The organism is Pseudomonas sp. TE9122, assembly GCF_056278925.1.
On the sequence record NZ_JBWBQI010000001.1, the window covers coordinates 1314616 to 1371415 of the forward strand.

General features: G+C 57.9%; 54 protein-coding genes and 1 pseudogene (2 of these 55 running past the window's edge). 17 read left to right on the plus strand and 38 right to left on the minus strand.

The annotated features are described in order from the left end of the window. The 3 genes from ACZ9BE_RS05845 to ACZ9BE_RS05855 form a co-directional block, all read right to left on the minus strand. Nucleotides 1–182, minus strand: the 5' end (the start) of a protein-coding gene (locus ACZ9BE_RS05845; RefSeq protein WP_162245414.1) for an ABC transporter permease. Its footprint begins 655 nt before the window's first position; the window shows 182 of its 837 coding nt (coding positions 1–182); the start codon lies at nt 180–182; its stop codon lies beyond the left edge, outside the window. 5 nt (nt 183–187) lie between these two features. Further along, nucleotides 188–994: an alkaline phosphatase family protein gene (locus tag ACZ9BE_RS05850; RefSeq protein WP_252869047.1), complete on the minus strand. Its 807-nt coding sequence runs from the start codon at nt 992–994 to the stop codon at nt 188–190. Between the two features lie 181 nt (nt 995–1175). Beyond that, entirely contained in the window at nt 1176–2243 is a 1068-nt protein-coding gene (locus tag ACZ9BE_RS05855; protein ID WP_252877727.1) for an ABC transporter substrate-binding protein, read from the minus strand. Nucleotides 2244–2592: 349 nt separating this feature from the next. Between ACZ9BE_RS05855 and phnR the strand changes: the two are divergent. Continuing rightward, nucleotides 2593–3307: pseudogene (gene phnR, locus ACZ9BE_RS05860) on the plus strand (phosphonate utilization transcriptional regulator PhnR). A 459-nt stretch (nt 3308–3766) separates the two neighbouring features. Here the strand turns inward: phnR and ACZ9BE_RS05865 are convergent. Beyond that, nucleotides 3767–5101, minus strand: coding sequence for an amidohydrolase (locus tag ACZ9BE_RS05865; protein ID WP_252869048.1), 1335 nt, complete (start codon nt 5099–5101; stop codon nt 3767–3769). A gap of 304 nt (nt 5102–5405) precedes the next feature. Here ACZ9BE_RS05865 and ACZ9BE_RS05870 point away from each other — a divergent pair, with 304 nt between their 5' ends. Continuing rightward, nucleotides 5406–7316: an S-type pyocin domain-containing protein gene (locus ACZ9BE_RS05870; RefSeq protein ID WP_476249020.1), complete on the plus strand. Its 1911-nt coding sequence runs from the start codon at nt 5406–5408 to the stop codon at nt 7314–7316. After that, nucleotides 7316–7570 (plus strand): bacteriocin immunity protein, encoded by a 255-nt coding sequence (locus tag ACZ9BE_RS05875; protein ID WP_076566779.1) that lies wholly within the window; start codon nt 7316–7318, stop codon nt 7568–7570. Before ACZ9BE_RS05870 ends, ACZ9BE_RS05875 begins: the two co-directional genes overlap by 1 nt. A gap of 47 nt (nt 7571–7617) precedes the next feature. On the opposite strand, the gene ACZ9BE_RS05880 is transcribed toward ACZ9BE_RS05875, so the two are convergent. From ACZ9BE_RS05880 to minC, 9 genes are all read right to left on the minus strand, one after another. Then, entirely contained in the window at nt 7618–9774 is a 2157-nt protein-coding gene (locus ACZ9BE_RS05880; RefSeq protein WP_476249021.1) for a mechanosensitive ion channel family protein, read from the minus strand. 74 nt (nt 9775–9848) lie between these two features. After that, nucleotides 9849–10025: a hypothetical protein gene (locus ACZ9BE_RS05885; RefSeq protein WP_016773747.1), complete on the minus strand. Its 177-nt coding sequence runs from the start codon at nt 10023–10025 to the stop codon at nt 9849–9851. Nucleotides 10026–10217: 192 nt separating this feature from the next. Continuing rightward, a complete protein-coding gene (locus tag ACZ9BE_RS05890) occupies nt 10218–11507 on the minus strand; it encodes a M18 family aminopeptidase (protein WP_476249022.1) in 1290 nt (429 codons plus the stop codon). Nucleotides 11508–11585: 78 nt separating this feature from the next. Next, nucleotides 11586–12680, minus strand: a complete 1095-nt coding sequence (locus tag ACZ9BE_RS05895) for a hypothetical protein (RefSeq protein ID WP_476249023.1) — start codon at nt 12678–12680, stop codon at nt 11586–11588. A gap of 94 nt (nt 12681–12774) precedes the next feature. After that, nucleotides 12775–13617 carry a protein kinase family protein gene (locus ACZ9BE_RS05900; protein ID WP_460142916.1) on the minus strand — a complete coding sequence of 281 codons (843 nt, stop codon included), beginning with the start codon at nt 13615–13617 and terminating at the stop codon, nt 12775–12777. A gap of 150 nt (nt 13618–13767) precedes the next feature. Continuing rightward, on the minus strand, nt 13768–14403 hold the full coding sequence (locus ACZ9BE_RS05905) for an RluA family pseudouridine synthase (protein WP_024012204.1): 636 nt from the start codon (nt 14401–14403) through the stop codon (nt 13768–13770). Between the two features lie 169 nt (nt 14404–14572). Continuing rightward, complete coding sequence (gene minE / locus ACZ9BE_RS05910; RefSeq protein ID WP_003223146.1) at nt 14573–14827, minus strand: cell division topological specificity factor MinE; 255 nt, start codon at nt 14825–14827, stop codon at nt 14573–14575. Beyond that, complete coding sequence (minD, locus tag ACZ9BE_RS05915; protein ID WP_007913953.1) at nt 14827–15639, minus strand: septum site-determining protein MinD; 813 nt, start codon at nt 15637–15639, stop codon at nt 14827–14829. The genes minE and minD overlap by 1 nt, the downstream gene beginning before the upstream one ends. A 169-nt stretch (nt 15640–15808) precedes the next feature. Next, nucleotides 15809–16546, minus strand: coding sequence for a septum site-determining protein MinC (gene minC, locus ACZ9BE_RS05920; protein WP_041479318.1), 738 nt, complete (start codon nt 16544–16546; stop codon nt 15809–15811). Nucleotides 16547–16663: 117 nt separating this feature from the next. On the opposite strand from minC, the gene ACZ9BE_RS05925 reads away from it, so the two are divergent. After that, nucleotides 16664–17596, plus strand: a complete 933-nt coding sequence (locus ACZ9BE_RS05925) for a lipid A biosynthesis lauroyl acyltransferase (RefSeq protein ID WP_041479319.1) — start codon at nt 16664–16666, stop codon at nt 17594–17596. 34 nt (nt 17597–17630) lie between these two features. After that, nucleotides 17631–18803: a patatin-like phospholipase family protein gene (locus ACZ9BE_RS05930; protein ID WP_305382500.1), complete on the plus strand. Its 1173-nt coding sequence runs from the start codon at nt 17631–17633 to the stop codon at nt 18801–18803. Between the two features lie 91 nt (nt 18804–18894). Here the strand turns inward: ACZ9BE_RS05930 and ACZ9BE_RS05935 are convergent, their stop codons facing one another. The 8 genes from ACZ9BE_RS05935 to puuE all read right to left on the minus strand — a co-directional run bounded on the left by ACZ9BE_RS05935 (nt 18895) and on the right by puuE (nt 27030). Further along, nucleotides 18895–19680 (minus strand): outer membrane protein OmpK, encoded by a 786-nt coding sequence (locus tag ACZ9BE_RS05935; protein WP_056784020.1) that lies wholly within the window; start codon nt 19678–19680, stop codon nt 18895–18897. A 371-nt stretch (nt 19681–20051) separates the two neighbouring features. Beyond that, nucleotides 20052–20837, minus strand: a complete 786-nt coding sequence (locus ACZ9BE_RS05940; RefSeq protein ID WP_476249024.1) for an outer membrane protein OmpK — start codon at nt 20835–20837, stop codon at nt 20052–20054. A gap of 162 nt (nt 20838–20999) precedes the next feature. Next, a complete protein-coding gene (locus ACZ9BE_RS05945) occupies nt 21000–22352 on the minus strand; it encodes a nucleobase:cation symporter-2 family protein (RefSeq protein ID WP_042608508.1) in 1353 nt (450 codons plus the stop codon). A 168-nt stretch (nt 22353–22520) separates the two neighbouring features. Beyond that, nucleotides 22521–23834, minus strand: a complete 1314-nt coding sequence (locus ACZ9BE_RS05950; protein WP_236169474.1) for a urate hydroxylase PuuD — start codon at nt 23832–23834, stop codon at nt 22521–22523. A 51-nt stretch (nt 23835–23885) separates the two neighbouring features. Then, complete coding sequence (locus ACZ9BE_RS05955; RefSeq protein ID WP_016773758.1) at nt 23886–24389, minus strand: ureidoglycolate lyase; 504 nt, start codon at nt 24387–24389, stop codon at nt 23886–23888. Between the two features lie 119 nt (nt 24390–24508). Then, nucleotides 24509–25504, minus strand: a complete 996-nt coding sequence (gene alc, locus ACZ9BE_RS05960) for an allantoicase (RefSeq protein ID WP_476249025.1) — start codon at nt 25502–25504, stop codon at nt 24509–24511. 87 nt (nt 25505–25591) lie between these two features. Then, nucleotides 25592–26107 (minus strand): 2-oxo-4-hydroxy-4-carboxy-5-ureidoimidazoline decarboxylase, encoded by a 516-nt coding sequence (gene uraD / locus ACZ9BE_RS05965; RefSeq protein WP_016773760.1) that lies wholly within the window; start codon nt 26105–26107, stop codon nt 25592–25594. Next, the gene (puuE, locus tag ACZ9BE_RS05970; RefSeq protein ID WP_024012213.1) at nt 26104–27030 is read right to left on the minus strand and encodes an allantoinase PuuE; all 927 of its coding nucleotides are present in this window, start codon (nt 27028–27030) and stop codon (nt 26104–26106) included. The genes uraD and puuE overlap by 4 nt, the downstream gene beginning before the upstream one ends. Before the next feature lie 420 nt (nt 27031–27450). On the opposite strand from puuE, the gene uraH reads away from it, so the two are divergent. Next, nucleotides 27451–27804, plus strand: coding sequence for a hydroxyisourate hydrolase (gene uraH, locus ACZ9BE_RS05975; RefSeq protein WP_041479332.1), 354 nt, complete (start codon nt 27451–27453; stop codon nt 27802–27804). Nucleotides 27805–27931: 127 nt separating this feature from the next. Here uraH and ACZ9BE_RS05980 read toward each other — a convergent pair whose 3' ends face one another. The 5 genes from ACZ9BE_RS05980 to ACZ9BE_RS06000 all read right to left on the minus strand — a co-directional run bounded on the left by ACZ9BE_RS05980 (nt 27932) and on the right by ACZ9BE_RS06000 (nt 36390). Beyond that, complete coding sequence (locus ACZ9BE_RS05980) at nt 27932–29779, minus strand: hypothetical protein (protein ID WP_476249026.1); 1848 nt, start codon at nt 29777–29779, stop codon at nt 27932–27934. A gap of 96 nt (nt 29780–29875) precedes the next feature. Next, complete coding sequence (locus ACZ9BE_RS05985) at nt 29876–33397, minus strand: calcium-binding protein (RefSeq protein ID WP_476249027.1); 3522 nt, start codon at nt 33395–33397, stop codon at nt 29876–29878. A gap of 192 nt (nt 33398–33589) precedes the next feature. Continuing rightward, entirely contained in the window at nt 33590–34219 is a 630-nt protein-coding gene (locus ACZ9BE_RS05990) for a LysE family translocator (RefSeq protein WP_041479336.1), read from the minus strand. Nucleotides 34220–34304: 85 nt separating this feature from the next. Then, nucleotides 34305–35654 carry an NCS2 family permease gene (locus tag ACZ9BE_RS05995; RefSeq protein WP_024012217.1) on the minus strand — a complete coding sequence of 450 codons (1350 nt, stop codon included), beginning with the start codon at nt 35652–35654 and terminating at the stop codon, nt 34305–34307. A gap of 289 nt (nt 35655–35943) precedes the next feature. Next, nucleotides 35944–36390 (minus strand): MarR family winged helix-turn-helix transcriptional regulator, encoded by a 447-nt coding sequence (locus ACZ9BE_RS06000; protein WP_041479388.1) that lies wholly within the window; start codon nt 36388–36390, stop codon nt 35944–35946. An 81-nt stretch (nt 36391–36471) separates the two neighbouring features. On the opposite strand from ACZ9BE_RS06000, the gene ACZ9BE_RS06005 reads away from it, so the two are divergent. Further along, nucleotides 36472–37638: an aminotransferase-like domain-containing protein gene (locus ACZ9BE_RS06005; RefSeq protein ID WP_476249028.1), complete on the plus strand. Its 1167-nt coding sequence runs from the start codon at nt 36472–36474 to the stop codon at nt 37636–37638. A 137-nt stretch (nt 37639–37775) separates the two neighbouring features. Here the strand turns inward: ACZ9BE_RS06005 and ACZ9BE_RS06010 are convergent, their stop codons facing one another. The 11 genes from ACZ9BE_RS06010 to ACZ9BE_RS06060 all read right to left on the minus strand — a co-directional run bounded on the left by ACZ9BE_RS06010 (nt 37776) and on the right by ACZ9BE_RS06060 (nt 46290). Continuing rightward, nucleotides 37776–38147, minus strand: a complete 372-nt coding sequence (locus ACZ9BE_RS06010; protein ID WP_041479340.1) for a glutathione S-transferase N-terminal domain-containing protein — start codon at nt 38145–38147, stop codon at nt 37776–37778. Nucleotides 38148–38249: 102 nt separating this feature from the next. Further along, entirely contained in the window at nt 38250–38795 is a 546-nt protein-coding gene (gene folE / locus ACZ9BE_RS06015; protein ID WP_205970537.1) for a GTP cyclohydrolase I FolE, read from the minus strand. A gap of 22 nt (nt 38796–38817) precedes the next feature. Continuing rightward, complete coding sequence (locus ACZ9BE_RS06020; protein ID WP_476249029.1) at nt 38818–40026, minus strand: tyrosine-type recombinase/integrase; 1209 nt, start codon at nt 40024–40026, stop codon at nt 38818–38820. Nucleotides 40027–40327: 301 nt separating this feature from the next. Beyond that, nucleotides 40328–40936, minus strand: a complete 609-nt coding sequence (locus ACZ9BE_RS06025) for a hypothetical protein (RefSeq protein WP_476249030.1) — start codon at nt 40934–40936, stop codon at nt 40328–40330. Beyond that, nucleotides 40933–41400: a hypothetical protein gene (locus ACZ9BE_RS06030; protein WP_476249031.1), complete on the minus strand. Its 468-nt coding sequence runs from the start codon at nt 41398–41400 to the stop codon at nt 40933–40935. Before ACZ9BE_RS06030 ends, ACZ9BE_RS06025 begins: the two co-directional genes overlap by 4 nt. A 56-nt stretch (nt 41401–41456) precedes the next feature. Further along, nucleotides 41457–41774 carry a pyocin activator PrtN family protein gene (locus ACZ9BE_RS06035; protein WP_476249032.1) on the minus strand — a complete coding sequence of 106 codons (318 nt, stop codon included), beginning with the start codon at nt 41772–41774 and terminating at the stop codon, nt 41457–41459. A gap of 158 nt (nt 41775–41932) precedes the next feature. Continuing rightward, nucleotides 41933–42217 carry a phage antirepressor KilAC domain-containing protein gene (locus ACZ9BE_RS06040; protein ID WP_476249033.1) on the minus strand — a complete coding sequence of 95 codons (285 nt, stop codon included), beginning with the start codon at nt 42215–42217 and terminating at the stop codon, nt 41933–41935. Nucleotides 42218–42226: 9 nt separating this feature from the next. After that, on the minus strand, nt 42227–42817 hold the full coding sequence (locus tag ACZ9BE_RS06045) for a hypothetical protein (RefSeq protein ID WP_476249034.1): 591 nt from the start codon (nt 42815–42817) through the stop codon (nt 42227–42229). A gap of 250 nt (nt 42818–43067) precedes the next feature. Next, entirely contained in the window at nt 43068–43922 is an 855-nt protein-coding gene (locus tag ACZ9BE_RS06050) for an HNH endonuclease (RefSeq protein ID WP_476249035.1), read from the minus strand. Continuing rightward, nucleotides 43923–45599, minus strand: a complete 1677-nt coding sequence (locus ACZ9BE_RS06055; RefSeq protein WP_476249036.1) for an AAA family ATPase — start codon at nt 45597–45599, stop codon at nt 43923–43925. A gap of 43 nt (nt 45600–45642) precedes the next feature. Further along, complete coding sequence (locus ACZ9BE_RS06060) at nt 45643–46290, minus strand: LexA family protein (protein WP_476249037.1); 648 nt, start codon at nt 46288–46290, stop codon at nt 45643–45645. Nucleotides 46291–46952: 662 nt separating this feature from the next. Between ACZ9BE_RS06060 and ACZ9BE_RS06065 the strand changes: the two genes are divergently transcribed. From ACZ9BE_RS06065 to ACZ9BE_RS06080, 4 genes are read left to right on the plus strand one after another with little or no spacing between them, the layout of a single operon-like run. Then, a complete protein-coding gene (locus ACZ9BE_RS06065) occupies nt 46953–47471 on the plus strand; it encodes a phage regulatory CII family protein (protein ID WP_476249038.1) in 519 nt (172 codons plus the stop codon). Then, nucleotides 47464–47694, plus strand: coding sequence for a TraR/DksA C4-type zinc finger protein (locus ACZ9BE_RS06070; protein ID WP_443536103.1), 231 nt, complete (start codon nt 47464–47466; stop codon nt 47692–47694). The genes ACZ9BE_RS06065 and ACZ9BE_RS06070 overlap by 8 nt, the downstream gene beginning before the upstream one ends. Further along, the gene (locus tag ACZ9BE_RS06075) at nt 47684–49900 is read left to right on the plus strand and encodes a VapE domain-containing protein (RefSeq protein WP_476249039.1); all 2217 of its coding nucleotides are present in this window, start codon (nt 47684–47686) and stop codon (nt 49898–49900) included. The genes ACZ9BE_RS06070 and ACZ9BE_RS06075 overlap by 11 nt, the downstream gene beginning before the upstream one ends. Then, nucleotides 49893–50252 (plus strand): PA0613 family protein, encoded by a 360-nt coding sequence (locus ACZ9BE_RS06080; protein ID WP_476249040.1) that lies wholly within the window; start codon nt 49893–49895, stop codon nt 50250–50252. Before ACZ9BE_RS06075 ends, ACZ9BE_RS06080 begins: the two co-directional genes overlap by 8 nt. A 496-nt stretch (nt 50253–50748) precedes the next feature. On the opposite strand, the gene ACZ9BE_RS06085 is transcribed toward ACZ9BE_RS06080, so the two are convergent. Beyond that, nucleotides 50749–51078: a hypothetical protein gene (locus tag ACZ9BE_RS06085; protein WP_476249041.1), complete on the minus strand. Its 330-nt coding sequence runs from the start codon at nt 51076–51078 to the stop codon at nt 50749–50751. A 96-nt stretch (nt 51079–51174) separates the two neighbouring features. On the opposite strand from ACZ9BE_RS06085, the gene ACZ9BE_RS06090 reads away from it, so the two are divergent. From ACZ9BE_RS06090 to ACZ9BE_RS06115, 6 genes are all read left to right on the plus strand, one after another. Next, complete coding sequence (locus ACZ9BE_RS06090; RefSeq protein ID WP_315448421.1) at nt 51175–51513, plus strand: phage holin family protein; 339 nt, start codon at nt 51175–51177, stop codon at nt 51511–51513. Nucleotides 51514–51648: 135 nt separating this feature from the next. Continuing rightward, nucleotides 51649–52173 (plus strand): terminase small subunit, encoded by a 525-nt coding sequence (locus ACZ9BE_RS06095; RefSeq protein ID WP_136493850.1) that lies wholly within the window; start codon nt 51649–51651, stop codon nt 52171–52173. 43 nt (nt 52174–52216) lie between these two features. Continuing rightward, nucleotides 52217–54106, plus strand: coding sequence for a phage terminase large subunit family protein (locus tag ACZ9BE_RS06100; protein WP_103305625.1), 1890 nt, complete (start codon nt 52217–52219; stop codon nt 54104–54106). A gap of 10 nt (nt 54107–54116) precedes the next feature. Further along, entirely contained in the window at nt 54117–54332 is a 216-nt protein-coding gene (locus ACZ9BE_RS06105; protein ID WP_103305626.1) for a hypothetical protein, read from the plus strand. 2 nt (nt 54333–54334) lie between these two features. Next, nucleotides 54335–55945: a phage portal protein gene (locus tag ACZ9BE_RS06110; RefSeq protein WP_476249042.1), complete on the plus strand. Its 1611-nt coding sequence runs from the start codon at nt 54335–54337 to the stop codon at nt 55943–55945. 2 nt (nt 55946–55947) lie between these two features. Beyond that, nucleotides 55948–56800, plus strand: the 5' portion of a protein-coding gene (locus ACZ9BE_RS06115; protein ID WP_476249043.1) for a S49 family peptidase. 377 nt of this gene lie beyond the right edge of the window; the window shows 853 of its 1230 coding nt (coding positions 1–853); its start codon is at nt 55948–55950; its stop codon lies beyond the right edge, outside the window.

Here is a 56800-nt window from a genome sequence, read left to right on the forward strand (position 1 = left end):
TGGATTGCCTGCCGATAGAACTTCGAACCGAAGATCTTGCTGAAGTTGGCCAGGCCCCAGCCGGACTCTTCCGATTGCAGGCTGTTGATCATCACCCAGACCAGCGGGGCGATTTCGAAGACGATAAAGAACAGCGCGAAAGGCACCAGACACAGCGCCGCGAGCCATTTGCCGCGAGTCATGGCATTCACTTGAGCAGCTCCCGGCACACAGGTTTGTCGTGGGGCACGCCGAGCAGCTCGCAAACCGTGCCGCAGAGCTCGGTCTGCTTCGGTGTGACATCAGGGTTGAGGCTGAACGCCTCGCCGAGGACGAACAGCGGCACCTGACGTTCTTCCGCCAGCAGGCCGTTGTGCGAGCGATCGTTGTTCATGCCATGGTCGGCGGTCACCAACACCTGATAACCAGCGTCGAGCCAGGTCTGCAGATAGTCGGCGAGGATGACGTCAGCCGAGCGCGCGCTGTTGCGGTATTGCGCGCTGTCGAGGCCGTGCTTGTGCCCGGCGTCGTCGATGTTCATCGGGTGGATCAGGAGGAAGTCCGGCGCGTGACGCAGGCGCAGGTTCTCCGCGTCGGCGAACAGGTGCGAATCCGGATAATGGTCGTTCCAGTAGAAATGCCCGTGCTGGATCGGCAGCGTCGGATCGTCGGTGTGGCGGTCGCGCGCAGCCACGAACGGTGAGCGGTTATACAACTCGCTGACCCAGTGATACGCCGCAGCGGCGGTTTTCAATCCGGCATCACGGGCGTAGTGATAGATGCTGCGCTGGTTGGACAAGCGCGAGACATTGTTGTGGACGATGCCGCTGTCGATCGGCGGCACGCCGGTGAGGATACATTCGTAAAGCGGTCGGGACAGGGCCGGCAGTTCGCACTCCAGTTGATAGAGCGCCGCGCGTCCTGCGCCAACATAAGCCTGCAGATGCCCCATGGCGTGACACGCAACCTCGTAGTTGAGGCCGTCGAGCACGACAAGGATGACGTTGTGCTTCATAGGGGCAAGAACTCCGCGAAATTCAGATATTCCGAAATCAACCCGATCCCCTGTGGGAGCGAACTCGCTCGCGAATGCAATACATCATTCAACAGTAATGTCGACTGATGCGCCGCCTTCGCGAGCAGGCTCGCTCCCACATTCGGATCTTCAGCGGATCCCGAACAGGGGGATCACAGGATTACTTCATCTCGACGATGACTTCCTCGTTCCACTGCTGCGGCAGGGCTTTGGAGGTCTTTTCCCACGCTTCGGCGTCCTTGACCGGCGTGACCTTCTTGTACTGCTCGTTTGGCAGCAGTTTGGCTTTCACGTCTTCCGGCAGTTGCAGGTGTTCGGCGCGGATCGGCCGGGCGTTGCCGCGGGCGAGGTTGGTCTGGCCGGCGTCGCTGAAGATGTATTCGCGCGTCAGCTTGGCGGCATTGGGGTTTTTCGCGTACTTGTTGATGATCGTGGTGTAGCCGGAAATCACCGAGCCGTCGGATGGAATCAGCACTACGTAATCATCCGGGTTGGCCATCTTGGCTTTGTAGCTCAGGCCATTGAAGTCCCAGACCACGCCGACTTCAATCTCGCCTTTTTCCATGGTAGCGATGGTCGGGTTGGCCATCGACAGACGACCCTGTTTGGCGAGGTCGGCGAACAGCAGCAAGGCAGGCTTGATGTTTTTCTCGTCACCGCCATTGGCCAGTGCGGCAGCGAGGACACCGTTGGCGGCCTGGGCAGCAGTGCTCACGTCGCCGATGGAGACTTTGTATTTACCGGTTTTCAGGTCAGCCCATTTGGTCGGCACGTCGGAGCCGTTCAGCAGCTTCTTGTTGACGATGAAGGCGATGGTGCCGGTGTAGGCCAGTGCCCAGTTGCCGTCCTTGTCCTTGGCCCAGTCCGGAATCTGATCCCAGGTGCTTGGCTTGTACGGTTGCACCACACCTTGCTTGACCGCGATCGGGCCGAAGGCGGCGCCGACGTCACCGATGTCGGCGGTGGCGTTGTCTTTTTCAGCTGCGAATTTGGCGATTTCCTGGGCCGAGCTCATGTCGGTGTCGATGTGTTTCAGGCCGTATTTCTTGGCCAGGTCTTCCCAGGTGCCTTTCCAGTTGGCCCAGTCATCGGGCATGCCGACGCTGTTGACGGCGCCTTCCGCTTTCGCAGCGGCTTCTAGGGTTTTCAGATCGGTGTCGGCCGCCATGGCGGCGCTGCACATTGCAATGGTCGAGCCTAACAGTGTTGCCAGGAAAAGCTGTTTCATTCCGAAGCTCCTTGGTCGTGTTCAACGCTGCGATTGCGGTTGTGTTGGTCTAGGTCAGCAATACCTGAGCCAATTTAGGCGGGCTGGATGACATTTTGATGTCGATGGCCTTATGGCTGATCTTTTCTCCGCCCGGGATTGGCGGTTGCCAAACAAGCGTAGACCATGACGCAGGCCCGATAAGCAAGGGACTTGGCCGATGTATTGCAAGCCGTGAAAACGACTGTTGGGTAGTTTTGTCATCTGTCGGTCATCTGCACTGCCTAGGCTTGCAACACACGAAAGCGCTCTGAGCAGCGCCCGGATTTGCCCTGAAACAGTGCTGGTCTAGTCCAGATAGGTAACGTTGATGCGCGATGAGGCAACGAAAGCGGTGACAGCGATTGGCCAGGTGCTGCAGGAGCAGATCGATCATGGTTTGCTGGCGGCCGGGAGCAAGTTGCCCGCTGAACGCAAGCTCAGCGAGTTGTTCGGGACGACGCGGATCACTGTGCGTGAAGCGCTGTTGCAATTGGAGGCGCAAGGGCAGATTTATCGTGAGGAGCGGCGCGGCTGGTTCGTGTCGCCGCCGCGTCTGGCGTACAACCTGATGCAGCGCAGTCATTTTCACGCCATGGTCAGTGCGCAGGGGGCGTGAGCCGTCGACCGAGGTGATTTCGGCGCGGTTGCAGCCGGCGTCGGCGGCGGTGTGTGCGTGGTTGCAGCTGCCGGCGTTGTCGAGCGTGATCCAGATTTGCCGCTCGCGGCGGATTGATGGGCGACTGGTGTTGTATGTCGAGCACTACCTGAATCCGCAGTTTTTTCCGGGGATTCTTGAGTTTGATTTGAATCAGTCGATCACTGAGTTGTATGCGCGGCATTTCGATTTGCACTATGGGCGGGTGCGGTTTGAGATTGTGCCTACGTCTTTATCTGTCGATGCGGCGGCGGCTTTGCGGGTGTCGGTGGGGAGTCCGGGATTGAGGATTGCTCGGGTCAATTATGATCAGCATGGGCGGCTGATTGATTGTGATCTGGAGTTTTGGCGGCATGATGCGATTCACGTAGGGGTTGATGTAGTTTGATCTTTTTTGACCTTGGCGGCCTTTGGGCCGACCAGGTTTTGGGGGTTTGGGTGAATATCCGTTGCTGCGGTAACGGCTTCTTATGGTTCCGCCCTTACGGCGGGTCACTTTTTCAAACGCCAAAAAGTAACCAAAAGGCTGCGCCCTGACGTTCGGCCCGCTCGCTGGGGCTCGGGGTTCCTTCGCTGCGGGATCGATCCTGGCGCAGCGGCTCCGGTTTGCTTCGCTGCACCTACACTCGCTGTGTACGACTGCGTCGTACGGTCGCTGCGCTCCCACGCCCGGTTCAATCCCTCCACTCAGCCTGCCGACGGGCTCCGAGATCAAGATCAAAAGCGGTGCTCGAGCTAACGCTCATCGTGTGTAGGAGCTGCCGAAGGCTGCGATCTTTTGTTTTTGCTTTCGCTTTTCTGTGGGAAGCGAGTCTGCTCGCGAAAGCGCCCCCACAGTCACCCCTTCCTACTTGCCCACCGCCGCATTCCCATACAGATAATCCGTCGCCAACGACGCCAATGTTCTCACCCCAACCACCAGCGCCGACTCATCCACAAAGAACCCCGGATTGTGATTCGGCGCGGCCTTGCTCATGTCCTGATCCCGCGGCGTAACCCCGAGAAACACAAACAATCCCGGCGCCTCTTTGGCGAAGAACGAGAAATCTTCCGCCCCACCCACTAGCGGTCCCTGCACCACATCATCCTTGGCCGCCCACTTCAATGTCGGCAGCATTTTTTCGGTTAGTGCAGGGTTGTTAATCGTCGGGTCGTATTTTTCGATGATGGTGACGTCGGCTTTGGCGCCGCCGCTTTCGGCGATTTTCTCGATGGTCTGGCGTACGTCGCTGTGCAGTTTCTGGCGGATGCCGTAGTCGTAGGAGCGGATGGTGCCGGTCATGTCGAGTGATTCGGGGATGATGTTGTAGCGGGTGCCGCCGTTGATGGTGCCGATGCTGACCACCGACGGGTAAGAGGAAATGTCGGTGCGGCGGCTGACCACGGTTTGCAGGCCGACGATGGTTTGCGCGCCGACGGTGATTGGGTCGATGCCATCCCAGGGGCGGCCGGCGTGGGTTTGTTTGCCGTGGATCTTGATGCGCAGGTCGTCGGAGCTGGCCAGGGTCGGGCCGGGGCGGTAGGCGATCTGGCCGGCGGGGACGCCGGCCCAGACGTGCAGCCCGAACACCGCGTCTGGTTTCGGCGATTTCATTACGCCTTCCTCGACCATCATCTTCGCGCCCCAGGTGTTTTTGCCGTCGGGAATGAAGTCGCTCGGGCCTTCTTCGGCGGGCTGGAAGTAGAACACCACGGTGCCGGGCAGGGTGTCGCGCATGCCCGTCAGAATTTTCGCTGCGCTGAGCAGGATTGCGGTGTGGGCGTCGTGGCCGCAGGCGTGCATGACGTCGACTTCCTTGTCGAGATACGTGCCTTTGGCTTTCGAAGCGAACGGCAAGTCGGAGATTTCCTTGACCGGCAGCGCGTCCATGTCGGCGCGCAGGGCGACGGTCGGGCCGGGCAGGGCGCCTTTGAGAATGGCGACAACGCCGGTGCGGGCGACGCCGGTTTTCACTTCCAGGCCCATGGCTTGCAGCTGTTTGGCGACCAGTTCAGCGGTGCGTTTTTCAGTGTTGCCAAGTTCTGGATGAGCGTGAAGGTCGCGGCGGGTTTCCAGCAGCTCCGGCTCGAGCTTCTGCGCCTGCTCGGCGATGCGCGTGCGGGCGCTGTCCATCGTCGCGGCACTGGCGTGGCTGGCGACCAGGGTGAGCAAAAGGGTCTGGGCAATGCGCGTCAGTTGCATGGGCTTCTCCTTGATTATTGTTGTTGGCTTCCTTGCCTGTGACAAAGGCTTTGCACGCAAGTGCGATCGGGTCCGGAAAGCGCTATGCGCTCCGACAGATTTACGTTTGAGCATAAGTTATCAGCGAAAACTCCTACCGCTTTATCAGTTTCGTCCGGCGTGACAGATAAAACGCGGGCGATAACCATGTACCGCACCGCACAACATCTATTTCCATAAATTTCTCCAGGTGCCGGTCACGTTATTGGCTGTTTGAGGGTAACGGGTCAGTGCGACAAAACTATTGTCCATGGAGGACTTATAAATGCAGCGTAATGGAATAACGCTTCCGCCGATTGTTGTGCGTCCGGATAAACAAGATGAATATTTACATTATTTAGGTGCAGGGGACGGCTCGGGACCAGGCATTAACTTTGCGCCGTTGGGTGAAATACTCGATATGGAAAGTATCTATAAAGATACTTCCAGGAATATTGCTCAGGTCATTGAAAATGAACTGGCAGAAGCGCGGGCGGCAGGTGATCAAAGTGTCTTGCCGCCTTTGGATGCGCTGGCGCGGGAGATGCAATTCAGGGATTCCCTGATCGCCAGGAAGTTTGGTGCGCTTTTGGTGGCCAAGGACGTGGCCATCGAACGTTTCGGCCACGCCCAGGTTGAAACCTTTTTCAACGGAGGCCGCTTACCGCAAGTCAATCGGCGAAGCGCCAGCGTCAGCGTACGGCAGGCTTATAGCGCTCTGTTCAACGCCAAGTTACTGGTTGAGGGCATTGGCGTGTTGAACAGCCAGTCGGCCACGGTCAAGGGCATGATTGCCGTGGTGCAAGCGCAGGAAGCCGAGCGGATCGCTCAGGAGCAGGCGCGGTTGGCGGCGGAATACGCCAGGCAGGTTGCACAGGAACAGGCCCGCGTCGCTCAAGAGCAGGCGCGGCGGCAGGCGGAGGAGCTGGCGCGGCAGGCCGCGGCCGATGAAATCAGGCGGCTCGAAGAGGAACAGGCCCGTTTGGCGGCTGAGGCACTAGAGCGCAAGCGTGCCGAGGAACAGGCAGCGCTTGAGGCTGAGGCCGAAGCACGCAGGGTTGCTGAGGAAAAGCGCTGGCAGGACACCTCCGGTGGGCACAGTAGCCTGTTGCGCTTTCAGGGCAATACCAGCCACGCCCAACTGGTATTTGCGACGTCCGCTGGTGCGGTCGCGATTGCAGACAACCTGATGGCGGGTTTTGCCGCTTCGATTCGCGCGGCGGTGGCCGGTTTATCGGAGGTGGCTGCCGGCGCGGCGTCCGGGCTGATGGTGGGGGTGAGTGCGTTTGTCTATTCCCCGGTGTTGGGCAATGGAGAGTTGCCTGAACGCTTTCTGCTCAGCCTCCCACTGGCAGATCTGCTGCCCGGTCAACTGCCTGATCTGGACAGGCTGGCAAGCGAAAGAGCACGACTGAATCTGCCGGTACGTTTGAGCGCCCGTCCGCTGACGGGCTCTCTCGCCGAACTGCTTGTCGTTCCGGTAGCGGGGACAAAACGGCCTTCCGGCGTTCGCGTGGTTGCAGCTGGTTTCAACGCAGGGAACAACACTTACAGCGCGACCCTCAATGACATCCCGCCGACAACCGCGGTCTGGACTCCCGCAGTAACGCCGGCAGACAGTTCAACGCTGTTCCCCATCGAGAATCCGTCCCCACCGCGATATATCGGCGGCAACCTCGTGCCGATTGAAGGACGGATCGACGCTCACCCAGGGCGGGGCAGCATTCGTTTCGACGACTTCATTCTGGTCTTCCCGTCGGAATCGGGCCTGCCACCGCAGTACGTCATGTTCCGGGATCGACGCAATGATCCAGGGGTGGCGAGTGGTCATGGAGCGCCGGTTGCGGGTGGATGGCTGGAGGCGGCTACGCAAGGTGAGGGGGCGGCAATTCCCTCAAAAATTGCAGATCAATTGCGAGGCAAGAATTTCAAGGATTTCAGGGCATTCAGGGAGACTTTCTGGAAAGCGGTGAGCGCTGATGCGGAACTGGCGATGTCGTTTGATCCAGGTAGTCTCAGTGCAATGAGCAAAGGCCGATCACCGTATGTGAAAGCGGGCGATCGGGTTGGTAAACGAGTGAAGTTTGAGTTGCACCACGTCTCATCGTTATCGGATGGTGGGCAGTTGTACGATATTGACAACCTGCGGTTGCTAACTCCGAAACAGCATTTGGCAGTTCATAAGGGAGGCGAGTAATGAAAAAATTAATGATCAATGAAATGTCCGAAGAGCAATTCTTGCATTTCGTACAAAAGATATACCAATCGGATTACGCGACTGAGAAGGGGCAAACCTCAGCTGTAATGGAGTTTGAACGACTGAGCGAACATCCAGCGGGTTCCGATTTGATCTACTACCCAGAATCGGGAAAAAGCGGTCCGGAAAATATTGTGGCGGAAGTCAAAAGGTGGCGGGCCGCCGAAGGAAAACCTGGTTTCAAAGCCAGATAAAACTAGCCCCCTATTGGTATTACCTGCCAATAGGGGGCCATCTCTGTTCAGCTTTCCTTTTTGATTTCCACCCCAGGCGTAATCACCTGCACACTCATCCTTGGCGTCGCCAGATCCAGCCCCGCCTCATCCAGTTGCCTTTTCAGCGACAAATTGAACGCCCGGGAAACTTCCCACTGCTTGATCGGCGCAGTCTTGAACCGTGCGCGCAGAATCGCGCTGCCGGACTCGAAACTTTCCACACCCTGAATCTCCAGCGGCGACCAAATATTGCGGCGCTGCAACGGATCGCTGCGCATCTTCTGGCCGACGTCGCGCATCAGTTTGATCGCGTCGTCGATTTCCATGTTGTATGGCACGGCGACGCGGAAGATCGCGTAGCCGAATTCCCGCGAGTAGTTCTTGATGCTTTTGATTTCGCTGAACGGGATGGTGTGGACGATGCCGTCGATATCGCGCAGGCGTACGGTGCGGATGGTCAGGCCTTCGACGGTGCCGAGGTGGCCGCCAACGTCGACGTAGTCGTCGATGGCCAGCGAGTCTTCGATGATGATGAACAGGCCGGTGATCAGGTCAGCGACGAGCGACTGCGCGCCGAAGCCGATGGCCAGACCGATCACGCCGGCACCGGCCAGCAGCGGTGTGACGTTCATGCCCATGTTCGCCAACGCTACGATCAGCGCGATGATGAAAATCGCCACGAACAGCACGTTGCGGATCAGCGGCATCATCGTCTGCGCCCGTGCATTCGCCAGGCCTTTGCGCGAGCGGGTGAGGGCGTGGTGCACGGCGGTGTCGGCGAGTATCCAGATCAGCCAGGAGAAAATCAGCGTGCCGATCAGGCTGAACAGTTTGACGCTGATGTCATGGCCATCGCCTTCGGCGAACGCGATCAGCGAATGGCCCCAGACGCGCAGGCCCAGTTCGATGAAGATCAGCCACACCAGCAAATGCGTCAGGGTGTAGAAGAAGTTTTTCAGTCGCTCCGAATACAGCGCATGGCGTTTCGGCCCGCGTTGCGGTTTCAGCGAATGGCGGCGCACGAGGCCGTTGATAACCATGCACAACACCAGCAGCACCGTGCAGATCAGCGACTGGCGCAGCGCGGTGCTGGTGTCGCCGGCGGAGACAAACGTGGCGAACAGCGAGATGCCGACCAGCACCAGTGCCGGCACGTACCAGAAGGTGCCGAGGATCTCGATGGTGTCGCTGAGGGCGCGGCGGGTCAGGCGGCGTGACAGCGGTTGGTTGCGGATCAGGTGCGCGATCGGTCGGCGGAATCGCAGGATGAACAGGCCGGTCGACAGCGCAGCGAGGACATTGGCCGTGGTCGCGGCGGTGTGCGCCAGATGTACGCCCAGGCTCTCGACCAGACGCGGATCGCTCAGCGCTTCACCAAACGCGGCGAAGCTGCCGATCAGCCACAGCGGCCGAAACGCCTGATGACGCAGGATGTACAGCGCGCGATGGCGGTGCGGGCCGTCGAGCAGGGAGAAGGCGATCACGCAGATCGCCGAGAAACAGGTGCCGACGACCAAGGCATAGGCCAGCACCATCGCCAGGCTTTTGCCCAGCGAAGACGGCAGCACGTAGGTCATGTACACCGTCATTACCAACGCGATCAGCCACGGCCCGAGCTTGCGCAGGGCAAAGCGCAGCATGTCGAGGGCCTTGGGGTGTTGCGGCAGTTCTTCGGTGAGGCCGAAGCGCAGACGCACGCGGTGGCTGAGCCAGATCAGCGCGGCGGCGAGCAGGCTCCAGACCATCAGGATCACTGCGAAACCGAAGATGATCGGCAGCCATTCATTGGCCGGCAGCAGCTTGCTGGTCAGTTCGTCCTTGGCCAGATCGAATTCGTTGGACCAGCGGGTGAGCGGGCTGTCGGCGCCGGAAAACTGTTTTTCGAAGCTGGCGAGGGTGCCGCCGATCAGGCCCAGCACGCCTTCTTCCGGGGTGGCTTGAGCTTTCTTCGTAGCGTCGCGCAGCTTCTTCAGATCGCTGAGCAACTGCGCGCGTTGCTTGTCGTTTTCCAGCGACTTGATCACTTCGTCCAGTGACTGGCCAAGAGGTTCTACGGCTTCAGGCTGCGGTTTGGAAGTGTTGAGCAGGCCGGGCAGACCGACCGCTTGGGCGGGCGCCAGCGGCAGCAGCGTCATCAGGCAGACAAGCAGCAGACCGGGCAAAGCAAAAAGACGAGCGAACACCAGAAGACAACCTCGCGATAGGCGGATGCGCTGGAGTGTACGAGGCCCTTTGGCTCAATGCGAGCCGGGCGCGGTCATTCGTTGAGTTTGGCGAGGATCTTGTAGACCACCGTGGCGAGGATCATCAGCATGCCGATCCACATGGCGAACACCCCGGCGTTCTTGTCGCGGAAGTTGAAGCCGATGGCCAGCAGGATCATTCCGCTGAGGATGGGAATGAGCATGGCGTGGAAGGAGGACATCGAGATCATGAAGACTGCCTTGTCTGTGGGGGATGTTTGCAGTCTAGGCGGGTTTTCGAGGCGGGGTGTGATGTGGCTCAGGAATGCATCAGGCCGGGAGGATTCTGCTGTCTGCACAGGCGATTTCGCGAGCAGGCTCGCTCCCACAGGTGAATGGCATTCCATTGTGGGAGCGAGCCTGCTCGCGAAGCTTGTCAGCCGTTACGGCAATTCACGGCTGGCATAGAACGCACTGAGCACTTTGACCAGATGCGCCAGGTCATGGCTGCCGCACAGTTCGCGAATCGAATGCATGGCGAAGGTCGGCAGGCCGATGTCGACGGTGCGCACGCCCAGATGGCTGGCGGTGATCGGGCCAATCGTCGAGCCGCAGCCCATGTCGCTGCGCACCACGAAGCTTTGCACCGGGACTTCTTCGGCCATGCACAGATGGCGGAAGAAACCGGCGGTTTCGCTATTGGTGGCGTAGCGCTGGTTGCTGTTGACCTTGATCACCGGGCCGGCGTTGAGTTTCGGGCCGTGATTGGCGTCGTGCTTGTCTGCATAGTTGGGATGCACGCCGTGGGCGTTGTCGGCGGAGACCAGCAGGGATTTCTGAATGGTGCGGACGAACTCGTCGCCTTCTGGCAGCAGGCGGCGCAGAGTCTGTTCGAGCATCGGGCCGTCGGCACCGCACGCCGAGCACGAGCCGACTTCTTCGTGGTCGTTACAGACCAGCACGCAGGTCTCGTCGGTTTCGGCGGTGAGCAACGCTTGCAGGCCGGCGTAGCACGACAGCAGGTTGTCCAGACGCGCACCGGCAATGAAATCGCCGTTCAGGCCGATCACCGCAGCGCTTTGCGTGTCGTAGAAACTCAGCTCGTAATCCAGGACCACGTCGGCGTTCAAACCGTGTTCGCGGGCCAGTTGGTCGGTGAGCACGGCGCGGAAATCGACGCGCTCGTCACCGGCGAATTGCGCCAGGATCGGCGGTAGTTCGGTCTGCGCGTTGATCGCCCAGCCCTGGTTGGCTTCACGGTTGAGGTGAATGGCCAGGTTGGGAATGATCGCGATGGGTGCCTTGAAGTCGATCAACTGACTCTCGACCTTGCCGTCACGGCGGAAGGTCACGCGGCCGGCCAGCGACAGATCGCGGTCGAACCATGGCGCCAGCAGCGCGCCGCCGTAGACTTCGACGCCCAGTTGCCAGAAGCCCTGACGTTGCAGTTCCGGTTGCGGCTTGACCCGCAGACACGGGCTGTCGGTGTGAGCGCCGACCAGACGGATACCGTCGTGCAGTGGCGAGTTGCGGCCCATTTTGATCGCGACGATCGAGGTGTCGTTACGGGTGACGTAATAGCGGCCGTTGGCCTCGGTGGACCATGGCTCGCGCTCGTCGAGGCGCACATAACCGGCGGCCTCCAGACGCTGAACGAGGCTGGCGGTGGCGTGGAACGGGGTAGGGGAGGCCTTGAGAAAGTCGATCAGGCCCTGGTTCAACTCTGCGCGCATAAGAAACTCCAGACAGCAATGGGCGGCAGTTTAACGCATCACTCAGCGCCATTGGGCAAGTGGTTTGCGCAAGCACGCTCAGGAGTGCTGATCGATGCGCTTGCGCAGGTAGGCAATGATGGCTTGTTGATCATCCTTTCTGGCGGGTTTCGGCAGGTGCTTCGGCCAGCCCTTGCCGCTGCCGAAGAAGGCCTTTTGCGTGACGCTGTCCCAGCGCAGGATTTCCCGCGACGCCGATTCCCACCATTCGTGACGGCAGATCTCGTAATACGGATGGGCAGGTGCAGCACTGCCGAACAGCAACGCCCGGCCGACTTTCTTCATGCCGCCGCGCTTTTTGCGCAGTTTCCACTTGATGCGCAGACGGTCCCAGGTTGAGGGAACGGGTTTGCTGCGCGGAACCTCGTTGCACAGCTCTGGCAGTTCGGGGTGGAAGGCCTCGCCGTAACGGGCGAAAAAATGTTTCTGCATGGCGTGGAAGAAGTTTTTGTCGGCGAAGTAGTGATAGACGAATTTCTTCGCTTCCTGGATCGGCTGGTCGCGCATGGCAAACGACAGTGCAATCTGTTCGATCGTATGGATGTCGAACGGGTCCTGCGTCCACTCATCGATCAGCCGGACCGATTTCTCCAGCAGCGCTGCATCGCCATCGGTGACGCCGCACAAGCCGCTGTTGTAGAGCTTGAAGCTGTTCGTCGACGAGATGCCGTGGACTTGCAGGCAGCGCGCGAGTTTTTCGTAGTCCGCCCGGTTACAGACGTAACTCCAGTCATATTCGAAGCGGTCCATCACGTAACGGCCGGGCGTGATCATGCTGAACAGCCGGTGCGGCGAACCGAGAAACAGCGTATCGGTGTCGACAAACAGGGTTTTTTCGGCGAGTGTCAGGCCCAGCGCAATGGCGCACGCTTTGCGGCGGTGGTGGTAGCCGTTCTCGCCCTGCCACTGGATCAGGGTCTGCTCGCTCAAAGGGACGGTATCGACCGGCCAGCCGGCATAGTCCTGCGGATGATCGGTCAGGACTCGGATGCACAATGATTCACCTGGCTGCAGTTGTGCCAGGGCGGTGAGGATGCTGAATTTTGCCTCGCGCCGATAAACGTCTTTGTCGCCATAGATCAGGTAGAGCAGCTGGTGCGGTACTTTTTCCAGGGGGGGGAAGGCTTCGCGCATAAGCGGCTCCATACGGCGGGGGGCGCGAGTTTACCGTATTGCTCCGCTGATTTGCAGGCCGGGCACTTGCTTCAAAGTGTTGCCAGGGAGGGCGTCAACCGGTGATCAATCTGCCAGAGAGGAAGACTTCACGGCGTTGCTTGCGACCGACGTATTCATGTTTGCTCAACTGATAGACAGCCTCGAACCTGTCTCTCGATAAGCCAGGCAGTGCACTGAGGTATTGATCTACCAGGCGATCGTAGGCGGCTTCGGTGATGAATTTGTAGATATCCCGACGATAGAAGAAGCCGAGTTGAAAACCGAGTGTTTCACTTGCGTGCGCGGTCGGGCCTGCGAAGCAGTTTTCAAAGTCGATGGCTTTGAGTGGCCTTTGCGTTTGCTCGGGCACCATGATGTTGCCCACCCAGAAATCCATGTGGGTGATGTTCTTGCTGGCGAGCGAGCTGAGCAGTTGAAACGCGTCGAGGATAAAGGCTTCGATGTTTTCGGGATTGCGTCTGATGCACTCGGCCCCATCCATATGGCCTTCGAGCAGGTGAGTCAGCAGGAAGAACTCCTCGGTCAGGCCTAGTCTGCTGCGGGTATAGCCATAGCCCTTCAGTGGAGGCATCTCCACGCCCCGGCGCTGAGCTTCGAGGGAATTCATCAGTTCTTCGAGCGGCCAGTCGAAGCGCCCGTTGCGTTGCGGTTTGTTCAGGCTCACCCGCACCTTTGCCTTGAACGTGTCCAATGGCTGGACCTTGGCAAATAGTGGTGTGTCACAGGACGATAACGGTGCGCTGGCTCGGGTCAGTTTGTGCGCGCGGCGTTTTTTAATGAGCTGCTCCAGGGCCTGGCGTGCCTGGATGCTGGGTGCTTCGCTCAAGTGCAGGGTCGTGTTACCGAATGCGTAGATGATCGGGTATTCGGATTGAAGTGTTTTGCTGCAGAACACGGAAAGGCCTCCTGCCTGATATCGAAGTGCCATGATTTTATATTTGATTACAATTTTATGACAGTTCTTTACGTCAATCTATTGCCGGTGGATTTTTGGCAGGACAAAAAAGCCCTTCACCAGGAAGGGCTTCCAAAGTATTCACGCAATTCAGAACGGAGCCGGGCACTCGAAGCGCAGGCGCTCGCCGGTCTGCGGATGAGTGAAGCTGAGCATGCTCGCGTGCAGGCACAGACGCGGCCAGGCCGCCAGCGCTTGCTCGTGGGCGTAGAGTCCGTCACCGAGCAACGGATGGCCGATCGACAACATGTGCACGCGCAATTGATGCGAGCGGCCGGTAATCGGTGTCAGTTCGACACGGCACCAGTCGCCGCAACGTTCCAGCACCTTCCAGAAGGTCAGCGCATGCTTGCCGAATTCGTGATCGACGACATGCCGTGGCTTGGTCGGTGGGTCGTAGCGCAGGGGCAGATCGATGCTGCCGCTGTCCAGCTCCGGCTGACCCCAGGCCAAAGCGGTGTAGGCTTTTTCGGTTTCGCGATCGTGAAACTGCCGCGACAGTTCGCGATGGGTGTCGGCGTCACGGGCCAGCAGGATGATCCCGGAGGTTTCCCAGTCCAGGCGATGAACGATGCGCGCTTCCGGGTAGCCGTTTTCCTGCAGGCGGGTAATCAGGCAATCCTTGTTGTCGTCTGCGCGGCCGGGCACCGAGAGCAGCAGGGTCGGTTTGTCGACCACCAGTACGGCGGCGTCCTCGTGGATGATGCGGATGTTGGACAGCGGCATTAAAACAGCCTCGTAACAAATGCCAACGGCGGCTCGGGACTGCTGATAACTCTGTAGGAGCTGCCGAAGGCTGCGATCTTTTGACTTTGAAGATCAAAAGATCGCAGCCTTCGGCAGCTCCTACACGAGCATCAACAGCCCGAGCCGCCGTAGCGACTGCCAAATCGACTCAGCGATCGGGCAGGGTGATGTTGAGTTCCAGAATCGAGCAACTGCCCTGGCTTTCCAGTGCAACATGTACGTCGTCGTTGCCGATGTTGACGTACTTGCGGATCACGTCGACCAGTTCCTTCTGCAAGGCTGGCAGGTAATCCGGCGTGCTGCGCTGGCCGCGCTCATGCGCCACGATGATCTGTAGACGCTCTTTCGCTACCGAGGCGGTACTTGGCTTTTTGTTGGCACGAAAGAAGTCAAAAAGGTTCATTACCTACCTCCAAACAGGCGCTCGAAGAATCCCTTCTTCTCGACATCGAGGAATCGGTGGGCTTTTTCTTTGCCCAGCAGGCGGTCGACGGTATCGCTGTAAGCCTGACCGGCATCGCTCTGGTCGTCGAGAATCACTGGCACGCCCTGGTTGGAAGCCTTGAGTACCGCCTGGGATTCCGGGATGACGCCGAGCAGGGTCACCGAGAGGATCTCCTTGACGTCTTCAACGCCAAGCATCTCGCCCTTTTCAACCCGCTCCGGGTGGTAGCGAGTGATCAGCAGGTGTTCCTTGATCGGGTCTTCGCCACGTTCGGCGCGGCGCGATTTGCTCGCCAGCAGGCCGAGCATGCGGTCCGAGTCACGTACCGAGGAGACTTCCGGGTTGGTCACGACGATCGCTTCATCGGCGAAATACATGGCCAGGTGCGCACCTTTCTCGATGCCCGCCGGGGAATCGCAGACGACGAACTCGAATTGTTCCTTGAGCTCCATCAGGACTTTTTCCACGCCTTCGACGGTCAGCGCGTCTTTGTCGCGGGTCTGGCTGGCCGCCAGTACGTAGAGGTTTTCCAGGCGCTTGTCTTTGATCAGTGCCTGTTGCAGGTTGGCTTCGCCGTTTACCACGTTGACGAAGTCATACACCACGCGGCGCTCGCAACCCATGATCAGGTCGAGGTTACGCAAGCCCACGTCGAAGTCGACGATCACTGTTTTGTGGCCGCGCAGAGCGAGACCGGTACCGATAGCGGCGCTGGTGGTGGTCTTACCCACACCACCCTTGCCGGATGTAACCACGAGAATCTTGGCCAAGGTGTTTCACCCCTAAGGAAGAAGGACTGTTCAGCCCCTGAAAAACATCTCTTGAAAACTACTGCAGTCGGACAGCCTTGGCTGGAATTTGGCTTTGGGCCTTTTTCCTACTTCGTTTGAGCCGTTTTCGCTACGTTTTAGAGATGCTTGGAAAATGCGGCAGTATCCGTTAAAGCCGAATGATGTTCAACACGTCGCCTGACAGGCTGACCTGGACGCCCGAGCCCCACATCGGATCGCGACGCAAATCCTCGGAGACCTTGTAATGACCGGCGATGGAGATCAGTTCAGCGCTCAATTGCTGACAGAAAATCCGTGCCTTGGTGTCACCTTTGACGCCGGCCAGCGCACGGCCGCGCATCGGGCCGTATACATGGATGTTGCCATCGGCGAGAAGTTCCGCCCCCGGACTGACCGAAGAGACCACGACCAGATCGCCACCCTGGGCATATATCTGCTGGCCACCACGTACTGGCGTGGTGATTACGCGGGTCGGTTTGACGGTCGGCTCAGGCGGCTTTTCCGGCTTCTTTTTGACTTCGGCTTCCGGCGTCTCCAGCGGACGCTCGCGGGCGCCGGAGGGCGGTAGCACGGGGATGTCGATGGCGATGGCGGCGGCGATGTCTTCGATGCGGCTGGCGCGAATGGCCAGGGTACGCAGACCGTGCTGACGGCAGACGCGCATCAGCCCCGGCAGGTCAACCGCGCCCTGATTCGGCGGCAGTTTGTCCAGAGCCAGAACCAGCGGTGCATTGCTGAAAAAATTCGGCGCCTGGGCGACTTTGGCGGCCAATTGCCGATCGAGGCTTTCGAGGTCGTTACGGGCCAGTTCCAGCACAGTGATGGCCAGCATGCTGCCCTTGAGCTGGAATACGGGATCTTGGTCTAACGGGTCGGTTTGGCTCATGTCGGCATACAACGGCTTGTCACTAAAAGTGCCGAGACTTATAACGAGAACGCCCGCGAGCCGCAAGCCGGGTCGAACGATGTAGAATGCGCGGCCACTGTATTTACGGAAGCTTTAATGGATCGCCCGCGTTTTCGAAAAGCATATCTTGCTCCGCGCTTCTGGCCGCTCTGGTGCGGCCTGGGGCTTTTGTGGCTGATCGTGCAGTTGCCGTATCCGGCGCTGCTGACCATCGGTCGAGTTTTGGGCGCGTTGATGTATCGCGTCGCCAGCGACCGGCGAACCATCGCCCGGCGCAATCTTGAGTTGTGCTTCCCGGAAAAATCCGCCGCTGAGCGCAAACGCCTGCTCAAGGAAAACTTCGCCTCCACCGGCATCGCCTTCTTCGAGATGGCGATGAGCTGGTGGTGGTCGCGCGAGCGTCTGGCGAAACTGGCCCACGTCGAAGGCCTTGAACATCTGCAGAAAGCCCAGCGCGAAGGCAAAGGCGTGATCCTCATGGCCGCGCATTTCACCACCCTGGAAATCGGCGCGGCGCTGCTCGGCCAGCAGCACACCATCGACGGCATGTACCGCGAACACAAAAACCCCTTGTTCGACTTCGTCCAGCGCCGTGGCCGCGAGCGGCACAATCTCGATTCGCTGGCGGTGGAGCGCGATGACGTGCGCGGCATGCTCAAACTGCTGCGCTCGGGACGGGCGATCTGGTATGCGCCGGATCAGGATTACGGCGCCAAGCAGAGCATCTTCGTGCCGCTGTTCGGCATTCAGGCCGCCACCGTCACTGCGACGACCAAGTTTGCACGGCTGGGCAAAGCGCTGGTGGTGCCGTTCACTCAGGAACGTCTGGCCGACGGTAGTGGTTATCGCCTGGTGATTCATCCGCCGCTGGAAGACTTCCCCGGCGAAAGCGAGGAGGCCGATTGCATCCGCATCAATCAGTGGGTCGAGAGTGCTTTGCGTGCCTGCCCCGAGCAGTATCTGTGGGCGCATCGGCGCTTCAAGAGTCGCCCGCCGGGTGAGCCGAAACTTTATCCCAAGCGTCGTTGATTAGCCGATCTGACAAGCACCGTGGAGTGTTGCGATGAGTCCTGCTGAACCGGTCACAGGTTTGATTCTTTCCGGCGGCGGGGCTCGGGCGGCTTATCAGGTCGGGGTGCTGGCGGCGATTGCCGAGTTGCTGCCGGTCGGTGCGGACAATCCGTTTCCGGTGATCGTCGGCACCTCGGCCGGGGCGATCAATGCGGTCAGCCTGGCCAGTGGTGCCATGGATTTTCGCGCTGCCATCGAACGCCTGACCCAGTTCTGGCAGGGCTTTCGCAGCCACCGCGTGTTGCGCAGCGACTGGCCCGGGGTCATCCATCAGGCCAGCCGTTTTGTCAGCCACAGCCTGCTCGGCCTCGGTCGGCAGATGCCGGCGGCGTTGCTCAACAGTTCGCCGCTGCGCGAGCTGCTCGAGGAAAAACTGCACCTGCCCGGCATCGCCGAATCCATCGCGCGCAAGCAATTGCACGCGGTAGCGGTGACCGCGTTTGGCTACGAATCGGGGCAAGCGGTGACGTTCTATCAGGGCGGCGGCACCATCGACGCCTGGCTGCGGCACCGCCGCATTGGCGTGCCGACGCAATTGTCGGTTGATCATCTCTTGGCCAGTTCGGCGATTCCGCTGTTGTTCGCGCCGGTGAAAATCGGCGAGGAATATTTCGGTGACGGCGCAGTGCGCCAGTCGGCGCCGATCAGCCCGGCGCTGCATTTGGGTGCCAGTCGCGTGCTGGTCGTGGGCGTCAGCGGCAACCCGCGCGGCGTCGATCCGCAGCAGCCGCTGGAGCGCGCCTACAGCGGCCAGCAACCGACGCTGGCGCAGATTGGCGGGCACATGCTCAACAGCACGTTCATCGACAGTCTGGAGAGCGATATCGAGTTGCTGCAGCGTCTGAATCAGTTCAGTCATTTGCTCCCGGCCGGCACACCTACTCGTGCGCTGGGTGTGGCGCCGGTGGAAGTGCTGGTGATTGCGCCAAGTCAGCCGATCGACGAAATCGCCGCGCGGCATCGCCAGGAGTTACCGGCGGCGTTGCGCCTGTTTCTGCGCGGGCCGGGGGCGACGAAGACGAGCGGGGCGGGGGTGCTCAGTTATCTGCTGTTCGAGGCGGGGTATTGCAGCGAGTTGATCGAGTTGGGACGGCGGGATGCGTTGGCCAAGCGCGAGGAGCTGTGCCGGTTTTTGCGGATATCGGAAGCGGTGGCTCCTGCCTGAAATCTGCGGTGAGGCCTTCGCGAGCAGGCTCGCTCCCACATTGGAACTCGGTCTGAATGTGGGAGCGAGCCTGCTCGCGAAGCTTTCAGGGTCAGAAGTGGAACTTGACCAGGAAGCTTGTGGTGCTCTGATCGGTCTTGAAGTACTGGCTGTCCTTGATCCCGTACTTGTCCGACCAGTAGTCGTACTCGACACCGACATACAACTGCTTCTCGCCGAAATTCAGCGCCTTGCCCAGGTCGTATTTGACCTGCGGGTTGAAGTGCAGGTTGGCGTGGTAGTCGCCCTTGGAATTGGAGTCGTTGTCGACCACCCAGTCCATGAAACCGTCGATGAGGATGTTCGATTTACCCACCGGGATGGTGTAGGACCACACCGGGGTGATCTGCCAGACATTGTCACCGGCGCGTGCGCCCTGGGTGTGACGCTGGTAGAAGTTCAGCTGGAAGTAGTCGAAGCCAGGAATCGCCAGGTCGAAGCCCGGACCGATCAGGTACGACTCGGTATCGCCTTCACCGAACTCGTAGGTCATGGCCAGCAGCACGTCAGTCACCGGACCAAAGGCCAGTTTCTGATCGAAGATCTTGCCGAATGACAGGCGCGGGCTGAGCTCGCCGTAGTAGGTGTTGGAGCCGACGCCGCCATCATCCTTGCCGTTGTAGAAGATCTTGTCGATGAACAGGAAGTTGTCCCCATACTTCCAGGCATCGGCGTGCTCGAAGGTCACGGTCTGCTGAATGCGCGGGTTGACCTGGAAGTCCTTGCCATACAGGTAGGTCAGGCTGTTGTTCTGCCACTGCAGAAGGCCTTCGGCCATCGCCTGGCCGCCGGCGAACATCGATCCGGCCAGCATCAGGCTGGTGCACATACGTTTCATTCGGTTGCTCCCAAAGTAGGTGTTCCACGTTATTTTTTTAAGATCGGCGCTCTGATGTGGCGCCTTTTTTCGTACCGCAAATTTCATCCGATCGGTCAGCTTTGAATGCTGGTAGCAAAAGCTGCGCCAAGGCTTTTGAAAAACCAAAAAACGCCCGTTCGGCTGCTGAAAAACAGTCGACGAGCGTGTTTTCGGGATGCCTCAGGACTGACCGCAGCCGGGATAAGTTGGCTTTTCGGTCAGAAATTGAATTCAGGCTTTTTTTTAGAGCGAATTCGGAAGGCCGCGGAGAATACTGACTCCTCGGCCAACGCTCAAGTGCCCCGCAACAGAGCACCGACAGCAGGCATGGCGCACGGTTGCGAGCCATCTCAGAAGTGCACCTTCAGCAGCAGGCTGGCGGTGTTCTGGTTGGTATCGAACGCGTGGCTGTTTTCGATGCCGTATTTGTTCTTCCAGTAGCTGTACTCGGTGCCGACGTACAGCTGTTTCTGGCTCCAGCCCATGGCTTTGCCGAGGTCGTATTTGATCTGCGGATTGATGTGCAGGTTGGCGTGGTAGGTGCCGCGCGAGTTTTCGTCGTTGTCGACGACCCAGTCGAGGTAGCCGTCGATCAGCACATCGGAATTGCCCAGCGCAAAGCTGTAGGACCACGCGGGGGTGATCTGCCAGACACCATCGCCGGGCCGCGGGCCTTCGGTCTGGCGACGGAAAATGTTCAGGGTGACGTAGTTGAAGCCGGGCACTTTCAGATCGAAGCCGGGACCGATCAGATAGGCCTCGGTTTCGCCTTCGCCGTACTCGTAGGTCATCGCCAACAGCACATCCTTGATCGGGCCGAACTCGATCTTGCGGTCGAGGATCTTGCCGAAGGACAGACGCGGGGTGAACTCGCCGTAGAAAGTATGCGGCCCTTTGTTCGGGTCTTCCTTGCCGTTGTAGAAGATCTTGTCGACGAACAGAAAGTTGTCGCCGTACTTCCACTTGTCGGCGTGCTCGAAGGTGACCGTCTGCTGATACGAGGGGTTGATCGCGAAATTCTTGCCGTATAGATAGCTGAGGCTGTTGCTCTGCCACAGCAGCAGATCGCCGGCCATGGCCTGACTCGCGGCCAGCAGGCCGCCACTCAACAGAACGTTGCTTTGCGTGCGGGTCATCTGTTGCTCCCTGTTGTTTTTATTGTTTGAGGCACAAGCAGTTGCGTAGTCCCTGTGGGAGCGAGCCTGCTCGCGAAGCGGTTGTGTCAGTCGCCATCAATGTTGAATGACACAGCGCTTTCGCGAGCAGGCTCGCTCCCACAGGTGGTGTGGTGGTTTCAATCAGTGAGCATGGCAATCATTGATCGCCGCACGCTCCTTGCCGCCGAGGATGTTGAACAGCAGGTTCAGGGTCAGCGCGCTGAGGGTGGCCATGGCGATGCCGCTGTGGGTGATCGGGCTCATCCACATGGGCAAGTGGGCGAAGAATTCCGGACGTACCACCGGGATCAGGCCCATGCCGATGCTTACCGCGACCAGCAACTGATTGCGGCGGTCACCGATGTCGGCCTCTTGGAGGATCTTGATGCCAGTGGCCGCGACCATGCCGAACATCGCAATCGCCGCGCCGCCCAGCACTGCCGGTGGAATCGATGCCACCAGAAACGCCGCTTTCGGCAACAGGCTGAGGACGATCAGCAGGCCGCCGGCAACGATGGTCACCGAACGGCAGCGCACGCCGGTCATCTGCACCAGGCCGATATTCTGCGCGAACGAGGAGTGAGTGAAGGTGTTGAAGAAACCGGCGAAAAACGACGCGCCGGCATCACACAACAAACCACGACGGAGCATGCGCGGGCAGACTTCCTGGCCGGTGATCTTGCCCAGCGCGAGGAACATCCCGGTGGACTCGACGAAGATGATCACCACCACCAGGCACATCGACAGAATCGGTGCCAGCTCGAATTTCGGCATGCCGAAATGCAGCGGGGTGACGAACTGAATCCACGGTGCGCTGGCCATGCCGCTGAGGTCGACCATGCCGATCACGCCGCACAGTACGTAGCCCAGGCACATGCCGATCAGCACCGAAATATTGACCCAGAATCCGCGCATGAAGCGATGAACCAACAGAATGGTCGCCAGCACCAGCGCAGCGATGGCCAGATAAATCGGCGAACCGAATTGCGCTGCGTCGACACCGCCACCGGCCCAGTTCACGGCCACGGGGAACAGCGATAAACCGATCGAGGTGATGACCGTGCCGGTCACCAGCGGCGGGAAGAAACGCACGACCTTGGACATGAACGGCGCGATCAGCATGCCGAAGAAACCGGCAGCTATCGTCGCACCGAAGATCCCTTGCAGACCGATGCCGGGCATGCCGGCCATGGCCACCATGCTGCCGACCGCAGCGAAACTGGCGCCCATCATCACCGGCATGCGAATGCCCATCGGGCCGATGCCGAGCGACTGCACGATGGTGGCGATGCCGGCGACCAGCAGGTCGGCGTTGATCAGGAAGGCGATTTCTTCACGACTCAGGCCAGCGGCCTGTCCAATGATCAGCGGCACCGCGATGGCACCGCCGTACATCAGCAGAACATGTTGCAGACCGACCAGGATCAGTTGCAAAAGGGGCAAACGCTGAATGGCGGGTGCGTCGGGGATGCGCGCTTTGGACAGCTCGGACATGCAACACCTCGGATCTTTTTTATTCTTGTGATTAACAGCTGCCGGGTTGCTTGCAGCTGTTTCTTTGCATCAGGCAGACCGCGGAGCGGCCATTCGCGGGCAAGCCCGCTCCCACACAGGCTATGCAAAACCCTGTGGGAGCTGGCTTGCCAGCGATGCTTTTAACGATTAATTGGTTTGTGCTCCCTGGGCAATCCAGGCACCGATCAGGTCACGTTCCTGCTGGGTCATCTGGGTGATGTTGCCCAGTGGCATGATCTGCGTGGTGATGGCTTGCGCCTGAATGCGCGCGGCGTTCTGGCGGATCTGCTCGGGGGTGTCGAACATCACACCGGCCGGGGCTGCGCTGAACAACGGGCTGGTCGGCTTGGACGAGTGGCACACCGTGCATCGCTCTTGAATCACGTTGTGCACTTTGTCGAAACCGGGGCCGGCATTCGAGGCTTGCGCGGGTGCCGCCGCAGGAGCTGCGGGTGCCGCAGGTTGCGCCGCTTCGGCCGGTTTCGCGCCACCGCCCAGCGCCGTTTCCGGCAGCGGTTGGTACTCGATTTTCGCCGGTGCCTTGGCCACTTCAGGTGCGCTCGACATCGGCGCCGGGCCAGTGACGTAGGCCAGGCAGATCATGCCCACCGCTGCCACCGGCAGGGTCCAGGCAAACTTGTGGCTGTCGTGACGGGTGTTGAAGTAGTGACGCACCAATACCGCCAACACCGCGATCCCGGCGAGGATCAACCAGTTGTACTGGCTGCCGTAAGTGCTCGGGAAGTGGTTGCTGATCATGATGAACAGCACTGGCAGGGTGAAGTAGTTGTTGTGACGCGAACGCAGCAGACCCTTGGCCGGCAGGGCCGGATCCGGCGTGCGGTTCTCGGCAATCGCCGCGACCAGTGCCCGTTGCGCCGGCATGATGATGCGGAACACGTTGCCGACCATGATGGTGCCGATGATCGCGCCGACGTGCAGGTACGCACCCCGACCGCTGAACACTTTGCTGAAGCCATAGGCGGCGGCAATGATCAGCACGAACAGGATGAAGCCGAGCAGGGCGGGTTTCTTGCCCAGGGCCGAATCGCAGAGGAAGTCGTAGACAAACCAGCCGACGATCAGCGAGCCGATACCGATGGCCACGCCTTCAGGACCGCTGAGGCCACTGCCCGGTGCCACGAGGTAGAGCACCGGATTGGAGTAGAACACCACGCACAGCAGCGCGATCCCCGACATCCAGGTGAAGTAGGCTTCCCACTTGAACCAGTGCAGGTTGTCCGGCATGGACGGTGGGGCCAGTTTGTATTTTTCCAGGTGGTAGATGCCGCCGCCGTGGATCGCCCACAGATCACCGGCCAGACCGGTTTTCGGGTTGACGCGGTTGAGGTTGTTCTCCAGCCAGACGAAGTAGAACGACGCGCCGATCCAGGCCACGCCAGTGATCATGTGAACCCAGCGCACGCTCAGGTTCAGCCATTCCAACAGATGTGCTTCCACAGTCTTTACCTCTCGCCTGTCACTCTTGTTGTCGAGTGATCAGACCTTCTCTTATTGGTGGGGGGCGAGGATCAACCGCTCATCCTCTTTGAAAAAATGCTCATCGCAGTTATTGCCTGTGCCACTGCGATCAACCACCAGGAAGTCATCCCGCTTTTCGATCGTCAGCACCGGGTGGTGCCAAACGCCGCGATGGTAATTGATGCCCTGCCTGCCGTTGGTGACGAAGGCGCGGACCAAGCCTGATACAGGTTCATCGCCAACTGGCGCGACCACGATCAGAAAGGGGTTGCCGAGCAGCGGTATGAAAGCCTGGCTGCCCAGCGGATGGCGTTCCAGCATGCAAACGGTCAGCGGCATGTCCTGCGCGTCGGCGCGGAAAATGCTGATGATCGCGTTGTCCTCAGGCGTAGCGGTTTCGACCGTCGCCAGTTTGTGGAAGCGCATGGTCGAACCGTTGTTGATCATGAAGTGATCGCTGCCGTCGGTTTCGATCACGTCACCGAAAGGGGCGAAGGCTTCTTTGGTCAGCGGTTCAATCGTCAGTGTGCGCATGCTGTTCTTCTTATCCGAATTCTGTGTTGACTGTTTTGATGCCTTCGCGAGCAGGCTCGCTCCCACATTTGGAATGCAATCCCCTGTGGGAGCGAGCCTGCTCGCGAATGGGTTCAACCCTATTTAGCCACCTTGCCGAGTACACGCAGGCGACTCACGCCACCATCCGGGAACACGTTCAGGCGGATGTGGGTGATCGGGCCGAGTGCCTTGATCTGCTCGACGAAGGTGTGTTCGGCGTGCATTTCCAGCTTCTGGCTTGGCAGCAGTTCGCGCCAGAACAGCGACTGGGTTTCGATCTGGCTGTCAGTCCCGCCTTTCACGAACGCGCCCTGGATCGAGCAACTGTCCGGGTAGTTGCCTTTGAAGTGCAGGGTGTCGACGACGATCTTCTCGATCTCGCCCGGATGACCCAGGGCGACGATCACCCAGTCATTGCCCGGCGTGCGACGACGCGCGGTTTCCCAGCCGTCGCCCATGTTGATGCCACGGCCCGGGTTGAGGATGTTGCTCATGCGGCCGAAGTGTTCGTCGGAGCAGGCGAGGGCGCGGCCACCGTTGAGGGCTGCTGCCAAGTCCACTTGCTCGTTGTCACCCACAGCGGACCAGTCGCGGAACGGAATGCCGTATACGCGCAGACGGGCAACACCACCGTCCGGGTAGATGTTGAAGCGCAGGTGGCTGAACGCTTTGTCGTTGCTGATTTCGTGGTAGTGATGGCTGTTGCCCTGCAGCTCGACGGCCGACAGCACTTCGGTCCACTGGGTGTTTTCATCCGGCTCGCCCGAGGCCAGGAAGCACGCTTCCAGCGAGGCCGATGGCGGGTAGTTGCCGGTGAAGAATGAAGTGTCGATGTCCACGCCTTTGATCGAGCCCGGTACGCCCAGACGGATCACCGCGCTGTCGTAACCTTCGAAGCGCTTGCGGCGCGACTCCCAGCCGTCCATCCACTTGCCGTTGTCATCGAACACGCCCTCCTTCCATACGGCCGGGGTCGGTTGGAACAGACGATTGGCGTCTGCGAACCAGTCATCGGTGACCGAGATGATTTTGGTGCCCAGACGGGCGTCGGCCAGGTTGACGTATTTTTCGAAAGGTACGGCGTAAGCTTTCATTCTTCTTGTCTGCCTTTGATAAGTTGGCTGGGGATGCTCGCAGGGCCCTGGGCGTTTGCGCGTTCATTCACGCTCGGGCCAGGCTTGCTAAAGAGTCAGTAAACGGAACAGGGCAATCTTGTTGATCTCCGCCAGCGCGCATTTGAACTCGGCTTCCACCGAATTGTTGATGCGCGTTTCGAACGCCGCGAGGATCTGATGCCGGTTGCTGCCTTTTACCGCCATGATGAAGGGAAACTTGAACTTGGCTTTGTAGGCGTCGTTCAGCTCGGTGAAGCGCTGGAACTCTTCGGCCGTGCATTGGTGAATACCGGCGCCAGCCTGTTCATTGGTGCTGGCTTCGGTCAGTTGGCCCTGGACGGCAGCTTTGCCGGCCAGGTCCGGGTGAGCGTTGATCAGGGCCAGCTGGCTGGCATGATCGGCGCTCAACAGGATATCGCTCATGCGCTGGTGCAGGGTTTCGATCTCGTCGATCGAAGCGTCCGCACCGAGGTCGTAGGCCTTTTCGGCCACCCATGGCGAATGTTCGTAGATGTCGGCGAAGGCTTTGACGAAAGCGTCGCGGCTCAGGGTCGACGGTTGCAGGGTTTGAAAGCGGCTCATTTTGCAGTCCCTTGGTACGGGTGGGTTTCTTGCCAGTGACGCGCGATGTCGACGCGACGGCTGAACCACACCTGTTCATGACTTTTGGCGTATTCGATAAAGCGCTTTAGCGAAGCGAGGCGACCAGGACGGCCGATCAGGCGGCAGTGCAGACCGATCGAGAGCATTTTCGGCGCCTCGGCACCTTCGGCGTAGAGCACGTCGAACGCGTCTTTGAGGTATTCGAAGAAATCGTCACCCTTGTTGAAACCCTGCACTTGCGTGAAGCGCATGTCGTTGGTGTCGAGGGTGTAGGGGATCACCAGATGCGGCTTGCCGGTCGGGTTGTTCGGTTCCCAGTAGGGCAGGTCGTCGTCGTAGGTGTCGCAGTCGTAGAGGAAACCGCCTTCTTCCATGACCAGGCGACGGGTATTCGGCCCGGTACGGCCGGTGTACCAGCCCAGCGGACGCTCGCCGGTCAGTTCGGTGAGGATGCGGATCGCTTCGAGCATGTGCTCGCGTTCCTGCGCTTCGTCCATGTACTGGTAGTCGATCCAGCGGTAGCCGTGGCTGCAGATTTCATGGCCGGCTTCGACCATCGCACGGATCACATCCGGGTGACGCTGGGCGGCCATGGCCACGGCGAAGATGGTCAACGGAATGTCGAATTCCTTGAACAGCTTCAGAATGCGCCAGACGCCGGCGCGGCTGCCATACTCGTAAAGCGATTCCATGCTCATGTTGCGCGCGCCCTGCAGCGGCTGGGCAGCGACCATTTCCGACAGGAAGGCTTCGGATTCCTTGTCGCCGTGCAGAATATTGCGCTCGCCACCCTCTTCGTAATTGAGTACGAAGGACAGGGCGATCCGGGCATTGCCCGGCCAGTGTGGGTGAGGAGGGTTACTGCCGTAACCGATCAGGTCGCGTGGGTAGTCAGCGCTCACTGCAGTCTTCCTTCTTGTACGTTGACAGATTGGTGTGGCGGCCTGGCAGGCTGGCGTCACAGCGATGGGCTGATTGTATACAACTTTATTTACATTTTGTAAGCCTGAATTTTCGCATTTTTCACCGGCTGTCATCTTTTGCTGTTAATGGTTCCGGCCTGCAAGAAACCTGCCTGACCAGTCAGCTAATGAATAGAAGGTTCAATGATCAGGCGCTTTGCCTGCGAATTGGCGATTAAGGCCCGGATGGCGGGGGGGAAGCGAAAAATGTCGTTTTTATTGTGTACAATTTTTTTGAAAAGTGTCTTAATCAGTCGCTCGCCGCAGCGTTTCGTGCTCCGAAACGGTGCGGTCTCCTTTTCAACTGACTTCGGGAGGCGCGAAGTCTGACCGCTTGTTGCGGCCGGGCGCGCAGAATCAATGGGACGTTTGACAACACACGTTTTGGACGCTGCACACGGTTGCCCGGGCAGCTCGATCAAGGTCGAGCTGTACCGCGTTGAAGGGTCGCACCTGGAATTGGTCGCCAGTGCGACAACCAACAGTGATGGCCGGGTCGATGCGCCGTTGCTGCAAGGCGATGATTACCGCACCGGGGTTTATCAGGTGCAGTTCCATGCCGGCGATTACTACCGCGCCCGGGGCGTGCAACTGCCCGAGCCGGCCTTCCTGGACGTGGTGGTGCTGCGTTTCGGCATCTCCGCCGAGCAGGAGCACTACCACGTGCCCCTGCTGATTTCGCCTTACAGCTATTCCACGTATCGGGGCAGCTGACCCCCAAGCAGCTGCCCCCACCGGGAAGCGACTGCGCATATAGCTTCTTTGGTCTTTCGCCCGCTCACACTGCGGGCTTTTTTTATGCCTGTTTACAGCTCAACTGCCGGTGCAGGCGGGTAGCGGCTCAGCGCTCGCGGATAATGAATACCGAATCTGGCGTGGACGCGACCTTCAATACGCCCCCGATCAGCCATACCACTTTGTTCTGCGCGGCTGCATCGGTCAGTGCCTTGAAGGCGTCCTGACCGATTCTGGCGGGCAAGCCAGGTTCCGTCAGTTCGTTGCCAGGCACATGAGTCAGGCCGGCCTGACTGATCGCGCCCAGTTTCAAAAAGAAGATCTGATCGTGACCGGCTCGTTTGAAGACCAGCGTCGGCATTCTGTGCTCATAAGTCAGTGGAAACAGCTCGTAACCACAGCCGACCAGCAACGCGCCGAGCAATCGCCGCAGATTCAGATCCGAGGGATAGGTCTTGTAATGATTCCAGGCAGAGGGGAAATGCTGCGGATCGAAGCTCAGGCGTTGCAATTCGCTGTCGGTCTGGGAAGGCATCGGAATAAGCCGTTTGCTTCCCAGGTCGATGTCCGGTGCAACGGCCAGCATGTTCAGCGGGTCGGCAAAATCTGGACCTGTGGAAAACGGCAGTTGTTTCCACTGATGCAGAACGGCCTGGACATTGATCAATCCGGTGCCGGTAATCGTCTCGGAGTGATCGGCGAGTTCGAACAACCTGCGGGCGACGGCCCTTGCTGTTGCTTCAGAGAAATCGGGGAACGCGCGAGCGACGGACGTTGATATCGGCTCTTCAAAAAAGCGTTTGCCCGGATGGACCTCACCCGGATCACTGCCGATGCGAAAAGTCGCTACCGGCTGTCGCTCGGGCATGTTTATCAGCATGCTTTCGAAAGTATTGAAATCTGTCGGGACAAACTCGGGATGACATACGAAATACACTTTGGGTGTCGTGTTCGAGCCGACAGGGACGATTGGATAATGCAGCCAGCCAAGCTGTACAGATTCGATGTGCACAGGTTTGTTCAGGTGCCCCCAGGGCAGCCAGAAATACGGGGTCAGCTCCTCAGGCGCAGTCGTGGCTTTCGACGCGGTTAGCGTTTCTGTGGCCTCGGCAAGTCGTGGACGCTTGCTCGGGCCGGGTAATGCGTTGTCGGACTGGCTGGCTTCGGGCTTGGTACCTGATGGCTTCGTCCCGGGTGTTTTTCGCCGCCAGAACACGGTGCCGGGGATTTGCTCGAAGAAAACGTCGGGTGCATTGGTCGTTGAGGCAAACGCTTGTTGATATTCACCGTCCTGGTTTTTGCGCACCATGACGGTGCCGTCTACCGTGGTTACGAAGGTCTGCCTGAGTCTGTTGTAACGAAGGCCTTCTGTCGCCATTTCCGGCTTGGTCAACGTCATGGCGTCGGCCGGCGAGATGTATGAGGGCAAGTGTGGTGTGGAGGACGCAGGCCGGTTGGAGGGCCTCTCGGGCCGCTGGATTTGCCAGATCGCCTGACCCTCGGTTCGCGTCAGAGGCAGGCCGGGCACGCCGGGCGCGAAGGTCAGTGGCACATGGTAGTTGCCTTGCCCGTCCTGCTCGACGACAAACTGGCCTTCATTGGCGATTTGAGCGTAGGTGCGCTGATCCGGTCCAGTGAACAAGCCATCGTTTTGCGTCACCGGCACCAATTCGTGGAAACGCTCTTGCGGCCAGGCGATTGCGTTCCGAGTGGCGCTGAAATCATGCGCTGCATCTGGCAACGCATGAAGGCTGACCGTGGGCACTGCGTTGGCTGCGGCAGAGGTGGCTGGCGCTTGGCTGATCGCCGGCGAATCGATGCCCAGGAGCAGGGCGTCAGGCATGTCCAGGCCCACATTTTTGACGAGGGGCGGTGATACGGGATGTGTGGCATCGGGCGAATCGGGCGAATCGGGCGATTTTATGGTCGGGATTTTTTTGGGTGATTTGGCCATGGGAAATACTCGGAAAAAGAGCGCGCAGACGCGTGCGGGTGCCGCGTAGACAGTACGCTGATAAAAAAAGGGTGTTTGTTGACGGGTTACCGCGAATTACGCGGGAGGCACTTTCATCAGCGAAACAGGGCGGAAAATGTTGGTCTGGTGACTGCAGCGATTCACTACTCTTAAAGCAGACTTTTCGATGCGGGATTTGTCGGCACGCAATACCCAGCCATGGGCGGCCAGGTTGTAGCCCACGCGCGCGGTTTCGTCGTTGACGCAGATAACGTTCCAGACTTTGACTTCGTCGTTGGCCAATGCGGCAAGATATGGCGGGAGCGCTTTTGAGGCGTCGGGCTCTTCGAAAAAACGTGCATCAAGCCCATCCAGATAAATGCGATCAAAGACCAGATCGACCGTGTGCACAACTCCACCGGTGGTAATAACGCGGATTTGATCTATCAGATCTTCGCTTCCATAGACCGGCAGATAAAAAGTGGTTGTGCCGATGGAGAGTCGGTTTTCTTCCAGCCTTATTTCGACCTTGCCGAGCTGCGTTGCATCAAGTTCCCAAGTGGATGAATAGGGCAGGCGAACTTTGGCATCGGCAAGTGCGCCGGGAGTCGAGAGTTTGATGGTCATGTCCGGGAGTACGTGGATGAGATAACTCGAACCTTCTCCTTCGTAGTTGTCCATGTCGGTTTGCACGGCCAGTCGAATCGGCGTTGCGCAAACTCTTGTACGGCCCATCGGTTCAGCTGCTTTTTCAGCCAGATTGTGAAAGTAACGCTGAGAGCGAACCTCGAGCGGCAGTTTCATCTGGGTCACCCAATCCCGCGATACCGTGAAATCCGTAAAGGCAGGTGCGATTTCGGTTTGCGCTGTAAGCTCGGCATCTGCAACGACACCGTCCTTGAAAATCAATACGTAACGGCTGAACGGACGAACAGCCATGGTGCGCAGGATCTTCGTAATATTGTCGTGATCGTCTTCGTTACGCGCAGCGGAGTAATAATTGAGCTTGATGCTTTTCGCGCCGAAGTGATAGACGAGATGGCAACCAACAGTCAGGTGATATGACTTGGGTTTGTCCGAGAAAAAATGCGCCTCCGCTTTTGTCAGCTCGTCGCTGCGGAAATCCAGATATATCCGGGTGATTACATCAGAACGTAAAACTGCGTAAAAAGTGGTTGTCTTGCCGGTTCTCGGGACGTAATAGGCAGCGGGTTTGCGGTGGCGGATCCAGCATTCCGCTGCATAAATAATGATCGGGTTTACCGGTTTTCCTCGTTTGAGGAAAATTTCGGTTATTTCTACGGTGTGGCCGTCCGGGATTGTGTCTGGCAGATCAAGTCTGAAATGGAAATCATCGCTGGTTACGAAAACCAGGTTTTTGTTGCTCAACTTTCTAGTGTGTTCGGTGTTCGTATAAACGTCATGAATGGTCAACACGTTTTTGAGGTGGTCAGACGTTTCGAAACCTGAGCGGATGACCAGGTCGTTACCCTCGATATCAAAGGATTCAATCAACTCCTTGCGCCAGTTCATGACGATGTAGCTGGTCTGTTCACCATCATCGACAATGGAAAAACGGCCCGCCACATGCGCTATGTAATATTGATCGGTGCCGGCGCCTCCCGACGCTTTTGCTCTTTCGTGGGAGAGAAATATCTGGTCGTCCCCAGCGCCAGCTTCAATGCTGTCGCTGCCCCGGGATTTGATGATGTTGTTTTGCGCGGAGCCCGTTACCACGCTTGCCGCGCGATGGACTGTCTCAACGTTTTCGATGCTGTCCAGCAAACTGTGCAGGATAGATATCCGGTTATTGTCGGCATCGACATCGCTCGTGATGATCTGCAATGTTCCAGCCAGCAGATCTACGTCATAGCCAGTTCTGTTGGTATTTCGGGAGGAGTAGCTGCCGCCGAGTACCAGTGTGTCATTTCCTGCGCCGCCGCTCAGCGTCGAATGATCTGCGACATGGCGACCCCTTTCAAGGAAGTCCGCTGCGTTCTCAAACAGGAACTGGTCATTTTCTTCGCCGCCCGAAAGTTGTTTTTTTCCTGACTTGTAATGGAAGGTGTTGGGTTTTTTTTCTACCCCTCTGATCGAGTCGTTGCCCTCGCTGATGAACCAGAGAACGTTCTTGCCCTCTGCGGCGACCCCCAACTCCGCGCCGGGTGTATCTTTTGTAACCCCTGCGCGTGCATCAATGATGTCATCGGTGCCTACCACTTCAGGGACATTGACCGATTCCCACGCATCCTGTTTGGTCCACCAGTTTCGTTTCCAGACCCGCGTTGGTTTCAGACGCACATCGAACTTGCCGTTGACGATGGCTTCGGTGGTCTCTTTCAAGGGGCCGTCGAGCAGCGCTCTGGCGGACTTTTTCAGTTGCAGAGAGTGCTGCAACAGCGTCTTTGCCTTGATATAGCGGTTTTGAACGCTTTGATCGACCTCCATCATGCAGAACGAAAACCAACCGCTACGCCACCGTTCATCGACAGTCAATTCAATGTAGTCATCTATATCGTCAACGATACGTACTGCGCCGTAGACCTGTGAGCCGATGGCGAGAATCGCGCCGGCTGCAAGTCCGACAGGGCCGGCAAACGAGAACCCGGCCATCGCGGCGGACCCGAGGATGACAGTCATGGCTGCACTGGTAATGCTCAGGCCAGCGCTGACGTAATGATCCATCGCTTCTTTGCCGGTGGCATTCTGAGCGGCGTTCATCGACCTCACGGCGGTAAAGATGTCGAAGGGCAGCGTCAGCATGCCGCCGACCAACCCTCCCGATCGACCCAATCTGAGTGCAAAGCGGGTTTTGGCGAAGTCCCGATAAGCACTTTGCCCGGCAGTGAGCATCTGCGTGGCTATCTTGCTCACCGCGACATCGGCCGCGATGGAGCCCAGCTCCGATACAATGCCTGCGCTGTTTATCGCTATTTCAGCAGTGTTTTCGGCTTTGATCGCATCGACAACGCCGCGAATTCCCATGAAGATGCCGAAGCCCTGGATGCCCACGCTGGAGCCCAGCGTCGCGTAACTTTTGGTCAATGCGGCCCAGCGGGGATGATGTTTGGGGACGTGCACGTGTTGCAGATCAAGCGACTGTGCGGCACTCAGAAGTTTGACAAGTTTGTCGCGGTAATTGCCGGATACAGTATCTGCAGCACTCTCCCTCAAGAGCCGGGGAGCGGTGAGCGGGCGCTGGCTGGCCATTTCAAACAGGAGCGTGGGCAACAAGTAGCTATCGCTGCCCGTTGAAGTTTTCAGGTAGTGTTCAACTTTATTGGCGTCGAACTGCAGGCTATTGATAAAAGAGCGCTTGGGGCGGCGAAAGAAACTGTTCTCGCCATTCAACGGCTGACCGTCAATGGTCGCGCCTAATCCGTCGAGTGCGGTACGGGTAATTGAAATATCGCCAATTTCCAAGGGGCCGAAAACTTCGTCCACCATTTGCAACTGACTCGATTTTTCGTTAGTTCGGCTCTGATCGATGGTTGAGGGCTTGTATTCGTTGGCTTCATAGCCCAGGTCCATGATTATTACGGTATCGGAAACAGGTTGCAGGTCCGCATGTATTGAAGGGTCGGTTTGTGCTGTTGCTTCGCTTATCAGTGTGGCCATTAGAACTTCCTTGTTCCGGCAATTGTCGTTAAGGCGAAGAATATTACGTTGGCTTTTCCAGAGCTGTATATCGGGGGGTTGTTGCTATCTATTGCATATCAAAGATTGAATGTTGTTCGAGTTGAATTGATTCAAAACAACACATCATCCCGCCCGAGTCCGTTCCGGCAGGATGATCAATAGTGGCGCTTTTCAGTGGCTGCCAAGCAACGACGCGGCGCCAGCACCACCAAATAGTCCGGCACTGACCCGATTGAACCAACTCTGGCCTTTGCCGCTGCGCAGATAACGTGCGGCGCCATGGGCGCCCAGGCCATAGGCCAGCTTGCAGCACAGATCGAGCACTACCCAGGTCGCGATCATGATCAGCAATTGCGGCAGAAAAGGTTGCTCAGCGCGGAGGAACTGCGGCAGAAACGCGGCGAAAAACAGGATGTCCTTCGGATTGCTCGCACCCAGTACAAAGGCGCGTCCGAACAATGTGCGAAAGCGCGGCACCGGTGCAGCCTCAGGTACTTCGGCGCCCGTCGATGGCTGCCGCGACTGCTGCCAGCTCTGCCAGGCGAGGTAGAACAGGTACAGCGCACCGACTATTTTCAGTGCGCTGAACAACTGCTCCGAAGCCATTAGCAAAGCGCCGAGGCCAAGTGCCGACGCGCTGAGCAGGCAGATCGAGGCGATCACGCCACCCAGGAACGCGGGGTACGACCGGCGCAAACCGTAATTCAGACTGTTGCTGATCATCAGCAATGACAGCGGTCCCGGGATCAGGATCACCACCAGCGCAGCGCCACTGAACAGCAGCCAGGTTTCCAGACTCATCGTATTGCTCCTTTGTTGTTATCGAGATGTGCAAAAGCCCCACCGGTGAGGGTGAGGCTGGTTTGAAGCCTGAACCGCGCAGCGTTTACAGGAAGATGAACTTGGCGATGAAGATCGCGCAGAGCACCCACAGGCTGACGGAAATTTCCTTGTACTTGCCGGTGCCAGCCTTCAACGCGACGTAAGTGATGAAGCCCAGCGCGATGCCGTCGGCGACCGAAAAGGTCAGCGGCATCATGATCGCCGTGACGATCGCCGGAATGGCGTCGGTCGCTTCGTCCCATTCGATGTGGGCCATACCGCCCATCATCAGCATCGCCACGTAGATCAGTGCACCTGCCGTGGCATAAGCGGGAATCATGCCAGCCAGCGGTGCGAAAAACATGGCTGCTATAAATAGCACACCCACGGTGACGGCGGTAAGACCAGTCCGACCACCAGCGGCTACGCCGGCGGCACTTTCCACGTAACTTGTCACGGGTGGAACCCCCACCACAGCGCCAAAGACGCTGGATGCGCTGTCAGCCTTCATGGCTCGGGAAAGATTCTCGATGCGACCGTCAGCGGCGACAAGGTTGGCGCGCTGGGCCACGCCCATCAGCGTACCGGCGGTGTCGAACATGTGCACGAAGAGGAAGGCGAGCACCACGCTGATCATGCTGACGTTGAACACGCCGGCGACATTCATTGCCATCCAGGTCGGTGCCAGGCTCGGCGGCGCGGACATGATGCCCTCGTAGTGCACCAGGCCCAGGCCCCAGCCGGCGAGGGTGACGGTGATGATGCTGATCAGGATCGCACCGAACACGCGGTGGTAACTGAGGATCGCGATCATCAGGAAGCAGATTGCGGCGAGCAGCGGGCCAGGTTCACGCAGCGAACCCAGCTTGATCAGCGTCGCCGGGCTGTCGACGACGATACCGGCCGTCTTCAGACCGATCAGGCCCAGAAACAGACCGACACCGGCGCCCATCGCGAACCGCAGGCTGACCGGGATACTGTTGAGCAGCCACTCGCGGATCCGCGAAAAGGTCAGGAACATGAACAGCACGCCCGAGACAAACACCGCGCCGAGGGCGGTTTCCCAGTTGTAGCCCATGGTGCCGACCACGGTGTAGGTGAAGAAGGCGTTGAGGCCCATGCCCGGTGCAAGCCCTACCGGCCAATTGGCATAGAGCCCCATCAACAGGCAACCGAGCGCGGCGGCGATGCAGGTGGCGACGAAGGCCGCACCGTGGTCGATGCCGGCATCGGCCATGATGTTCGGGTTGACGAAAATGATGTAAGCCATGGTGATGAAGGTTGTCAGACCGGCAATCAGCTCGGTCTTCACCGTGGTGCCATGCAAGCTGAGTTTGAACAGACGCTCCAGCAGGCCATTGCGTAATGGCGGCGTGAGCTCGAGCGGCGGTGCTTCGGATTTGCGGCTTTCCACAGCGAGTACTCCTCAAGAGTTTTATTGTTATTTCCAGGGCCGGACCCATGAGGGGTGGCAGCGGCCCTTTGAGGCATACGCGAATTTGTTGACCGTATAGTCAGGAACTCGCACGCAGTGGATTATGCTTTTGTGTACAAATAAAGCAAATATTGTTTTGGTTTTTGTTGCCGATTTTTTTGCCGATAGGGATATATGACTATCAGGATGGCTTCGCGAGCAGGCTCGCTCACACAGGAGAATGCGTTCCAATGTGGGAGCGAGCCTGCTCGCGAAGAGGGCGGTCCTGTCAATCCAGATGCGGCTGATTCCCCCCAAGCGCCAGATTCACCGCCAACCACCCATTCACCGCCGCTTCCCCAGCCTCGGCAAATACCCGCTCGAGCAATTTCACCTGCTCACGGCGCAACGCCTGCTCGAACTTCGCGCCTTCCGCCGTCAGCTCAAGCAGGCGCTTACGCTTGTCCGTCTGCGAAGCGACGCTGTCGACCAGATGCATTTCCTGCAACTGGCGCAGGGGCATGTTCAACGCTTGTTTGCTCACGCCCAGCAGGGCCAGCAACTCTTTCACACTCAGGTTCGGATAGCGCGCGATGAAAAACACGATGCGCTGATGCACCCGCGAGAGGCCGCGACGCTCGAGCATTTCATCAGCCTTGGCAGTGAACGCCTGATAGCCGAAGAAAAACGCTTCCATGGCCTGTTGCTGAGTAGAGGGGTTCTTAAGGTCAAGCATGTTGACGTACTCGCTCAAGCTGTCGTAATTTCAGTCAACAAGTTTGACTCATTTCCTGCATGCCTTGCTACGGTGGCCTCCATGGCTTTTTCCGAACGTGTCTCGCGCCTTAAAAGTTCTTTGATCCGAGAAATCCTCGCGGCGGCCCAGCGTCCGGAGGTCATGTCGTTCGCCGGCGGTTTGCCCGCTGAGGCGATGTTGCCGAAGGTCGAGTGGGACGAGATGCCGTTATCGCTGGGTCAGTACGGCATGAGCGAAGGCGAGCCGGCCTTGCGCGAAGCTTTGGCGGCAGAGGCGAGGGCGCTGGGCCTCGAGTGCGATGCGAGTCAGGTGCTGGTGGTCAGTGGTTCCCAGCAAACTCTGGATCTAGCGGCAAAACTGTATATCGACAAGGGCACGGAAATTTTGCTGGAGGCGCCGACTTATCTGGCCGCGCTGCAAATCTTTCAACTGTTCGGCGCCGATTGCCTGACCGTGCCGCAAGAAGCCGACGGCCCCAACCTGGCGCAACTGCGCAAGCGTCTGGAACAACACCGCCCGGCGTTTATCTACCTGATCCCGACGTTCCAGAATCCATCCGCCGTGCGCTACAGCGAGGCCAAGCGCGCAGCGGTCGCGGCATTGCTCGATGAATTCGGCGTCACTCTCATCGAAGACGAGCCATACCGCGAACTGACTTTCGATGGTGGCAGCGCAAAACCGATCGCGGCGCGCCTGAAAAAAGCCAGCTGGATCTACACCGGTACCGTATCGAAAACCTTGCTCCCGGGTTTACGTGTTGGCTACTTGATCGCCAGTGCGGATCTGTTCCCGCACCTGCTCAAGCTCAAGCAATCGGCGGATCTGCACACCAATCGCATCGGTCAGTGGCAGGCGCTGCAATGGATCGGCTCGGAAAAGTATCAACAGCATTTAAGTGAGTTGCGGGATTTCTATCGGCTGCGGCGAGATGCGTTTCAATTGGGGCTGGAAAGCCATTTTGCCGATCTGGCTGACTGGGACATGCCGCAAGGCGGACTGTTCTTCTGGCTGACGCTGAAGCAACCGCTGGATACGCGCACTTTGCTCAATGAGGCATTGGCCAATGATGTGGCATTCATGCCCGGTGAGCCGTTCTTTCCCGAGCCGGACAAGCATCATGGGCATTTGCGCCTGAATTTCAGCCACATCGATCCGGCGCGGCTGGATGAAGGGTTGAAGCGATTGGCGGCGGTGGTGCGGCGGGCGCAGATGGAGAGGGCGGCCTAGCAAAAACGCCGGCTTAAGGGCCGGCGTTGTCAGTGCGGGCCTCTTCGCGAGCAGGCTCGCTCCCACAAAATGGAATGCGTTTCAAGGGTGGGAGCGAGCGCGCTCGCGAAGGCGGCTATCGCTCCAACCCGTTAACATCAGACCGCCGCAAACCGCTTATCCAGATAATCAATAATCACCTTGGATTCATACATCCAGGTTGTCTGCCCGTTCTCTTCAATTCGCAGGCAAGGCACTTTGATTCGGCCACCCTGTTCCAGCAGGGTCTGGCGATCCTGCTCGTTGTTCTTCGCGTCTTTCAGCGCCACCGGCACATTCAGGCGATGCAGGGCGCGGCGGGTTTTCACGCAGAACGGGCAGGCGTGAAATTGGTACAGGGTCAGATCTTTCGCGGCAGCGTCGACTTGTGCCTGAGCAGCAGCGGGGCGTTTTGTCTTGCCCGGGCGGGTGATGAAATCGATGAAGATAACCAGTTGGCCGAGGCCGACACGAAGCGCTTTGACGAACACGTTGAAAGCCTCACGGTGCAAATGAAGAAGGCGCGCAGCTTACCCGATTTTTCACGGGCGAAAAAAAACCGGCGATCAACGCCGGCTCTTTTCTGTTGCGAATTACTTGATGAGGCTGAGGAATTCGCTACGGGTTGCCGCGTTTTCACGGAATTCACCGAGCATCACCGAAGTGATCATCGACGAATTCTGCTTTTCGACGCCGCGCATCATCATGCACATGTGCTTGGCTTCGATCACCACGGCCACGCCCAGCGCGCCGGTGACTTGCTGCACCGCATCGGCGATCTGGCGGCTGAGGTTTTCCTGAATCTGCAGGCGGCGCGCGTACATATCGACGATCCGCGCAACCTTGGACAGGCCCAGCACTTTGCCGCTCGGGATATAGGCGACATGCGCCTTGCCGATGAACGGCAGCAAGTGGTGTTCGCACAACGAATACAGCTCGATGTCCTTGACCAGCACCATTTCGCTGTTGTCGGAGCTGAACAGGGCACCGTTGGTGACCTCTTCGAGCGTCTGTGCATAACCGCGGCAGAGGTACTGCATGGCTTTGGCGGCACGCTTTGGCGTGTCGAGCAGGCCCTCGCGGGAGACGTCCTCGCCCAATTGGCCGAGAATCGCGGTGTAGTTCTGTTCCAGTGTCACAGGGGCTGATTCCATAAGGGTTTCAGAGGGGTACTGTTTCTGCCTGTACCAATTTTGTACCAATCAAGCTGTTTTCGAGCTTCCCGAGCTCACCCCAGTCGGTGCTGGAGTTTATCCATCGGGCGTATGTCGATAGCAACATCTGAACGCTATGACCGAGCTGAGTGGCAATAAACGCAGGGTTCATACCCGCCATGAGGCACATGGTAGCGTATGTGTGTCGGCAGTTGTATTGCCGGCGGGCGCGAATGCACAATTCAGTCAATGCAGCCTGGAAGTGTTTGTCGGTCACGCTCGATTGTTGGATGAACTCGAAGTTTTTGGTGGGCGGGAACACATAGGTCGATTCGGTGCGTTTGCGCCGGCTTGGCAACGCACGTTGCTTCGCCAGCAGTTCGGCCTGCTCAATGGCGTGCAGTGCTCGACTGTTGAGCATGACCTGTCGCACGTTCCGGGTTTTGGTACGCTCCTCGATCTTGTAGTCCGCGACGATCCGACACACGTTGACCAGTCGCTTTTCCTTATCGACCTCTTCCCAGCGCAGCGCCGCGATCTCGCTGGGGCGCATGCCTGTGTAGAAGGCGAACTCGAAGTAGGCCGCGTAGATCCGCATCGAGTGGGTCAGCGTCTTATATAGGTGATCGATAATCTGGTTGGCCTCACCCACGGTGAAGGGATCGATGGGTTTCTTGGCCTTCACCGGCAGCTCGATGGACTCCACCGGGTTACGGTTGATCAGGCCGTCTTTCACTGCGGTACCGAACACCGTGGTCAGGCGCTGGATCGCCGCACGCTTCACGCCCGGCGTAGGCCATTCGGTATTGGCCACCACCTTGCGCAGCATCACCGATGTGATGCTGTCGATGGGTAGCATTGCCAGATACGGCATCCAGTACAGATTGAGCGAACCGAGGTAGTTCTTTCGAGTCCCCGCCACGATCTCTCGGCTGTTGAGCCACTCTTGGGCGTACTCCCCGAAACGGGGAGTCGCTGAATAGGTGGCATAAGTGGAGTTGGGGAACAGCTCGGAGTAGCGCTGATCATCCAGCACGCCATGCTTGATTAGGCTGGTTACGTTAGCGCGTAAGTCGGCGGCAGCCTTAATCCCCTTCGGCGTTTGGGGATAGGGGAGGGTTTCGCAACGGCGTTGCCCGTTCCAGGTGAAGCGAATGCGGACGGACTGTCCAGCAAATTCAACTCCGGTGGGCAATCCCATTGGCTTTCGAGCCATGCCTCGTATCTCCTGATGCTGTAGTAAATGCGGCTGTCGATGGTGTTCCAGACACCTTTGGGGATGACGCCTCTTGCGCGTTTTCCTTGTAACGCCCGGCGGCTAGTTCCAACGAGTTCGGCCATCTTTTCTTCTGGAATCTTGTCCAGGTGATAGGTTGGAAGTGATGCCTCATCAGCTTCTTCAAACTGTGAATGGCTTTTGCCGGGCTGCGCGGAGAGGTGTTTTCGTCCGGTCAAAGTTGGATTGGGGCCACTTCCGTGGCCGCAGCACATGTGGAGCTGCTGGAATGGATGCTCCATCACGGCTGTACTCCTTCAGCGTGTTTGCCAACGAGCGCGGCATGCTTCCACGCTCTGCGGCTCCACGCGGCGAAGCCGGCACGGTAAGCGTAGTGCTCACGGGCGAAGGAGTCGGATGTCTTCGCGCCTGGTGCGGTGATGTACGTGCCTCGCTGTGTGCAGTACTGCAGTCCCTCAGGCACTGGGAACTCTTTCTCAAACTCGGCACGCTCGTTGATCTGCACCTTGTTGGCGGCAATTTTTGCGGGGAGTTCGGACACGCAAGCGGGGTGCTTATATCCCTCTCCAAGCTGCGCGGGCGGGCGATTCTGAGCGGTTAGCGTGGCATTGGGTGTCGCTGCCTCGCGCAGCTTTTCGTGGGGTATAAGTGCCTCGGTGGAGCTGCTTGAAGGAGCAATAATGCCTGCTGCTGCGCAGCAGAGACTGTTTGTTTCTAGTACGTCGACGCTAGTTTCCTTGCGGAGCAAAGCGGTCGTGGTTTGGGTGTCGTGCTGGTCCATTTGCATGCCGCTTTCCTCCGAAATTTGAGTGCGCGTTGGTGCATCAATCGCTGATGGGGCGTTAGCCGGGTTGCGGTGGGTGCTGGATTGGGGACGGATTTCGCTCATGCGGCGTTCTCCTGCTCGGCCGGTTCCAGCACAGCAGCCATGGCTAGCGCCTGGTCACGGAGGACGCTGGTATCGCGTTCCAGCTTTTTGCCGGTGCGAAAGGCGCTGAATGTTTCAGATGCGATCCGGAGTTTGTCGGCGATTTCAAGTAGGGTCAGTCGTTCCTGTTCGCCAAGTTTTGAGGCAGCCAAGGCGCGCTCGTAGTGGGCGTAGAGTTTCTTGCGTTGGTCGTGCGCCTGATCAAGGGTGTGCTGCAAGTTGCGGATTTCTTCCGCGCTATCAGCGCTCTGGATCGCTTGGCCGTCTCGATACCCAACACAGCCGCCAACGTCATAGCCTTCGCTGTAGCCCCCTGAATATCCCTCGGCGCGGCCGCTGTTGAAGCCGTGCCGATAGGCGAGCCAGTAAACGCCGACGACCATGAGGACGATCGCTATCAGCGCGTAGAATTGAACTGCAGTCATGTGGTGTGCTCCTGGTGAAGTCTTCGGCTGGTGGTGGCAGCCGTTGGGTTTGGGTGTTACTCGTTGGTGTCGTCCTGCTGCCGCTGCATGTCTTCATCGGCCTTGTAGGCGCGGATGTCGATCAGGGAGGCGACGTGCCGGATGTGTGCGTACTTCGGTGCCTTGCGGCTGGTGTCCAGCGTGGTGATGGGGAGCTGGATGCGGCCGCTGCTGATCTCGGCCACGAACGATTGCTCGTTGAGGTTGCGGAAGTACTGCTCTCGCACTTTGTCGAGCGGGATTAGTACGTCGCCGAAGATGCGGTAAAGCAATTCGACGGTGGCTGATTCCGGCGCCGGGTACAGGCGGAGCGGGTTTTGTGCTGTGTTACTCATGGCTTTGTTGGGCCTCCTTGCGTTGTTTTCTGGCTGGGTGGTTCCAGGCGTTCAGGCAATGCGTTCTGGTTAGCTCGCGCAGATGTTCGGGCACTTCGAGGAGCGCGGCGTTGCGCTCCTCTCGTGTCCGCATGGCGATGATCTGGCGGGCGTATTCCCTAGGCCACGTCACGGCTGTCTGCCGGGATTGCGGGTAGGTCGATGCCCAACTGCTCAGCCAGCCAGCGGATTCCGGGCTGTTTGATCCGGGTCGATTGGCTGTACTGCATGCCGAGCTGGTCGTGGTACCACTGGCCGTCCTTGATTCGCAGATAGTCGCGATCACGGTTGGGGTAGGCCGGTAGGTTCCGCTCGTTGAGCAGACCTTTTTCACGCATGCGTGCGATGAGCTTCGGTCGAGTCAGGCCGAGTTGGGTTGCGGCTTGGGCGAGATTGCGTTCCATTGCACCCCCTTATGCCGCGTGCGCGGCTGGAGTGGCCGCTGCAGCAAGGTGGTTGATGGACTCGCTGACTTTGCCGTAGATCTCGACATCGCTGCCGTACACGGTGAAGCAGCGGGTGTGCGGGCTTTTGTTGCCGATGCTCAGGATGGTGGTGACACCTAATCGAGACTGAGTGCGGTGGAGCGCGATGATTAGTGGGTAGTCGAAGCCCATGTCGAGGTTCAGCACGCCGCCGGTGCGCACCAGTTCAAACACTCGTTGCTTGTCCGAGACTTCAAAGCGGCCGTATTCGCGGCTGGCGTGGGGACGGTGCAGCAGGTCGCTGGTGTTGCTCGCATCGAACGGGCCGTTGGCGATCTCTTCGATGAAGTCGGCGAGCTTGAGATGGATCTTCTTTTCGTTCGGCAGGGTCAGCGTGTGGCGTTCGCTGCCCAGCTCCACGACGAAGGTGCTTTCCGAGAAGCCACGTTCAACCTTGAGGCGAAACGCCAGGCACTCGCGCGTAGGCGCGGTCCGTAGAACATGATTGAAAGTCTCGGTGAGGTTGACCTGGGCGTTAAGCAACTGCAGGGTGCGGTTATCGATTTTGTACTTGGTCATGCTGCGTGACCTCCACCGCGCGGATCAAGCGGAGCGGGGGTCGCGCGAGTGTGCTGCTTCGGTTTGCTGGAGACAAACGAGCAGCCACTATCACGTGCTAGGCGGCGCACCTCGAAAACTCGGGAGGGCTCCGCAGTGGCCGGGTGGACGTGCAGGGTTGCTGTGGTGTGCATTGTGATGCCTCGCTCTGTGGTGGAAGAGTGAGGCATAAAATTAACCTTAAAGGTTAATTTGTCAAGCTTGGTTAGAATTAAACCGGCAAATCCCTTCGTCCGAATGCGCACCTATAACCTCCCGAGCAAAATGCCGGGGAGTCGGCCATCGCTCTGAGCAATGCAGTCTGCCAGTGGTTAGGTCCAAAAGAAAAACACGAATCGGAATGCGCTTTGTTAAGCCAAAGATTCAACGCCTGAGAGCTTATCGATCCCATTAGTTCAATTGAGGTTTTATGAGTAGATAAGTATGTGGCAACAGCAGCAGTGTATCTAATGTTAAGTTCAAGCTTTTCAATCTGAAACTTTAGTCTCTTAAACTCATCGGTATCCATGTTCGTTGTTTTTATTATGCTGAATTGGGCGGCGAGACCGTATAGGTGCATGTGGATTGTTGCAATAAAGAAAGGTTCTTCTGGAAGTATTCCAAAATAACTGTGTAGAAATTGAAAGCTTGGGTTTTCCTCGGCTGTAGTACTTTTCTTTTTATTGCAAGGGTTGCAGGATGGTATCAAATTGCGTGGATATATTGAATGTGCCTTAAATTTTGATTTTGGGATGTGATGATCTAGGTCTGTTAATTCTCCAACGCCGCAATATGGGCACTTCTCGAGGTTGAGTTTTAAGTCTTCACGAATTTTTTTCAGTCGACGTGTTTTTTGGGTCAAATTGTAAGAGTCATGAATAGCGTCCAATAAATCTGGTCTTAAATCACCTCCTATAAGTCTTGCATCTGGATTTCCATCAAGATCATCGTAAACTCTGTAGAGTTCTAATATGCGGGTTTCTTCTTGCTGACTTGTTTTAAAAGGTTGAGAGCCATCGTTGGGTCTCAGTGCTTTTACTAAATCGACCAGCGAATTTGAAATGTCGGGCTTTGGCAGTTTCCACATTTAGAGATACCCAATTGTGGCTAGCCGGCTAATAACATAAGCTCTTGCTTGTAAACTCAATCCGTAGGGAGTGAATAAGTACTCTATATCTTCCAGTGATTTAAATTTTTCTACTAGATTGTTTAGTATTCTATAAAAGTCACTGGTTTCGGTATTTAAGCCAAAGGCTTCAGTTGTAAGTTCGCCAATGTTTGCCCCGAAAGTTTCTAGTTTGGGTGTAAATGCTTTTGTAGAGCTGCCTTCTCTTCTGATCACATATACGTGTTTTACTAAAGTTTCTTGGAGTACTACTGGGGAGTGAGTGGCAATAATCGCGTAAGCATCCTCAAGTTCAAGAATTTTACGGATTGCATGCATTAAAGCAGCCAAAAGTGGCGGGTGAAGATGCGTCTCAGGTTCGTCTAGAAGCACCAGTGATGATTTGGTTGTTCTTGCTGCAATACTAGCAAGCATTTGCATGACTATTTTGTGGCCGGTGCTCCAGCCTAAAAAAAGTTTACGCGGATTTTGCTGAATTAGATTGCTTACTGTTAACTCCTCGTCGAAACTCGAAGAGAACGAAGGGTCTTTAGCAATGCACTCGAAAGCTGAATTTAGTGTTTTGGATTTTCCATTCATCCATACAGACACTAATGTCCTTTCGAACTCTTCAGCAGATGCCTCAATGGGCTTCAGTAGCGTCTTCTCTACGCGTTCTTCATGTACCTCGGAATCAGATGTTTCTTCTCTGATTTGAGCTTTGAGCTCAGCAGCAATGTCTCGAAGACCACAGAATCCGAAACGCCCGTTACCATCTTCAACATCCTTAATTATTTGAAGGCGCTCGTCGGGTTCGTCATCACTACGGGGTTTTACTCCCGGCAGACGGAAGCTATCGAAGGCACTATAAGATACTGTTATTAGTCGCGTGAATCCTATATTTGGGGGGGTGATTTTTCCAAGAGACTCAGACAAAGTTTCTTTTCTATTTTTTGGAGTGGCGTGCGCAACTCTAGCTAAGCGAGCTAATAATGTACTTTTGCCTGATCCGTTTCTGCCAATTATCGCGACTATACGATTAGGGAGTTCATTCTGATACTCTAACGGGGTGATGCTATTACCCAAAAAAGTTACTGGATTGTTTTCACTTTTGGACGTGCTTGAAAAATCGAACTCGATGGAGTTCTCCCATCCTGCCACGTGAAAACCAAAACTCATCCCTTGACTGTTGCTTGGTAATTTAAAGTTTTCTCTTAGAATTGAACGTGCCATGTCCAGCATGTTGTCATGTTCGGAGAATTCGCGGAATAAAGATTTCTCCCACGCTTCGTCTAGTTTAAATTTTGAAGCGAGTTTGGGGTGATTTAAATAGTCGTTTAGGCTGTGAAGTAAGGTTGTACGTGTTTCTAGCGGTAAAGAGGAAATTCGTTGGTAGTAGTCAATCGATTGGCCAACTGAAATGCAATCGTCTAGGCTCTCAAAGTCTTCTTTTATATAGAAGGTCATGTCATCTTTTTGATTTTTTTTTAGTATTTTTACTGTTCCGATGAATGTTTCTTCTTTCTTTGATTTGTCTATATAGAATAGGTGGTACTGAGTTCTGTATCCGTAGTCGTTCCAGTAGTCTTGTTTTAGAACAAATTCGCTACTAAGGTTTTTCGGGGTTGGGGTTTTGGGTGGTAATACAGTAAAGCGCATGGCTAACATCCTTGTTATATAAATTTATGATTTCACTTGTTTTCTAAAGATCGGAAATTTTCCATCGAGCTCTCCCACAGATGGTCCATTCTTCAGACATACGGATAATGCGATCAGGCCAGTCGGGATTTAGAGCGAATAAAAATTGTTCTCCTCCTTCTTGTTTCAATTGTTTCAATGTCGCTGCCTGATCCCTGGTTCTTTTAGCTGCAACAAAATGGCCTGGCAGTGCTTCGAGAGAAGGATCAATGACGATCTTGTCACCCTCCATGAATTTAGGCTCCATGCTTATCCCCTCTACTCGGAGAATGAACGCACGAGGCCCAACAGGTCCGGGCGCATCAATCCATTCTTCAGCATCCCGCGGATCAAAAAAACAGTTAGGCTCACACCAAGAACCCGCTGCAATAGAACCTATTACTGGTAGCTTTCGCCCGGTATGGCTTAGCAACGTGGCATTGTTAAATTCACCCATGCCATATGGCATATCTAGATAGCCTGTATGGAGATGGAGTGCTTTTTCAATTTCTCGCGCGATTTGATCCCCGATGCCTTTAGTAGGATTTTTTCCTCCGAACGCGCTCACTTGGGCGGGCGCCTTCCCTAAGAGGTCGGCGATGTCGGTTAGCCGAAGTTTCTTGTCAGTCAAGATTCTTCGAAAATTCTGGAGGCGGGTATCTGAGATTTTCATTCGTCAATTTTGTCCGTATTAACCTACAAGGTGAATGCTCTCCTTGGTGTTGAAAAAAATAACCCGTTAGGTTAATGTTTGTTTGGAGGTATCAACCATGAGACTGCGAGACTACATCGAGTCATTGAATTCAGCTCAGCAGAGCGCGTACGCCGGGCGCTGCCGTATAGCAGCGAGCTATTTGAAGCTCCATGTCAAATATGCGAGCAAAGATCCAAGCGTATCTCTGCTCAAGTCCTTAACGCGTGAAAGCGAAGGACATGTGTCGCTTGCTGAGGTACTGGATCATTTCTACATAACAGAAGAAGTCATCACTCAAAACGTGGCATAGCAAGAAAAAAGGCGACCCAAAGGTCGCCCAGTTCCTCCCGGCACGCACCACCACAGCGCTGTCGGGTCGCGATAAAGATAGGCGGGCACACCACATGCAACCACCTCTCGTTATCGCGCTTTTCCAAGGCTCGGAAGCCTTGGTGTTGCTGCCTTTTCCACCACAGATTGGGCAGCTGTTGCGCCAGGGGTGTGCAATGGATTACTCGCCCCGGCACGGTGCCGGTATCGATCCCGAAGATCTAGCCGGCGTTTGGGCCCTTTCAAGCCACGCGGCAAATGTATCACCACTGCATGTCGCGCGGCACTGGCAACTTACAAGGATTAATGCCATGAGCCGTATCGCTCTGAGTTCTGTTGAGCGGGCGCAGCGGGAAGTTTTGCCGCTCGATCTCGCGCTTTACCACGCCGCACGGGACTACCCCGGCGGTGCCGCAGCCATCGCCGTCACCACCGGCCGGAATGCAACCACGCTGCAGCACAAATTGTCCCCAACCCACCCCAGCCACACGGTGAACATTCAAGAGTTCGGCGAGATTCTGGAGCTGACCAAGGATCGCCGCATTCTGGATGCGGTGCATGCGTTGGTCGGTGACACGACTTGGCAGGAACTGGCTGAGGCGTACACCAACGACATGCCTGAAACGTTGACCACTGGAATTGCCGAGTACTTCCGGCAGGTGGCGGATCTGGCGGATACCTGGGCCAAGAGCATTGGCGATGGGGTTGTTTCCGATGAGGAACTGGCCGCGATTCGCCTGCAGGTGTTTCGTGGGATTCAGGGGCTGTTGGGTTTGTTCAACCGCGCCACGTATGTCAACCAGACGACGCGGGGTGTTGATCGTGGCTGACATTGCTGACTTTGCAAATGACCTGGTGCAGGAGCGCGTTGATCAAGCGCTGGCTGCACGTCTTCTCGCCGCCAAGCCTGCCTTGGCGGCGCATTCGTTTCTCTTTTGCGAAACGTGCGATGACCCTATCCCGGAGGCTCGCCGTTTGGCGCAGCCCGGCTGTACGCAGTGCGTGGGATGCCTTGCCGTTGAGGAAATGATGGAGGCTCGTCATGCTCGATGAGGTGTTGGGGCAATTCGCTGATCACGGCCTTGAGCCTGCGCAGCCTTTGGTGTTCGGCAAGCTGACCCGCTGCAAGACGACGCAAGACAAGGGCAAGGAAAAGAACGGTTGGTATGTTGTTCACGAGCAACGCACCGAGAAAGGCGAAACGCTGATTTTCGGTGCTTTCGGTGACTGGCGTTCGGGCGAGTCACAGAAGATAAAGGTCAAGGCCGGGCGCATGTCGCCTGAAGAACGCGAAGTTATGCGCGCTCGACAGGAAGAGGCCAAGCGCCGGGCGGCTGAGATCTCGGCCAACGCGGCACGTCGTGCGGCGAAGCGTGCAGCGGGTATGTTCAAACGCATGCCAGAGAAGGGTCGTAGCGACTATCTGGACCGAAAGCAGATTGTCGGCTTCGGCGTTCGGTATGCGCCGCGCACCGGCGCGTTCCTGATACCGATGAGCAATGTGCGGGACGAGATTGTGGGCCTGCAGGTGGTGTTCCCGACCAAGCAAGAGGACACCGGCCGGGACAAATCCTATTGGCCTTATGGTATGTCCAAAGAGGGTGCTTTCCATCTGATCGGGCCGCACCCGGATCCGGGCGAACCGGTGCTGGTGTGTGAGGGTTACGCGACCGGCGCAAGCCTGCATATGGCCACGTCATTGACCGTGGCCGTTGCGTTTGATGCGGGCAATTTGCTGGTGGTTTGCAAGGCCATGCGCGAGCGTTTCGCCGGTTGCCCGCTGATCATCTGCCGAGACGATGACTGGAAAACCACGAAGCCGAATGGCGACGCGTGGAACCCCGGTGAAGAGAAAGCCAACAACGCGGCGCTGATTGTCGGCGGCCAGGTGGTTGCGCCGATCTTTTCCAGTGAGCGGGAAGCCAAGTGGACCGACTTCAACGATCTGCATGTTGCGGAAGGTTTGGAGGCTGTGCGCCGTCAGGTGTTGGCGGTGGTCAAGCCGCCGGCTGCTGGTGGTTGGAAGGATCTGCTGGCCCGCAGTGAAAGCGGTGCGTTGATTGCGCACATGCAGAATGTCGAGTTGATCCTGGCCAATGATGAGCGTTGGGCCGGGGTCATCAGTTACAGCGCGTTTAGTTCGAAGATCGTGAAGCTGCGTGCGGCGCCTTATGGCGGCGGCACGGGCGATTGGGCGGACATTGATGATGTGCGGGTGATGAAGTGGCTCGCGCAGCAGTACAACTTGCGGGTCAAGGCCTCGCATGTGATTGAGGCGGTGAGTGTGGTTGCGCATGACCATGCGTTTCATCCAGTGCGCCAGTACCTGCGCAAGCTGCAGTGGGATCAGGTGCCTCGGCTTGAGAGTTGGCTTACCGATGTCATGGGCGTAAAGGCCACCGATTACTCGTCGAAGGTCGGCAAGCGCTGGATGTTGTCGGCCGTGGCTCGGGTGATGAAGCCAGGTTGCAAGGCTGACTCGGTGATGATTCTGGAGGGCGCGCAGGGCGCTGGTAAGTCCACCGCGATGAGCATCCTCGGCGGCGAGTGGTTCATGGATACGCCGTTTGCGCTGGGCGACAAGGACGGCTTTCAGGCGATCCGGGGCAAGTGGATCGTTGAGCTGGGGGAGCTGGACAGCTTCAACAAAGCCGAGAGTACGAAGGCCAAGCAGTTCTTCTCGGCGTCCACCGACACTTACCGCGAGAGCTACGGCCGCAGAACGATGGACGTGCCACGCCAGTGTGTTTTCGTGGGTACAACCAACCAAGACGAGTACCTGAAGGATGCCACCGGCAACCGGCGTTATTGGCCGGTCGCGTGTACCAAGGTGGATCTGGAGCTGTTGCGTTCGATGCGAGATCAGCTGTGGGCTGAGGCGGTGTTCTGTTACGACGCGGGCGATCTTTGGTGGGTGACGCTGGATGAGGCGGCGATGTTCGGCGAGGAGCAGGACGAGCGCTTCGTTGTGGATGAATGGGAAGGGCCGATTCTGACCTGGCTCGAGGAGTCGCAGATCGGCGAGACCACCACCGGCAGTGACGTGCTCACCAGTGCGTTGAAGTTGGACTTCGGACACTGGGGCAAGCCGGAGCAGATGCGCGTCGGCGCGATCATGCACCGGTTGGGCTGGCGGCGTGTTCGGTTGCCGGCATTGGCTAAGAGCGGGCAGCGGCCTTGGGCATACAAGAAGCCGGCAGGGTGGGGCGGTGCCTCGGCGTTGCAGCGGGTTCAGTTTGAGGAGCCTTGCTTTGATTAAGGAGATCGATTCGCTGCTGAGGTTGTGGGCGCAGGAGCTGCATTCAGAACATTCGAAAGGGGGGCTGGCAGGGGGAAATATGGTTGCCATGATGATGGAGAGCAACGGGCAACTGATCAGGGGGCGGCGTGCCTTCCGTGCACCAATGGAGAGTTCGCTGGACATCGAGCTGATCGTGACCAAGCACCTCGCGCCGGAGCTGGTGACGGTGGTGCGTGAGCATTACTGCACGCTCGATGTGGATATGCGCTTGCGGTATGCCCACTGCGGTTGTGGCCGCGATACGTACTACCAGCGTTTGCATGACGCGCATCTGCAGATCTATTGGGTGCTGATGGGGGCAGCTGCGTGACCTCAGGTAGCGCTCCGGTTGTGGTTGTCCCACTGGCCCGTCTTGTCTCGCTGCGTTTTGATGCAGTGGGACAGGTGCGGGCCTTGTCGTTGTTGGGTTGTCCCACCGTCCCGCTTAGTAGTGCCTCCCGCCCGTGTGAGCGTAGCGGGGGAGCACTACGCGCTTACGCGCGAACGCGTGTTCTTTAAATTTCTTCCTTTACACGAGAAAGAAGAAAGATAAGTAGGACAGTGGGGCGAAGCCCCGAATTCAGGCGCTCTCAGACGTCCCACTTCGATTTTAAAAGTGGGACGTATGGGACACCGCCGCAACAACAGAATGCCGTGGTGGTGTATTCGCCGACATTCGCTAGGCGTTCACCCTGCGTTACCCACTTATTCACCGGGTGGCATTAAAACAGGGTTGCTGCCACCGGAATCGACCTGTAAAAAGTAGTCATCTTCGATAGGTGCGACCGCAGAGAGCGGCACAACAAACCGGCCATACAGCCGGTTTTTTATTGCTTGGCTTTTTTGCCTTTGCCCAAGTTCGAAAGCAGGTAAATGGTTAACCAGACAAACATGCCAATGCTGATGATGTTGAGGATCAGGTTCAGAACTTCAAACCGTGTCATCGGGGCAGTGCTTCGACCGAACTGATAGATCTCTTCTCCGTAAATGCACATTAGAGCGAGCAGGAACAGGTAAGAGATGACCATGAAAAGGGTGGAGCTGACTGCCTGTATTGCCTCTTGAAGCTGCTTTCTTCTCTTCGGGTCAAGACTGTACACAGCCACTGCCAGTGCTAGTACTGCGCAAATCGTTTGAATCCAGTCATGTCCAGACACGCTATTTCTCTCCGCAGATCGTTGGTAGGACAAGATGTTTGTCCAGATCACCATATCGACGATTTATCCACTTTCAAAAGCCTCAGGGTTAAAGAAATGACAAACGAGCAACAAGCACTGGCAGAAATGCCGATCTGGTTAGTGATCGTCCTGGCTCTGGTCGGTGGCGTATCGGGGGAGATGTGGCGAGCAGACAAGGATGGGGCGCGGGGCTGGGCGTTGTTGCGCAGACTCGCGCTTCGATCGGGTGCCTGCATCGTCTGCGGGGTGACGGCGATGATGTTGATGATTGCTGCCGGGATGTCTTTATGGACGGCGGGGGCGTTGGGTTGCCTAACGGCGATGGCCGGCGCGGACGTTGCCATCGGGTTGTACGAACGATGGGCTGCCAAGCGGCTTGGCCTTTCCGAGTCGGCATCGACCGACCGAACCTGAGAGGCAGGGGCGAGGGTAGGGCGCCGGTTTTTCCGGGTCCTCCCCGAGAGCCGCCCCCTACACGGGTTACGGAACTCGCGGGATCTCTGCAGCTGAGAATTTCAAAGGGATGTCCGTCTTTTCAAAGGGTTAGACATGGGAAAGACAGTCAGCAAGGCCGACTTGAGCGAGATCGTCGGTCGCGATGAACGCACCCTGACCCGATGGCAGAACGACGGCATGCCAGTGACCGAGTTCGGCCTCGGCCGGGGCAACGAAAACCAATACGACACCGAAGCCGTGATTCAGTGGCTGATGCACCAAGCCGCACTCAACGGCAAAAAAGAATCTTCCCGCGATCGCCTCGACCGGATCCGCGCTGATCGTGAAGAACTCGCGATGGCCAAGGATCTTGGTGAGGTGGTCATCGCTGCTGATTTGATCGAACGCTTCGAAGCAATGATTACCGCTGCAAAAGTGGAGCTGCTCAACTCTTTCCCCGATGTGCTGGCCGCCGAACTCTCGGCGCGTTACGACGTGGAAGTCGACGAGCAACTGATTCGTGACCCCATTGAAGCCATCCTGAGGAGGCTTTCTGACTATGACAAGGATGATGCCGCGTCAGATGGATATTCTGACGAACCGGACGATACGGAGGGCTTTGAGGAAGACGGCGACTAAAGCTCTGCGCGGCGCTTGCCGCAAATGGGCACCGCCGCCTCGCATGAGCATTATCGAGTGGGCGGACAAGTACCGCTGGCTCGCACCGGAAGAGGCTGCGCGCCCCGGCAAATATCGCTTTGACGTTACTCCTCACCTGATCTGGCCCGGCGGTCCATTGGAAGCGCTGGATGATCCCGCTGTCAGTGAGATCGTCGGACGCAAGTCGGCGCAGGTGGCATGGACGTCGGGTGTTCTGGGTAACGCCTTGGGCAAGTGGATCGACATTGATCCGTCACCAATTCTGGTGCTGTTTCCCAAGGCCGAGGCGGCCAAGCAGTACGTTGGTGAAAAGCTCGAACCGATGATCGAAGCCACGCCGCGCCTGCGCAAGAAAGTCGACCTGCGAAGCCGCAAGCTACAGCAGCGACAGGACTTCAAGCGCTTCCCTGGCGGCTTCCTCAAAATGGTGGGTTCCAACAGCCCGGCCAGCGTGAAGTCCACGCCGGTGCCGCGAGTTGCCATTGAAGAGCCGGACGACTGCAACCTGAACCTGCGAGGCCAGGGCGACAGTATCAAGCTCGCCAAGGAACGACTGAAAACGTTCCGCCGCTCGAAGATCATCATCGGCGGTACACCAACCATCAAGGGCTTGTCCGCCATTGATGCGGAGCTGGAACTGTCGGACAAGCGCGTCGGCCTGGTGCCGTGTCACGAATGCGGCCAAGAACACGCGTTGAGCTTCGACAACCTGCACTGCGACGAGGATCCGGAATACCTGCATGAGGTATACGGCAAGAAGCGGCCGGAGAAAACGTTCTACTCCTGCCCGCATTGCGGTGGAATCTGGGATGACAACCAGAAAAACGCCAACCTCAAGCACGGTCGCTGGTCGGCTACGGCAGAGTTTCGTGGCATCGCTGGTTACATCCTCAACGAGCTGTATGCGACGTTTTGGGGATCGCGTTTCCAGGTGCTGATGGAGAAAAAGCTCCAGGCCGAACACGCGGCCTCACAAGGCAACATCGGACCGATGATCGCTTTCGTCAACAGTTCCAAGGGCGAAAGCTACGAGTATCAGAGCGATGCACCGAAGACCGATGAGCTGGAAAAGCGTGCGGAGCCTTATGCGGAGCTGACAGCGCCGAAAGGTGTCCTGCTGATCACCGTTGGCGTTGACGTCCAAGGCGACCGCCTCGCTCTCACCATCATCGGTTGGGGACGAGGCGAAGAGTCGTGGCGCTTGTACTGGGGTGAGCTTCACGGCAACCCCATCGACCCGCATGACGCCGTTTGGCAAGAACTGGATCGGGTTATTTCCCAACCCATACCGGTCGAAAGCGGTGCGCAACTGGCGGTATCGGCGGTCAGCATCGATAGCTCTGACGGCAATACCAGTGACGCGGTGTATGCCTACGTGCGGGATCGTCAACGCTACAACGTGATGGCGATCAAAGGCGCCTCTATCGACAGTCGCGACAAGGAGATCTTTACCAAGCCTCCGCAGTCGGTGGATACCTCACAGGACAACACCAAGGCTGCGAAATACGGCCTGCGCGTCCACATCGTTGGCACGCACAAAGCGAAGACGCTCATTGATGGGCGGCTGCGCCTCAAAGGTGCCGGACCGGGGCGCATGCATTGGTACAGCGAGATCCGCTCGGACTACTACGAACAACTCACCAATGAAGTCCTGGCACCGCACCCGCGTAACCCCAGCAAAATGGTGTGGCAGAAGAAAGCCGGCCGTCGCAACGAAGCGCTGGATTGCGAGGTGTATGCCTTGCACGCCGCTCGCAGCCTGAAAACTCACCTGTTACGCGATCACGAATGGGACCAGTTGGAGCAGCAGTTGCTGCAGCCAACCCTGTTCAGTACCGAACAACCGGTCGCACCGGTACCGCGCCGAGCTGTCGCTCGTGGGCGGGGCACCCGCAGTCGCGCGGGCTATTAAGGAAACACATATGACAGACGCACAACAGCGCCTCGCGGAAGTCCGGGCGGCGATCTCTGACGTCCTGAAAAAAGGCCAGCGCTTGCGCCGTGCGGATCGCGAGCTTTATCGCGCTGAGCTGAACAGCTTGCGTCTTCTGGAGCAGCAGTACGCCAGAGAGGTCGCGTTGGAACAGGCTCAACAACAGGGACGTGGCCGCAACCGTGTCTCCTACATGAAGATCTGACTATGGGATTTTTTCGAAAAGACCCGGCCGAGCTGCTGATGCGCGAGGCCCTCAAACTCGCCAAGTCGGCAAACGAGTCCAGGCCTATCGTCGCCCAAGGGGGCGGGGGCGGTGTTGAGACGCGTTGGCGCGGGGCTTCTCGCGTATTGCGCAGCATGGCCAGCTGGATTCCCGGTCTCGGCAGTCCGCGTCGAGATCTCGACCAAAACGAGCGTCGAATGCTGGTTGCTCGCTCGCGAGACGCCATGCGCAATCACTTGATAGCCCGTGCGGCGATCACCCGCCTGCGCACCAATGTTGTAGGTACTGGGCTGGTTTGCCGGTCACAGATCGATCATGACGCATTAGGTATCGACGAGACGCAGGCTGAGAAAATCAACAATCAGCTTGATCGCTTGTGGTCGCTGTACGCCGACGATCCACGTGAATGCGACGCCGAAGCGACACTCAACCACTACCAGTTACAAGCACTGGTATTGATCTCGTCCATGGTGGGTGGTGACGTGCTGATTGCCAGTCCTGACGATGAGCGCCCCGGCTGCATCTTCAGCACGCGCTTGCAGTTGATCGAATCGGACCGGGTCTGCAATCCAGCCGGGCAACTTGACGGCGCAAACCTCGTGGACGGCGTCGAGTTTGACCGGTTGGGGGCGCCTCTGGCGTATCACGTCTGCACCGGATACCCCAACGAATACACCGCCGGCCAAGCGCTGAAATGGGAGCGTCTGCCAGCCTTCGGCGAGGCCACGGGCAGGCGCCGCGTCATGCACGTTATGGCCGACAAGGAGCGTCCGGGACAGAAGCGCGGAGCGCCTTACCTGGCTCCGGTGCTGGAACCGCTGCAGAAGCTGGAGCGCTACAGCAGCGCCGAGCTGATGGCTGCGGTGATCTCCGCAATGTTCACGGTGTTCATCAAAAAGACTAACGACTTTCAAGTCGGGAATCTCCCGCTGACCGCATTAGTCAACGAAGGCGACGGTCCCGCAGGTGACACAACGGCTGACGGCGAACTGGCTCTGGGCGAGGGGGCGATTGTTGATCTGGGCCAAGGTGAGGAACCGGTCATCGCCAATCCCGCGCGGCCTAATGCGCAGTTCGATCCGTTCTTCACGGCAGTGGTGAAGGAAATCGGCGCCGCTTTAGAGCAACCGATGGAAGAGCTGTTGCTCCACTACAGCAGCAGCTATAGCGCAGCCCGTGCGGCGATGTTGCAGGCGTGGCGTTTTTACAGCCTGCGCCGCTGGTGGTTGATCTGTGACTTTTGTCAGCCCAGTCGGGAATTGCTGATTGATGAGGCGGTGGCTCGTGGATTGATCAGCCTGCCGGGTTACGCGGACCCGGCGAAACGCAAAGCCTACTGCCAGGCCATCTGGATCGGCCCCGCTCGAGGCGCCATTGATGAGTTGAAAGAGGCCAACGCTGCCGGTAAGCGCATCGAGATCGGTGTCAGCAACGAAACGCTGGAAACCGCTGCGATGACCGGCGAGCCGTGGCAACAGGTATATCGGCAGCGCGTGCGCGAAGTCACCCAGCGGCGCAACGATGGCCTGCACGTTTTACCCAAAGGGCGGGAGCAAGAAACACCGCCGTCCGCCAACCCCAACGAGGAATAACCATGCCCCGCGCATTCGAGCTGGCTGCATCGCAGCCGTGGCTGATGCTGCCCGGCGCCCTGGATAACTTGCTGACCATTGCAGACCGCATGGGTGATCCAGCGGCCCTGGAAACACGCACTGGCATGCGACTGGATAACAGCCGCACTGTCAGCGTACGCAATGGTGTGGCGATCATCCCGGTAGTCGGTCCGGTGTTTCGCTATGCCAACCTTTTCACCGAGATCAGCGGTGCGACCAGCACTCAGGTGCTGGCCACCGACCTGCAGGCCGCGCTCGATGACCCCAAGATCAGCGCGATCATCCTCAACATCGATAGCCCAGGCGGCGTTGCCGCCGGCATCAACGAACTGGCTGACCAGATCCATGCGGCCCGTGACCGTAAACGCATCGTTGCCTACATCGGCGGCACTGGTGCAAGCGCGGCCTATTGGATTGCGTCAGCTGCCAGCGAAATCGTCATCGACGAAACGGCGCTCGCCGGGAGTATCGGTGTGGTCGTTGAAGCTGTGGTCGGCGAGGAAGGCAACGGCCGTAAGCGCTATCAGATCGTCAGCCGCAATGCCCCGAACAAGCGTGTAGATCTCTCTACCGAAGAAGGGCGAGCCAAGGTCGGCGAAACGGTCGACGCCATGGGTGATGTGTTCGTCGCCAAGGTGGCCCGCAACCTGGGCGTGGAGCCGGAGCGTGTCCCAGAGATGGGCGACTTCGGCGGCCTGCGCGTTGGCGCAGCGGCTGTCGAGTCCGGCTTGGCCCACCGTCTGGGGTCGCTTGAAACATTGATTACCGAACTGGCCAAACCGGCCGCCACTCAACCGAGGAAATACAACATGACCACCGTCAGCAGCACGGCGG

Excerpts from the sequence above, each read along its gene's own strand:
- ACZ9BE_RS05850 (WP_252869047.1), bottom strand. The coding sequence starts at position 994 with ATGAAGCACAACGTCATCCTTGTCGTGCTCGACGGCCTCAACTACGAG.
- ACZ9BE_RS05855 (WP_252877727.1), bottom strand. The coding sequence starts at position 2,243 with ATGAAACAGCTTTTCCTGGCAACACTGTTAGGCTCGACCATTGCAATG.
- ACZ9BE_RS05865 (WP_252869048.1), bottom strand. The coding sequence starts at position 5,101 with ATGCAACTGACGCGCATTGCCCAGACCCTTTTGCTCACCCTGGTCGCC.
- ACZ9BE_RS05870 (WP_476249020.1), top strand. The coding sequence starts at position 5,406 with ATGCAGCGTAATGGAATAACGCTTCCGCCGATTGTTGTGCGTCCGGAT.
- ACZ9BE_RS05875 (WP_076566779.1), top strand. The coding sequence starts at position 7,316 with ATGAAAAAATTAATGATCAATGAAATGTCCGAAGAGCAATTCTTGCAT.
- ACZ9BE_RS05885 (WP_016773747.1), bottom strand. The coding sequence starts at position 10,025 with ATGATCTCGATGTCCTCCTTCCACGCCATGCTCATTCCCATCCTCAGC.
- ACZ9BE_RS05890 (WP_476249022.1), bottom strand. The coding sequence starts at position 11,507 with ATGCGCGCAGAGTTGAACCAGGGCCTGATCGACTTTCTCAAGGCCTCC.
- ACZ9BE_RS05895 (WP_476249023.1), bottom strand. The coding sequence starts at position 12,680 with ATGCGCGAAGCCTTCCCCCCCCTGGAAAAAGTACCGCACCAGCTGCTC.
- ACZ9BE_RS05905 (WP_024012204.1), bottom strand. The coding sequence starts at position 14,403 with ATGCCGCTGTCCAACATCCGCATCATCCACGAGGACGCCGCCGTACTG.
- minE (WP_003223146.1), bottom strand. The coding sequence starts at position 14,827 with ATGAACCTTTTTGACTTCTTTCGTGCCAACAAAAAGCCAAGTACCGCC.
- minC (WP_041479318.1), bottom strand. The coding sequence starts at position 16,546 with ATGAGCCAAACCGACCCGTTAGACCAAGATCCCGTATTCCAGCTCAAG.
- ACZ9BE_RS05925 (WP_041479319.1), top strand. The coding sequence starts at position 16,664 with ATGGATCGCCCGCGTTTTCGAAAAGCATATCTTGCTCCGCGCTTCTGG.
- ACZ9BE_RS05930 (WP_305382500.1), top strand. The coding sequence starts at position 17,631 with ATGAGTCCTGCTGAACCGGTCACAGGTTTGATTCTTTCCGGCGGCGGG.
- ACZ9BE_RS05935 (WP_056784020.1), bottom strand. The coding sequence starts at position 19,680 with ATGAAACGTATGTGCACCAGCCTGATGCTGGCCGGATCGATGTTCGCC.
- ACZ9BE_RS05940 (WP_476249024.1), bottom strand. The coding sequence starts at position 20,837 with ATGACCCGCACGCAAAGCAACGTTCTGTTGAGTGGCGGCCTGCTGGCC.
- ACZ9BE_RS05945 (WP_042608508.1), bottom strand. The coding sequence starts at position 22,352 with ATGTCCGAGCTGTCCAAAGCGCGCATCCCCGACGCACCCGCCATTCAG.
- ACZ9BE_RS05955 (WP_016773758.1), bottom strand. The coding sequence starts at position 24,389 with ATGCGCACACTGACGATTGAACCGCTGACCAAAGAAGCCTTCGCCCCT.
- alc (WP_476249025.1), bottom strand. The coding sequence starts at position 25,504 with ATGAAAGCTTACGCCGTACCTTTCGAAAAATACGTCAACCTGGCCGAC.
- uraD (WP_016773760.1), bottom strand. The coding sequence starts at position 26,107 with ATGAGCCGCTTTCAAACCCTGCAACCGTCGACCCTGAGCCGCGACGCT.
- uraH (WP_041479332.1), top strand. The coding sequence starts at position 27,451 with ATGGGACGTTTGACAACACACGTTTTGGACGCTGCACACGGTTGCCCG.
- ACZ9BE_RS05980 (WP_476249026.1), bottom strand. The coding sequence starts at position 29,779 with ATGGCCAAATCACCCAAAAAAATCCCGACCATAAAATCGCCCGATTCG.
- ACZ9BE_RS05985 (WP_476249027.1), bottom strand. The coding sequence starts at position 33,397 with ATGGCCACACTGATAAGCGAAGCAACAGCACAAACCGACCCTTCAATA.
- ACZ9BE_RS05990 (WP_041479336.1), bottom strand. The coding sequence starts at position 34,219 with ATGAGTCTGGAAACCTGGCTGCTGTTCAGTGGCGCTGCGCTGGTGGTG.
- ACZ9BE_RS06000 (WP_041479388.1), bottom strand. The coding sequence starts at position 36,390 with ATGCTTGACCTTAAGAACCCCTCTACTCAGCAACAGGCCATGGAAGCG.
- ACZ9BE_RS06005 (WP_476249028.1), top strand. The coding sequence starts at position 36,472 with ATGGCTTTTTCCGAACGTGTCTCGCGCCTTAAAAGTTCTTTGATCCGA.
- ACZ9BE_RS06020 (WP_476249029.1), bottom strand. The coding sequence starts at position 40,026 with ATGGCTCGAAAGCCAATGGGATTGCCCACCGGAGTTGAATTTGCTGGA.
- ACZ9BE_RS06025 (WP_476249030.1), bottom strand. The coding sequence starts at position 40,936 with ATGAGCGAAATCCGTCCCCAATCCAGCACCCACCGCAACCCGGCTAAC.
- ACZ9BE_RS06030 (WP_476249031.1), bottom strand. The coding sequence starts at position 41,400 with ATGACTGCAGTTCAATTCTACGCGCTGATAGCGATCGTCCTCATGGTC.
- ACZ9BE_RS06035 (WP_476249032.1), bottom strand. The coding sequence starts at position 41,774 with ATGAGTAACACAGCACAAAACCCGCTCCGCCTGTACCCGGCGCCGGAA.
- ACZ9BE_RS06040 (WP_476249033.1), bottom strand. The coding sequence starts at position 42,217 with ATGGAACGCAATCTCGCCCAAGCCGCAACCCAACTCGGCCTGACTCGA.
- ACZ9BE_RS06045 (WP_476249034.1), bottom strand. The coding sequence starts at position 42,817 with ATGACCAAGTACAAAATCGATAACCGCACCCTGCAGTTGCTTAACGCC.
- ACZ9BE_RS06050 (WP_476249035.1), bottom strand. The coding sequence starts at position 43,922 with ATGTGGAAACTGCCAAAGCCCGACATTTCAAATTCGCTGGTCGATTTA.
- ACZ9BE_RS06055 (WP_476249036.1), bottom strand. The coding sequence starts at position 45,599 with ATGCGCTTTACTGTATTACCACCCAAAACCCCAACCCCGAAAAACCTT.
- ACZ9BE_RS06060 (WP_476249037.1), bottom strand. The coding sequence starts at position 46,290 with ATGAAAATCTCAGATACCCGCCTCCAGAATTTTCGAAGAATCTTGACT.
- ACZ9BE_RS06065 (WP_476249038.1), top strand. The coding sequence starts at position 46,953 with ATGAGCCGTATCGCTCTGAGTTCTGTTGAGCGGGCGCAGCGGGAAGTT.
- ACZ9BE_RS06075 (WP_476249039.1), top strand. The coding sequence starts at position 47,684 with ATGCTCGATGAGGTGTTGGGGCAATTCGCTGATCACGGCCTTGAGCCT.
- ACZ9BE_RS06090 (WP_315448421.1), top strand. The coding sequence starts at position 51,175 with ATGACAAACGAGCAACAAGCACTGGCAGAAATGCCGATCTGGTTAGTG.
- ACZ9BE_RS06095 (WP_136493850.1), top strand. The coding sequence starts at position 51,649 with ATGGGAAAGACAGTCAGCAAGGCCGACTTGAGCGAGATCGTCGGTCGC.
- ACZ9BE_RS06100 (WP_103305625.1), top strand. The coding sequence starts at position 52,217 with ATGAGCATTATCGAGTGGGCGGACAAGTACCGCTGGCTCGCACCGGAA.
- ACZ9BE_RS06105 (WP_103305626.1), top strand. The coding sequence starts at position 54,117 with ATGACAGACGCACAACAGCGCCTCGCGGAAGTCCGGGCGGCGATCTCT.
- ACZ9BE_RS06110 (WP_476249042.1), top strand. The coding sequence starts at position 54,335 with ATGGGATTTTTTCGAAAAGACCCGGCCGAGCTGCTGATGCGCGAGGCC.